Genomic DNA, 57,671 nt, shown 5'->3' on the forward strand with positions numbered 1-57,671 from the left:
TGGTCGGTGGAGGTGAGGTTTTCCTCCGAATGGAAGGTGATGTCACCCTGGCTGACATGCGCCTCATAGTCGCCGGGGAACTTCTGGTGCTCGGCTTCCGTCAACTCGTGCCAGAGCTTGCCGTTGAAATGGGAGCGGATCTTGGCCAGGGCCCCGGCCTCCGTCACCCGCCCCGCCGAATAGATGCGGAAATGCGTGTCGTCGATGGGCAGCACCCAGCCCAGCAGCGTCGCCGGACCATCCTTTTCCGCCCGCGGGCTGGCCACGGCGCGGACATTGGGCAGCACCGCCTCGGTAATGCGGCGATGGGTGCCATGGCCCAGGTCGCGCAGTTGGATCGACCGCACGCCCCGGTCGGTATATTCGAACGTCACCTGCGGCATCACCGCCATCTTGGCGATGAACTGGTTGCCGCTGAACGACCCGTGCAGGATGGGCACATGGAACGGGTCCATGACATTCTCGAAATGCTGGAGCCAGTTGCAGGGCACGATGACCGGGCCGCCGGACCCGATGGAATTGTCATCGGCCTCGATGAACTCACCCTCTTCGACCATCTCCAGCACGTCGTAACGGGGCAGCAAAGGCTGCTTCTCCGGCGGACCCATATAGGCGAAGATCAGGCCATAGCGTTCGTGAAGCGGATAATGTGGCTGGCGGACCTTGCCGCAGGTGGCGGCCCCCTGGTCCGGCTCGCATGGCTGCTCCACGCAGGTCCCGTCCACCGCGAACAGCCAGCCATGATAGCAGCAGCGGATACCCTCCTGCTCCACCCGCCCGTAATAGAGCGAGGCACCGCGATGGGCGCAGCGCGGATGCATCAGGCCGGGCCGGGCCGCCCCGTCGCGGAACAGGATCAGATCCTCGCCCAGCACCCTGATCCGACGCGGCGTGTCATTGGCATCGCCCGCCAAGCCGACCGGATGCCAGTAGCGCCGCAGCAGCTCCCCCATCGGCGTGCCGGGACCGACACGGGTCAGCTCGTCGAAGAAACTGGGGGTGGGCCGTCCATAGGCCGTTTTCGCCGTCCCTGTCTGTTCGGTCATTTCTTGTTCGCCTCTTATAGATCGAGCGTCAGATGTGGGGTTTTGGCGCGCGAACAGCAGATCATCATGGTCTTGCCCGCCGCCTTCTCCGCATCGCTGAGGATCAGATCGCGATGGTCGGGCTCGCCCCCCAGCACCACCGTTTCACACGTGCCGCACACGCCGTTTCGACACGACGCAGGCACGGAAATGCCGGCCGCCAGCACGGCATCCAGAATGGTCTGATCCGACTTCACGGTGATACGGCACCCTGACCGGGACAGGTCGACGACCAGCGATCCGTCATCGGCACGCGGCGCGATGGCACCGAAATGCTCGACATGGACATGCGCATCCGGCCGGCCCGCACTGGCGGCCAGGAAGGGAGCGATCATCGGTTCCGGCCCGCAGCAATAAAGATGCGCGCCTTCCGGCACGGCAGCGACGACCGCCTTCAGGTCGGGCGGCCCACCCGCCTCCGCATCGACATGCAGATGCACATCCCCGCCAAGGGCCGCCAGCTCCTCGGCGAACGCCGCCACCGACCGGTCGCGCACGCCATAGAACAGCGACCAGGGCCGGCCCAGCAGGTGCAGCCACCGGGCCATGGCCAGGATGGGCGTGATGCCGATGCCGCCGGCGAACAAAGCCGTGAACGGCGCGTCATCGACCAGGGGGAAGCTGTTGCGTGGCGCCGACACCTCCAGCTTCATGCCGGGCCGCGCCACCTCATGCAGCCAGCGCGACCCGCCCCGGCTGCCCCGGTCGCGGCCCACCGCCACCACCTGGCGCCGCCCGTCCCAGGCATTGGTCAGTGAATATTGGCGGATCAGCCCGCCCGGCAGATGCAGATCGACATGGGCGCCCGCCGCATGTTCCGGCAGCGTCACGCCCTGGGGGGCAAGCAGCTCGAAGGAACAGATGCCTTCGGCCTCCCAGGTGATCGACCGGATGAGAAGTTCCATTCTTGTGGACATCCATCATGTTCGGGAAAATTTGGCGGGCCGGGCGGCAGCCGGACATTTGCCGGTGCCGTATCGCGTCGGCCCATGACAAATAACTTAACGTGTTAAATTTATAGCCGCAAGCCGGTTTTTTCGGTTAATGTCATTTTCACGCAAGCCATTGCCCGGACGGGCCGATACGCCCTAGTGTTAACCAATATCACCCTTGATGCAGGTGGGGAGCGCCCGTGCCGCAACAGTCCGACTATCAGAATGCCGAACTGCGTCGCCTGCCCGTGCTGCTGCACCGGACGCGCGAGGCGTTCTCCTCCTATTTCCGCCCCGTGTTTCTGGCAAACGACCTGACGGACCCGCAATGGCGCATCCTTCAGCTGATCCAGAAACATCCGGAAATGGATATTTCGGAACTGTCGCGCCGGTCCTTCCTGCTGGGGCCCAGCCTGTCGCGCATCCTGCGCGACCTGTCGGAACGCGGCCTGATCGAACGCCGTCCCGACCCCAAGGATGCCCGCCGCGCCTTCCACCATCTGACGCGCGCCGGCCAGGAACAGATCGACAAGGTCCTGCCCAGCTTCGACCCGATCTATGCCGAACTGGACGGTCGCCTGGACCGTGAACAGGTGATGGAATTGAACGCCAAACTGGAAAGCCTGCTGGCGATATTGCGGCCGGAATCGGTGGATTGAGGGGGGTACAAGAAAGCCACTTCTTGTTGCCTCCCCCGCAAAACTCTTGGGCACCGTCGTTGCCCCCTCACTACCGTCACCCCGGCGAAGGCCGGGGCCAAAGTGACAAGCGCTTCACTCTACGACATGGGCCCCGGCCTTCGCCGGGGTGACGGTAGATATTGCGGAAACCCTTACAGCACAGACTTGCGCAGAGGGCTCGCGGAACCGCGGGAGGCAGGTTAAGTGCCATTCAACCAAACCCTCAATCCTCCCCCGGCTCCCCCCCGCCCAGTATCTCGCACAGCGCCCCCAGTTCCACCTTCAGCGCCGCCAGCCGCGCCGCCCCGAACTGCATCTCGATGGCCAGATTGGCTCCCGCCGCCTTGGGTGACACGCGGCGGATCAGGTCCAGCCCGGCCGGCAGGATACTGACCAAGCCACGGCGCATATCCTCCTCCGACGTGCGCCGCTGGATCAGGCCGCGTCCCGCCAGATCGCGCAGGATGCGCGACAGGGACGAGGGCAGCAGGCAGATCAGCCCCGCCAGCATCGTCACCTCCACTTCCCCCACCTCGGCCAGGGTGCGCAGCGTGCGCCATTGCTGTTCGGTGACGTCATGGTCGCGCAGCACAGGGCGCAGCCGCGACATCACGCTTTCCCGTGCCCGCAGCAGCGCCAGCGGCAGTGACTGGGTATAGGGCCGCATCACCGGATTGTCGGGCGCCCCATCCGCCACCACCGGCCGCTCTTCCGGTTCCAACCCCATGTTTCCCTTCCCTTTTCCCTTTTGCCGCCATTCTGGCGCTACCGGCCCGGAATGTCGCGCAGATAATTAGCATGATAAGGAGTTGACTTGTTTCACATGTTAAATAAATGATCCAGGCAGAAGAATGTCGGGAGACAGACAGGTGACGAACCAACCGTTCCCCCTGCCGGATGGCGGCACGGTCTATGGGGTGGTGCTGAACACGAAGACGGAGCTGGCGCGGCTGGGCGACAGCCTCTCCGCCGCCCCCTACAAGGCGCCGCCAAAGGCGCCCGTGCTCTATATCAAGCCGCGCAACACACGGAACCGCCATGGCGGGCTGGTGACCGTGCCGGCCGCCACGCCGATGCTGGAGGTCAATGCCACCCTGGCCGTGCTGATCGGCCGGCCGGCGACCCGCGTGGCGCCGGAACTGGCCCTGGACCATGTCGCCGGCTATACGCTGGCCATCGATGTCTGCGAACCGCATGACAGCTACTACCGTCCTGCCATCCGCCAGCGCTGCCGTGACGGGTTCCTGCCCGTCGGGCCGCTTGTGGTGCCAGCGGCCGCCATCACGGACCCGGATGCTCTGGAAATCGCCGTGTCCGTGAATGGCGTGCCGGCCGCGCGCTGGTCCACCGCCGATCTGGTGCGTCCGCTGGCAACCCTGATCGCCGATGTCAGTGGCTTCATGACCCTGGCGGCGGGTGACCTGCTGCTGGTCGGGCTGGCCCCGGACCCGGCACTGGCCAGGGCTGGCGACAAGGTGACGGCCAGCATCGCCGGCATCGGTGAACTGACCGTCACGCTGGAAGGAGAAATCTGATGCGGCACGCGCGCATCGCCTGGTCCGGCGCCATCCACAACGCCACCGTCAGCGACGACGGACAGACCCTGATCCTGGCCGACGGCCGCCAGGTGGCGGAAACCGACATCGTCTGGCTGCCCCCGGTGGAGGGGGGCACCATCTTCGCCCTGGGCCTGAACTATGCCGACCATGCGGCGGAACTGGCCTTCAAGGCGCCGGATGAGCCGCTGGTCTTTCTGAAAGGCCCCAACAGCCTGCTGGGCCACAAGGGCACCACCCGCCGCCCGGCCGATGCCAACCAGATGCATTATGAATGCGAGCTGGCGGTGATCATCGGCCGCCCGGCACGCAACGTGGCCCGTGCCGAGGCTTACGACTACGTGGCCGGCTACACGGTCGCCAACGATTATGCCATCCGCGAGTATCTGGAAAACTACTACCGCCCGAACCTGCGGGTGAAGAACCGTGACGGCTGCACCCCGCTGGGCCCCTGGATAGTGGACTGCGACGACGTGCCCGACCCGATGGCGCTGACCCTGCGCACCCTGGTCAATGGCCGGGAGGTGCAGAAGGGCACGACCGCCGACATGGTGTTCGATATACCCACCCTGATCGAATATCTCAGCAGTTTCATGACCCTGCACCCCGGCGACCTGATCCTGACCGGCACGCCGCATGGCGTCGTCTATCTCAATCCCGGCGACGTGATCACCACAGAGATCGACGGCATCGGCGCCCTGACCAACATCCTGGCCGACGACCAGACGTTCAATATTCCTGCCAACGGAAGCCCCGTTCCATGACCATCATCAAGCATTTGATCGACGGCGTGTCCGTCGACAGCACCGACCGTTTCGAAACCGTCAGCCCGGCCTCGCAAGAGGTGCTGGCCGAGGTCGCCGCCGGTGGCGAGCGGGAGATCGCCCAGGCCGTGGAAGCCGCCAAGGAAGCCTTCCCGAAATGGGCCGGCACCCCCGCCAAGGAACGGGCCCGCATCATGCGCCGCGTCGGCGACCTGATCAGCGCCGATATCGCCGAGCTGGCGGCACTGGAGACCGACGATACCGGCCTGCCCATCCACCAGACCGGCCATCAGCTGATCCCGCGCGCCGCCGACAATTTCCATTTCTTCGCCGAGGTGGCGACCCGCATGGACGGGCGCTGCTATCCGGTCGATGACCAGATGCTGAACTACACGCTCTATCAGCCGGTGGGCGTGTGCGGCCTGATCTCCCCCTGGAACGTGCCGTTCATGACGGCCACCTGGAAGACCGCTCCCTGCTTGGCGCTGGGCAATACGGCGGTGATGAAGATGAGCGAGCTGTCGCCGCTGACCGCCGACCGGCTGGGCCAGCTCCTGCTGGAGGCGGGCGTGCCCAAGGGCGTGTTCAACCTGGTCCATGGCTACGGCCGCACGGCCGGCGAGGCGCTGGTGAAGCACAAGGATGTGCGCACCATCTCGTTTACCGGCGGCACCACCACCGGCTATCACATCTCCCAGATCGCCGGCATGAAGAAGCTGTCGCTGGAACTGGGCGGCAAATCGCCGGTGCTGATCTTCGACGATGCCGATGTCAGCCGCGCCCTGGACGCCGCCCTGTTCACCATCTTCTCCCTGAACGGGGAGCGCTGCACGGCGGGTTCACGCATCTTCATCCAGGAGACGATCTACGACACGTTCGTGGCCGAATTCGCCGAACGCGCCAAACGCATCCGTGTGGGCGACCCGCGCGACGCCCAGACCCAGGTCGGCGCCATGATCACCCGCCAGCATTGGGAGAAGGTGACGGGCTATATCGACCTGGCCGAACGCGAGGGCGCCAGGATCGTGGCCGGCGGCACGGGTCGTCCCGATGGACTGCCCGACCGGGTGAAGAACGGCAATTTCATCCAGCCGACCGTCTTCGCCAATGTCGACAACAACATGCGCATCGCGCAGGAAGAGATTTTCGGCCCCGCCGTCTGCCTGATCCCCTTCAAGGACGAGGCCGAGGGTCTGCGTCTGGGCAACGATGTGCGCTATGGCCTGGCCTCCTACATCTGGACCCAGGATATCGGCAAGGCGCACCGGCTGGCGGGTGGCATCCAGTCCGGCATGGTGTTCATCAACAGCCAGAATGTCCGCGACCTGCGCCAGCCTTTCGGCGGCGTCAAGGATTCGGGCGTGGCGCGGGAAGGCGGGGAATACAGCTTCGAGACCTTCTGCGAGGTCAAGAATGTCTGCATCTCCATGGGCTCGCACCACATCCCGAAATGGGGGGTGTGAGGAGGTCCGTTGACAGCCCCTCCACCGTCACCCCGGCGAAGGCCGGGGCCCAAATGACAGGCGCTTCGCTCTACGATCTGGGCCCCGGCCTTCGCCGGGGTGACGGTTGGAGAGACGGGAGACGAAGATGCCCGGAACTTAGGCGGTAAAGAACTCAGTACCAAACAGGGAGGAACAATTGAGCCTCTACGCACTTCAAAAACTGCTCTACACGCTGAACCGCGAGCCCCCGCTGCAGGATGCGTTCAAGGCCGATCCCGCCCCCGTGCTGGACCGGTTCGACCTGAACGAGGAAGAACGCGGCGCCCTGATGTCGCGCGATATCGGCCTGATCTATGTGCTGGGTGTGAACGGCCAGATTCTGATGCATTTCGCCGCCTTCTGCGGCCTGCCTTGGGCTGATTACCTGGAGGCGATGCGCGAGGGCACGCGGCGTTACGGCCCGGTGCGGGCCGGCGTCTATGCCATGACGACATCCGTGGACGAAAAGGTGACGGGGATATGAGCGTTGTATTCGCAGGTGTGACCAGCCATGGCCCCGGCATCACCGCCCGGCATGAGACCGCCGACCCGGTGAAGCGCGACGCCTTCTTCGCGGCATTGACGAAGATGCGCGAACAGCTGGAGGCGGCCAAGCCCGACGCCCTGGTCGTGGTCGCGGCGGAGCATTTCGCCAATTTCTTCATGAACAACATGCCGGCCTATGCCATCGGCATGGCCGACCATTATGAAGGCCCGATCGAGGATGAGAAATGGCTGCGCATCCAGCGCAACAGCCGCATCCCCGGCGATGCCGACCTGTCGCGCCGCATCATCACGCAGGTAATGCAGGATGTGGACGTGGCCTTTGCGGAGGAATGGAAATTCGATCACGGCATCTCCGTGCCGCTGCATTTCCTGACCCCCCGTTACGACCTGAAGATCATCCCGGCCAACATCAACTGCCAGGGCCCGCCGCTGACCCCGCTGCACCGGACCTGGGCCTTCGGTCAGGCGCTGCGCAAGGCGTGCGACGCGGTGCCGGAACGTATCGCGGTGATCGCCACGGGCGGCATCTCCCACTGGCCGGCCACGCCGGACAGCGGCAAGATCAACGAAGCCTGGGACCGGGAACTCCTGGACAGCTGGTCGCGTAACGACCGTGCCGCCCTGACCCGTTACACCGACGCCGAGACCTATCGCGATGGCGGCCAGGGCGGGTTTGAGATCCGCACCTTCATCGCGCTGGCCGCCTGTGCCGGCGGCAAGGGCGATGTGCAGTTCTACACCCCCATCCCGCAATTCGCCGTCGGCTGCACCGTCGGCGTCATGGATATCCGCTGACCATGCCCCACTGCATCGTCGAATATACCGACAATCTGGCGGATGAGGGCGACATTCCGGGCCTGTTGCGCAAGCTGGCGGCCAAGCTCTGCGACAGCGGCGGGGTGTTCCCGCCGGGCGGCGTGCGGGTGCGCGCCATCCGGTTGAGCGAATATGTCGTGGCCGACGGGGCGGAGGATGATGCCTTCGTCAACCTGACCGTCAAGATCGGCCCCGGAAGGCCCGACGAGTTCAAGAAGGCCTTCTTCGGTGCGGTGTTCGCCATCGTTGAGGATCACTTCACCGACCTGTTCGCCCGCCGCTACCTCGCCCTGACGCTTTATGTGGAGGAAGCCGACGAAGCCGGCTCCTTCAAGAAGAACAACATCCACGCACGGTTCCGGAAGGAAAACCAATGACCGGATTGCCCGTGGGCCTGCTGGCCCTGGACCGCCCCGACCTGCTGCGCAATGGCGCCTATATCGACGGGCGATGGCTGGAAGGGGCCGGCACGTTCGACGTGATCGACCCCGCCACAGGAGCTGTCATCACCCAGGTGGCCGAAGGCAGCGCCGACCTGGCCCACCAGGCCGTGGACGCGGCCGCCAAGTGCTTCGCCGACTGGCGCTTCACCACCGTCCGCCACCGCTCCGCCCTGCTGCGCCGCTGGTTCGAGCTGATCGTGAAGCATCGCGACGATCTGGCCAAGATCCTGTCCTGGGAAATGGGCAAGCCGCTGGTCGAGGCGCGCGGCGAGATCGGCTATGGCGCGTCCTATATCGAGTGGTTCGCGGAGGAGATCAAACGCGCTGAGGGGGAGGTGCTGGCCCCGCCCATGGCTGACCGCCGCATGATGACGGTGAAGGAACCGGTGGGTGTGGTGGCCGTGATCACACCGTGGAACTTCCCCATGGCGATGATCGCCCGCAAGATGGCCCCGGCCCTGGCCGCCGGCTGCACCATCCTGGCCAAGCCCGCCGAGGATACGCCGCATTCAGCATTGGCCCTGGCCGTGCTGGCGGAAGAGGCCGGGCTGCCCGCCGGTGCGATCAACCTGATCCCTGCTTCCCGCGCCAAAACCCCGGAAGTCTCCGACGCGTGGCTGGCCGATGACCGCGTCCGCAAGGTCTCCTTCACCGGCTCCACCCAAGTCGGTCGCCTGCTGGCACGCGGATCGGCGGAGACGTTGAAGCGGGTGTCGATGGAACTGGGCGGCGACGCCCCCTTCATCGTGTTCGACGATGCCGACATGGATATCGCCATCAAGGCGCTGATGCAGGCCAAGTTCCGCAATGGCGGCCAGGCCTGCATCGCCGCCAACCGGGTGATGGTGCAGGATGGCATCCATGACGCCTTCGCTGCTCGCCTGCAAACGGCCGTCCAGGCATTGAAGGTCGGTGCCGCCAGCGACGGCCATGCCGATATCGGCCCGCTGATCAATGACCGCGCGCTCGACAAGGTCGAACGGCTGGTGACGGACGCCATCGCCAAGGGCGCCAAGGTTCTGGCCGGCGGCACCCGCATCGACCGCCCCGGCTTCTTCTTCCAGCCCACCCTGCTGACCGACGTGGCCGAAGGCATGGCCCTGTCCTGCGAGGAAATCTTCGGCCCCGTTGTGGCGCTGCAGCGCTTCGCGACGGAGGAAGAAGCCATCGACCGCGCCAACGCCACCCCCTATGGCCTGGCCGCCTATGCCTGCACGTCCGATCATAAGCGCATCTGGCGCCTGACCACGCGGCTGGATGTCGGCATGGTCGGCATCAATGATGGCAGTATCTCCACCGAATCCGCCCCGTTCGGCGGCATCAAACAGTCGGGCTATGGCCGTGAAGGCTCCTCCCACGGGCTCGACGATTACCAATCCATCAAATATGTCTGCATCGGCGGGCTGGGATAACATCATGCTCGACAAGCATCTGATCACCGAACTGGCGGCGAAGCTGGACCAGGCCGAACGCACCGGCATCCAGGTCCGGCAATTCTCCCTCGACCATCCCGACATCGGTATCGACGACGCCTACGCCATCCAGCGCGCCTGGGTGGAGATGAAGCTGGCGGCGGGGCAGAAGGCCAAGGGCCACAAGATCGGCCTGACATCCAAGGCCATGCAGCGTTCGTCGAACATCAGCGAACCGGATTACGGCGTGCTGCTGGACGACATGTTCTTCGCCGACGGCACCGACATCCCCATGTCGCGCTTCATCGTGCCGCGGGTGGAGGTCGAACTGGCCTTCATCCTGAAGGATCGGCTGGAAGGGCCGGACTGCACCATCTTCAACGTGCTGGCTGCCACCGACTATGTCGTGCCGGCGATCGAGATCATCGATGCCCGCATCCAGCAGGTCGATCCCGAGACGAAGGTGACGCGCAAGGTGTTCGACACCATTTCCGACAATGCCGCCAATGCCGGCGTGGTGCTGGGCGGTCGCGCCATCCGGCCCATGGATATGGACCTGTCGCGTGTGTCCGCCGCGCTTTACCGCAATGGCGTGGTGGAGGAATCGGGCGTGGCCGTGGCCGTGCTGAACAACCCGCTGAACGGCCCCGCCTGGCTGGCCAACAAGCTGCACCCCTATGGCGTGGCGCTGGAACCGGGTCAGGTGATCCTGGGCGGGTCCTTCACCGCCCCCATCCCGGCCCGTGCCGGCAACACGTTCCATATCGATTACGGCCCCCTGGGCAATGTCTCCATGAGGTTCGCGTGATGGGCGGCGTGGCACAAAACCGGTTCAAGCAGGCCCTGGCCGAACGCCGCCTGCAATTGGGCCTGTGGCAGGCATTGGCCAGCCCCGTCACCACGGAGCTCTGCGCCGGGGCCGGGTTCGACTGGCTGCTGCTGGATGGCGAACATGGGCCCGGCGACATCCCCATGCTGCTGGCCCAGCTCCAGGCCGCGGCCCCCTTCCCCACCCACCCGGTCGGCCGCGTGCCGGTGGGGGAGGCGTGGATCATCAAGCAATATCTGGATATCGGCTTCCAGACCCTGCTGGTACCGATGGTGGAGACGGCGGAACAGGCGGCGGGGCTGGTCCGCGCCTGCCGCTATCCGCCCGACGGGGTGCGCGGCGTGGGCAGCGGCATCGTCCGCGCCTCGGCCTTCAACCGCACCGCCGGATACCTGGCCGATGCCGATGCGCAGATCTGCCTGCTGGTGCAGGTGGAAACCAAACTGGGCGTGGAGAATTTGAAAGCCATCGCCGCCACGCCCGGCGTGGATGGCGTGTTCATCGGCCCGGCCGACCTGTCGGCGGCCCTGGGTCATCGCGGCAATCCCGGTCATCCGGCGGTGCAGGCGGTGATCGAGGCCAGCCTGACCATCATCCGCGATGCCGGCAAGGCGGCGGGCATCCTGATGGCCGACACCAATCTGGCCCGGCGATATATCGATCTGGGCTTCACATTCATTGCCGTGGGCAGCGATGTCGGCCTGCTGGTCAAGGCGAGTGACAATTTGCTCGCCTCTTTCCAAAAGAACGGCACCCCGGCGAGCACCGCCAGCAATGTCTATTAGGTGCTGGTGACGCCCAGCGTGTTTGCGGTTGCCGCAAACACGCTCCGGCTTGGCCCGTTCGGGGGAACAAATCTCCTTGACCAAGATCACCCCAAAATTATACTAATTAATGAATATATCATTGCTCTGCATTAAGACTATATACCTTCCCGAGACCATTCAGGTCGCAGTCCGCTCGCCAGCCACCCACTCTATCCCAGGTGATACGCCATGAAACCCTCCAGACCCCAAACACCCACCGCTGTCCGCGCAAGACAGGCCAGACGCAGCACCAGTGCTTGCACGAAGGGGCCGAATACCGGTTCCATGCCGGACAGCGGGATGGTCGACGCAATCCTGCGCCGAGGCACATTGACGGGCTGCCGCATCACCCTCGTCGATCCGGACGCCCCCCGGATCCGCGTCATCTATGAGGATCTGGACCAGGAAACGCCCCGGCACCGCCGTATGGCGCTTCTTACTTTCTATCCCGAGCATGCGAGGTTCCACGCCGATGGGGGGGCTGCCAATGACGGTAAGATGCAAGGCATGACCGTCATGACAACCGAAGCCGCCGTTATCGACCTGGCCAGAATGCTGCGCGCCGGCTATGTGGTCGCCGATATCCGGCGTGACATTTTCTGACAGCACTCCGCACCCATTGCCTGAATGGCAGAGAGGCTTCCTCTAGGCACCCATGTCTGCACCCCATTATAAGAATAATATCCTTGATGATGAGATCAAAATCTAATAAAAGGACATTATGCAATTAGCCATGTGGGGGAGGCCACGTCCTGGGCCTCGCTTATACGGGTGGGATATCGCGTCGAGAAACAGGTGGGGGACATCATGCATATCAGGATCGAATTCAATGACAGACGCTTCTCCGGCCTGTCCGACGGAGAGGCCGTTGCAACATTGATCGATATGATAAACGACCGGTGCCTGGATTTTGTCACCGACGCGATTTCAGACCTGGTCATCAATGTATCCCCCGACATCACACCGGCCAATCGCACAGCCTGACTTACAAGGGGAGCTTCCGCGCATGGAGCGGTTTCCGGGAAACCGGGAACCGCTCCATGCGCATGTGGGGTGTGCCATGATTTACGTACATCGCTGATAATGCGGATAAATCCACCTATCCCCGGCCTAAAGGAAACGGCTCATGAGCACGGATGCTCATGAGCCGTCGAGGCAGCCACGGCGGGAGGAGCGCCGTGGCGGGATCAGTCGGCGAACAGGAACTCAAGGGCAGCGATCTCGTTGGCGGAAATCGCCAGGTCGCCCAGCAAGGCGGCGCTGATCGGCTTGATCCCCAGATCGACCTCGGTACCCATCAGGTCGACAAATTCACGCTGGAAGGCGGCCTCATCCCGCAGCTGGCAGACGCCGACACTCTTGCCGGTACCGTCATCCTTCTGGACGATCACCGGCTCGCCATCCTCGCCCAGCACGCTGTGCTTCTTCAGCAGGGCGATGCGCTGCGCCTCGATATCCTCGGCAGCCTGGTTCAATGTGCGGCCGGCGCGGACGATGGACAGCGCCAGACCGGCATTGAGGGACTTGCCAGCCAGCAGGCCCAGGACATTGATGGCGGGCGAGACGCGGAAGCATTCGATTTTCATGGGAGTGAGCCTCAAGGTTTGTTAGAACGGAATTATACATACTTCATCGATGAAGATAATTCAAGGGCCTTCGAGAGCTACGTGAGGTGCAATTCGTTGGGCTGCGCAAGTTCGATCGTGAGCAAAACAAAGGATAAGCTCACCAAGGATGGCGCTAAGCTCTAACAGCCAACCAATTGTAAAGATTTCCGGAAGAGTTCACGATAGTAGAAACAGGAACAGACACACCAGATGCGTTCATAGAAAAGCCATATATCATGTTATATCCACCATACCCATCAGGTGACATATAGCTATCCGCTGGCATCATGGAATTTCGCAGAAACCACCCATCTGAACTGCTCCTATTCTTGATGATTATCCATTGAGGGTTCCATCCTATACTGATCTGCTGAGCAAAATCCTGACCGACATATTGTCCAGATCGGATAATACCGTCACCTTCAGTGTCATTTGCAAAAATATAAGCTACATAAGTATGCCCAATAGCAGTAACAGAGGTCGTAGAAGACACAGTGATCTGGCTATTTGACACGCTGACAAGCGATCTGTTCGTTGCAGATTCGTTGATATCAAGCTTCACGCATTCAGAAAGCGACACAACCGGAAAGAAGCAGTACCAGCTGTCCGTGGTCGTGGTGCATTTCAGGAATACGACCCCAGGGGTCACGCCAAGGTTATGATTGATGACGTTATTCCCAGAACCCAACACAAAAGTCTGGACGTCCACAAAGCGCCGCGCGTTCCGGAAAATGCTGTAGAAGCCATTGCCATTGGCCGCAGACCCACCATTGACGCTGAATCCCGCGGTTCCGTAGCTCACGCTCTCACCAGTCGTATTCGCTGGATCGGGGTCATCCGGATATACGACCTGGCCGCTGGTGAAGGCGAACCTGTGACTGGAAGAGCCGCTATCCCTTTTATACCAGACGGCTCCTCCATTGCTGGTTAGGTTGATCCCGGGAGATACCGAGAATGAGCCTGATCCGCTGTATAAGCCTTGGGCAAATACTTGGCCCAAGACGGGCGCAGGCAATCTGTTCGATTTGAACTGATGCAGGAAAGCTCCAACCGTCATGCCTTGATATCCTTCTGGATAGCCGCAACCACACGCCCCCCGTCCGAAGACCGGCGATACATGATTTCATCGACACCGGACGTGGTAAGGATCCCAATCCCTTGGGACACGCCGCCAGGGGCCTGGGTGTTGCTTGGATTTACATAAGAAAAAGCGCCACCATTAGTTATGCGGAGTATATATACGGCCTCCCCGGAACTCGGAGCACCGGCAAGCGTAACCCCGCTGATATTCGCGGTGGATGTATGCGTGAACAACGCCGTGCGGCGGCCAGCCAAGTCCAATGTCAACATTCCACCACTATAGGAAGCGACAATGACATCGCACCCTGCTTCGGTATCCAATTCCTGGATGGCCGCCTGCACATTGGTGGCGGCGATATTGCCGGTCGGAAGGAAAGAGACTGCCGCCGCCGATATGGCCTGCCACGTGTTATCTCCACGCAGGAAAGCTGTATTGTTGGCTGTGCCAGAACCCAACCGGACCGCAGGCACCGTGCCCGTGGACAAGTTACCGGCATTCAAAGCAGTCAAAGATGCGCCGGAGCCAGAAAACGCGGTGGCCGACAGCGTCCCCGTGGACGGATTGAAGGTCAGCTTCGTGCTGGAAACCTCAGCGGCGGCAACGATTCCGGAAGTTGCGGAGAAGAACGGCACATAATGCGTGGCGTTCTGAGAGGTATCATCGGTAACAGCAAGACCGCCTGCCGAAGCCCAGGTGCCATCCCCTCGCAGGAACGTGGTGTTATTGGCCGTGCCGGTGCCCAGGCGGGCAGTTGGCACCGTACCGCTACTAATATTACCAGCGTTGAGATTTGTTATCCCACCACCATTACCATTATATTGCCCTTGCGATAGATTAATATCACCTTCCGTCAAGAATAATGGACCACCCAATGTGGTGTGCATTGTGAAATTATTTACGGTAATAGTGTCACCGACATTGAAGGAAGAGTAGACCGACAATGCATACGCGCTCAGAACCCCGGCAGCCGGATTGAATGTCAGCTTGCTGCTCGACACCTCCGCCGCGGAGATAACGCCTGAGGTTGTGGAGAGGAATGGTATATAATGGGTGGCATCCTGGGTGTTATCGTTGGTGACGGTCAACCCGGCCGTAACGGTCTGCCAGGAATTATCTCCCCGTAGAAAAGTGGTGGTATTGGCGGTACCAGAACCCAGGCGAGCGGCCGGGACCGTGCCGGAGGTCAGATTGCCGGCTTCCAGATTGGCGACAAGGGCACCATCAACGATCAAGGTTCCGGTTACCGTGGCTTCCTGTACCGTTTCGTCGACCCGAAGCGTAGTGCCGACCTCCAGAAGGTATTCCGTCTCCAGGCTGCCTGCCGTCACCCCGCCCCCCACGACCACGTCACCGGGGGTGGAGATGGTGTTGTTGCCCAAGGTCAAGCCCTCAACCAGCGTACCGGCTTGGGCGTAACTGAACACGATCTTTGCCGAACGATTGCCAGAGGCAGCCCAAGTGTCAGTAGAAACAACTGATATGCACCCGGAGACACCACCTGGCGTGCCGCCGGTCCCACCCATAAAGCAGAAGACACTACCATGGCCGGCAGCCGTAATACCGGCATTGGTCAAAACAAGACGCGAGTCCATACCCGCGATATCTCGGCGAAAATCGGGCGGATTGTTATTGGAACGGAAAGTGCTGGTTGCTCCGGTACTGCTCCTGATCACGAAGTCGGCAGACAATGTCGCCCCGGCCACAGACATCGGCGTGATGTTGCCGGCATGCCAAATCGCGTTGGCACCAACCAGCGGCGTATTGGCGAATACCGCCACGCCGTCGTTGCGCCGGATCATGAAGGGCGTGTCGACAAACGTTCCGGCATCGTTGTGACGATTGATGAACCAGTGGCTGCCGGTATTGCCGCCGCCCTCGGCCCCGGCATCCGCGCCGAAAATCCATCGGTTGACGCCTGCTGTTCTGGCGCTGATCGACCGATACTGGCCGGCGGCGGCGTCCAATACGAAATCCGCGTTCCCGCTGGTGGGAGAAACCCGGACAACAGCGGCGTTGAGCGTAATGAGGCTCGGGGTAATCCCGGAACGCGCCACCGTCAGCCAGTTGATGGCCGTATCCTGGGCATCGTTGACGGTGCGGAAGTACATGACCTCGCCGTTGACGACCGTATCCCAATATTTGGCGTTCGTTCCCCCGTCGGTTTCAATCATCCAGTTGCGCGGGGTCACCCCTTCGGAGACCAGGCCGCCAGCAACCAGATGACCGGAACCATTACGCACGGCCACCGTCGAAGCCGTGGGAGACGTGGCGGCGTTGTAACCGTCAAGCATGTCGGCATCGAGACCGGAACCCGAGCCATCGTTGCCCGCGTGCCAGACCTTGTTCTTGACCGCCCCCATGGTGAAGCCGCCGACGAACAGATCGTTCGTTACGTTGTCCAGGCCGAAGTGGACACCGTAGTCACCCGACACGTGAAAGCTCATGAAGGCATCGTTGGCCGCCGTCGCCTGATAGACCTCCAGGGTGTTGATGTTACTGGTGTTCGTGCCGACCGTGGCGACCTGACGAATACGAAACAGGCCGGAGGCCGACCCTTGCCAATCCACACCCGCGTCGTTGCGCAGGAACTGGCTGGCATGGAGGCCGTCCACCATGTCGGCGTTCAAGTTCGTACATATAGTAGTAGAGGATGCTATCAGCGGAGACATACCTGTGGGGACAGTGGAGATGAACCGGGGGGCGGAGGTATTGCCCGCGAGTGTCACCTCATTGACGCTGCTGACAGTAATGGCATTCGTTTCCGTGCTGAAATCCCGGCCGGCAGCGGTGTTCTTTCGCAGAGTGAACCCGTTACCACTGGCGACAAACCGCCAAAGCCCAAGAGCCCCGGACTGATCGGTCTCGTCGAACACCATGAGCGGGCTGGCGTTGGCTATGGTGATATTACCGGTAAACGTCGCCCCAGTGAGACCAGCCGGTGTATAGCCCAGGGCCGTCGTCACGTCCGACGACGTGAGAGTCACCGCGCCAGTGCGCCCGAATACGCTCGTCACCGGGAATGCGATATTCGCAGTCCCGGCGACGGTGAGACGACCCTGCTGGTCGACCGTGAAGGTACCCACCGCCGTGCCGGACCCATAGGACCCGGCCGTCACCGCCGTGTTGGCCAAAGCCAGCGTGCGATTGGCCGACAGATCGCCACCACCGGACAGGCCGGTGCCCGCAGACACGGTGCGCGACGTCGGCACGGCCCCCAAGTCGGACAGCAGCGTGGCGGCATTCACCGTATCAAAACGGTTCTGGGCAGCGTTGTACTTGGCATACCCACCGGAGATGGGGCTATCCTCACGGGTGGCCACGACCTGTGTAGATCCATCCACGCCCACGACGAACTTGCCCCGCGTCTCCTCGAACACGAGCAGGAAGTTCGGAGAGGAACCGCGTTCAACTTCCACACCAGCAGTACCGGCAGTGACACCAGAACCCACCTCGCCCTTGTTGATCAGGAGCAGGTTGTCGCTGACCTGGATCGTCTCGGCCTCGCTGATCCAAGCGTCACCATTGTGGATGATGTCCCCGTTCACCGTCAGGGTGCCGTTCAGCGTCGCACCGGCAAAAGTCGGTGTGGCCCCAGCGTGCATATTCTGTGGCAACGAAAATGTGATCGTCTTATCGACGGAGGTATATGTCAGTGCGATCTGGTTTGTCGTACCCGCAATAACGCGGGTATCCCAGGCTCCAGACCCTGTCCTGGTGGCAAAACCGAGCGTGGACAGCCCGGCCAGGGCCGTCAGATCGCCGTCAAGCGGCTGCGCGTCGGTGATGCCATATCCCGCGATCGTGGTCGGTTTCGCCATGATATTCGACCAGGCCGGCGTGACATCGATCTGCCCCGCACCGACAAGCCGCCCCTGCTGGTCGACCGTGAAAGTCGCGACCTTGCCCGCCGCCCCGTAGGTTCCGGCGGTCACGGCCGTGTCGGCAAGCGAGATCGAGCGATCGGCGGCCAGGCTGCCGCCGCCCGCCAGGCCCGTTCCCACCGATATCGCGGTCGTCGCATGGGCGGCATCGGTGATGCCATAGCCGGCGATGGTCGTCGGCTTGTCGGTCAGCGAGGCGAAGTCCGTCACGGCCGGTGCGGTGGTGACCCCGGTGACGCGGCCCTGGGCATCCAGCGCCAGGATGGGGATCTCCGATGCCGAGCCATAGGTGCCGGAGAGGATGCCGGTGTCGGTCAGGCTGATCCGGGCCGACGTGCTGTCGGTGACGACATCGATGCCGGTACCGGCCGTGGCCGGCCGAGACAGCGCGTTGAAGGAAATGGCCCGGTTCGCGGCGTTGAAGGTCAGCTGCATGCCGGGACCGGCGACGAAATTCAGGAGTTCGGCCGGGCTGGTGGCGATGAAGCGCTGGCTGGTGCCGTCACCGATGATGCCGAAATTATTGCCGCCGACGATGGTGGCCGCCTCGATGGCATAGCCCTGCGACTTCAAGGCCCAATGCAGTGCCGAGAAGAAGCCCGGCGCCGCCGGGATCGAGACGTCCTCCGGATTGCTCGACCATGCCTGGGCCTCCAGCCGGTGCTGCGCGGTGGCATCGCGCAGGGTAGCCGTGGCATCGCGCGCCACCTGGGCATCGACCTTGGCCGCCAGCGCATCGCTCGCCGACGTCGCGGCCGTGCTGGCCGAGATGGCGGCGTTGCCCGCACTGTTGCCGGCCTGGGTCATCAGGGCCAGCGTGTCGGTCAAAGTCTGGCCCACGGCCGTCGCACTCGACGCGGCGGCTGTTGCCGAACCGGCGGCGTTACCGGCCGATATGCCGGCACCGCCAGCGGCCTCGCCCGCCGCTTCGGCACTGGCCGCCGCGGACGTGGCGCTGCTGACCGCCGCGGACGCCTTTTCCAGCGCAATGGCAGCCGAGGTTGCGGCAGCCAGGGCGTGGTGTTTGGCGGAATGCTCGCCGGAGGTCCGGACGGTACCGTCGGTCTTCGACGCCCATTCGCTGGCTTCCAGGACACTGTCAACCGCGTCGAGGGCGGCGTTGTCGGCCACCGTCGCCGAGGCCTGCGCAGCGTCGCGGGCCGTCAGGGCGGCGGTGCGTGCACTGGCGGCCTCCTGGGCTGCGGCAACCGCCTCCCCCGCCCGGGTATCGGCCATGACAGCGTCGGCATGGGCGTTGGCCTCGCTCAAGGCTGCGGCCTGCGCATGGTGCTTGGCGGAGAATTCGCCACCGGCGACGGCAGCCCCCGTGCGGGTCGCCCATTGTGCGGCCAGATCGCGGCTGGCCGCCGCCTCGTCGGCCTTGGCCGTGGCGATGTCGGCCTTGGTCGTGGCCACGGAGGCCTTGTCCGTCGCGCTCACGGCGGCAATGGTGGCGGCCGTGACACTGTCGCCGATGCTGGCGGCATGGGTGGCGGCCTGCACCGCGGAACCAGCGGCGGCATCGGCCGACGCCTGGGCCGCGACAACTGCGGATGCCGTCTGGGCTGCCGCGCTGGCCGCCGTGGCAGCGGACGTGACAGCGGCCTGCGCATGATGCTTGGCCGAATATTCGGCGGGATTGCCGTCCACCGCCTCGATAACCGGACCGGTCGTCCGGATCGCCCAGTTCCGGGCGCCGGCCTCGGCCGCGACGGCGGTATCACGGGCCCCGACAGCAGCGGCGGCGGCCGGAACCGTGACGTCACGGGCGGCAATGGCCGCATCCCTGGCGGATGTCGCGGTATCGCGGGCGCTGGCGAGACCGTCGGCGGACAGCACGGCCTCGGCGGCTTTGGCCGTCGCCGTATCGGCGGCGGCGACCGCCGTCGTGGCGCTGCCGGCGGCCTGGGTTGCTGCCGTGGCAGCAATGGCCTTGTCGGCCAGAGCGGCGGCGGCGGCGCTTTCAGCCACCGTGCGCGACGCCGAGGCTTCATCGGCCTTGACCGTCGCCATGTTGGCGGCGGTGGCCGCACTGGCGGCACTGGCCGATGCCTCTCCGGCCTTGGTCGTGGTCAGATCGGCCTTGGTCGTGGCCGTGCCGGCGGCGGCCGTGGCCGTGCCGGCGGCGGTGGCCGCCGCCGTGGCACTGGCCGACGCCTCACCCGCCTTGGTGGTGGCCGTGGTGGCACCCGTGGTGGCGATGGCCGCCTGATTGGTCGCGATCGTGGCCTGGCCGGTCGCGATCGTGGCCTGGTTCGTCGCGGTGGCGGCGGAGGTGGCGGCATCGGTGGCCGACAGCGCGGCCGCATCGGCGCGCGTGCCCGACAGGGTAGCACTGGCCGCGGCGGCCTGGGCCGAAATGTCGGCGGCATTGGCCTTGCCGGTGGCGCTGGTCGCGGCACTCGCCGCTGTGGACGCCGACGCCGTGGCGGACGCGGCGCGGTCGCCGGCCAGAGCGGCATCGGCAGCGGCGGCGACAGCGCTGGCATTGGCGTTGGTCGCGGAGGTCAGGGCGGCGGCGGCCGAACCGCCGGCAGACGTGGCCTTGCTGGTCGCCAGATCGGCGGCGGCTTCGGCATCGACCTCCGACGCACGTGCTGCCGTGGCGCTGGTCGCGGCCTCGGACGCCTTGGTGCTGGCCGTGCCGGCACTGGCAGCAGCGGCGGCCTGGGCCGCCGTCGCCTCACCGGCCTTGGCGACGGCCGTGGCGGCGCTGGCCGCCGTCGCCGTCATGGACTGGGCGGCATCCGCCGCGGAAGTGGCGGCGGCCTGGGCATGATGCTTGGCGGAGAATTCACCGGCCGCGACCGGACCGGTCTTCACGGCCCAATCCTGGGCCAGCACCTTTGCAGCCTCGGCCTGGGTCTTGGCGGTCTCGGCGTCGACCAGGGCGGCGGCGGCCGATGCGGCCGATACGGAAGCGGCAGCAGCTGAAGTGGCGGCAGCGTCACGCGACGCGGCGGATGCCGTGGCGGCATCCTGGGCCCCCTGGCGTGCTACGACCGCCTCGTCGCGGGCGGCGGCGGCGGCCAGGGCGGCGTTGGTGGCTGCCAGGATCCCCTGGCCCAGCGGACCCGGCTCCCACGCGGCATCCGCCTCGTCATAGATATATTCGGCGTAGCCTTCGTCGCGGACGCGGATATAGAAACCTTCGAACGGTGCGCGGAACGCCCATTGCGCGCTGGCACTGTCCCAATAGGCCAGCTCGTTGACATGGCCGGCCCAGGCGCCGGTGGCGCCAGCCGGAACCAGGTAGTTCTGGCCATCGACGCCGGTGCCGGGAATGTCGGCAACCCGGCTTTCGACAATGGTCAGGCCATCATCGATATTCAGCAGCGCGCGTTCGACATCGATCGCCAGGCGCTGGATCAGGTCGGCGGTGTTAATGTCGCCGTTCACGGGGAACGGGAAGTTGTAATAGGGCGTGAAGTCACGATGGACACCGTACCCGGCCCCGGCGCGCGTCACCCCCGCATAGGTCGATGCCAGTTGCAGCTGGGTGTTCGACACGACCGTCGCGACGACATACCAGCCGGCTTCACCCGCCAGGGACAGGATCTGTCCGGGCAGGATGTTGGACAACCAGAGGGTATTCGCACCATTGACGATGCTGCTGCCGTTCTGGACGCTGACAGTCCCGGCTTTGTACTGTGCCATATCATCCGTCCTTGTTTATCTCTATCGGTAGATATTAGACGTCAACAAATGACCCAGTCAAATTTGACGTCGAGATGGATTGGGAGGGAGCGCAACGCCAGGCTGGACCTGCCGGCCGCCCGCACCTGTCGGCGCGGGGTATTGGTCGTCGCTTTTCCGGTCAATCGCGGTAGGGAAACCGTGTCTTGACCTGGATGATGAATTCCCTCAGGGCGGCCAGCTTCTCCGGCCGGCCCATGGCGGCCTCCGTCATCGCCTCCAGTTGCCTGGACATCGGCCAGTTCTTCAGGATCTCGGTCTCACGCGCCGCGGCGATGGAGACCTTCGACAATCCGAGGCTGATCTTCATATTGCTTCAATCTCCTGGAAGACCGGCACGACCGGCCATTGCGTCACCGCCACCCGGTACCGTCCGGGCGTGCTGAAGGTCAGCTTCAGCACGCCGTCGGAAACCTCGTGCTCGTCACCATCGATGGTGACGATGCACGGGATGGGAAGGTCCTTCATCGTCGCCTCGCTATGGCCGTCGGCTTTGACCGTCAGCCTGTCGAAGGACGGGTTCGGCCGCTTGACGACCTTGCCGGCAACGGGATCGAACAGCAGGCTGTTGGGATCGGTACCGGGTTCCACCTCTTCCTCATGCACGGCATCGGCAGGGCGGGTACGGACCGACTGGATGCCGAGCAACCGGCCGCCAGCGTCGAAATAGGCAATATTTGTCATCGCTTTGCCCCAATGATTGCAATGCCGATATTCCGGGCGGTGGATGCCAGTACCTGTAGATTGCCTGGCATGGCGAAGGGCTGTGCGCACAGCCTCACGGAGAATGAATTCACACCGATGATCGAGGTGGCGATGGAGGCCGGAATCCTGAAGACAGTATCGCCATTCTTGGTCAGCACGCCGACCTGGGCGCTCTGCTTGAGTACCCAGCCACCGCCGTTGGCGGACACATATAGTCGCAGCTCAAGTCCGAGATCCTTGAGCGAGCCGCCATCCACGGTGACATAGGCCACGATCATCCCGCCGCCACCCTCGACGTTATAGGTACCGGACTGCGCCAATTCGGTTTCCCGGCCCGCGGGACAGATTGTGTCACCATTGACAACGAAATCGGGCTCCGACACCGCCTTGCCGGCGATGTTCGTTGTGCCGACGACATTCAATCCAAGGCCGTTGGCCGTCAGGATCGTCTTGGAGTCCTGGTCCCGGATGATCAGGCCGTAATCCACCGACGTGCCACCGATCTTGCCGAGTTCGACCCTGCGGACGGGCTCGCGACCCTCTCTCGGCTGATCGACGATGATGCGCGGCTGGGTGCCGGAATGCAGGAAAAGCCGACCACCCCCGGTCTCGATCCCACCGACCTGGATATCACCGGCGATGATGTTGCCAGCCGTGATCTTGGCGGCGGACAGGTTGCCGATCAGCGCATCACCGATGGCGGCACCGGCGATGTAGGTGCTGATATTATTGGCATTCAGCTGACTCACCGTCGCCAACGATCCGAGCCCGGTGACATCCGACGTCGAGACGGAGCTTTTCGTGGCCAGGGAGCCCAGGCCGGTAACGTCGCTGCTGCTGACGGAACTCTTGGTCGCCAGGGTCCCCAGGCCATTGACCTCTGATGTCGTGATCTTGTCCTTGGTCGCCAGGGCCCCCAGGCCGGTGATGGCGCTCGCCTTCAGCCCGGACCCGCTGCTGAAGATCAACTTTTCATCGTAGTCATAGATCTGGATGCCGTAATCGACACCGGGTATATGGCCCAGCCACACACGCTTGCGACCGGTGCGTGGATCAATGACCTGGATGTTGCCTTGCTTGATCAGGATATCCTGAACATCGATGGTTCCGGCGGCGATCTTGTCCGCTGTCAGGTTCTTGATCTTCGCCGCGGTGATGGTGGCATCGCCGATCACCGCACTGTTGATGATGACGCGCGTCTGGCCATCGACCTCGCCGACGGCGAAAGGCACGGTACGGCCGGCACTGCCCGGCTTGATGATGGCGAACCGGTCGGCATGGATGATGAACTCACTGGATGGCACGTCGTCCTTCAGCGTCGTCGCCAGACCGAAGCCCGAGACATGGCCGTTGGCGTCGACCTTGACGGTATACTGGGCCTCCAGACCATCCTTCGACTTCGCCAGCGTCGATATCGACGAGGTGTGGTTTCCCACCGTCGTGGACAGCGTGTTCAGGGCGCTGGCGCTGGCCGTGGCGCTACCGGCGACGGTGTCAAGGCGGCCGCTGATCGTGGCCTGCGTCTTCAGCAGGCCAGTGACGGGATCGTTGACCGAGGATTCCAGCTTGTCCAGGCGGCCGGCGGCGGCATTAGTGCGCGTCACCATCGCGTCGTTGACGCTGGTGATGCGGGAATGCGCCAGCGTCAGGCCGGTGGCCGGATCGTTGACCTTGCCTTCCATCACCGAGATGCGGCTGGCCAGGGCCGCGTCCGCCCCGACCGAAACGGATTCCACGGCATTGATGCGGGCCTGAACGCTGGGGATCGTGCCGCCGGCATTGAACAGCTCGGCACGCAGGGCGCTGGTCCGATCGGCCGAAGCCTTGTCGACGGCGGATACCGAGGTCTCAAGCGTACCGACACGCGCACTGGTCTTGGCCAGACCGCTATTGGGATCGTTGACAGCCGTTTCCAGGCCGCTGGTGCGGCTGGCGACGGATGAGACCTGGGTGGACAGGCTGCTTTCCACCGTCCCGATCCAGGTTCGTGTCGCCGACAGACCGGTAGCCGGGCTGTTCACACTGGTTTCCAGGCTGGATGCCCGACCGGCCAGCGCGTCCGTCCGCGACACCATGATGTTGCTGGTATCGGTGATGCGGGCATTGGCCTTGGCAAGGCCGGTGACCGGATCGTTGACGGCACTTTCCAGGACGGACGCCCGGCTGGCCAGGGCCGTGTCGGCATTCACGCGGGCCGTATCCGCATCGGTGATGCGGGCATGGGCCTTGGACAGGCCGGTGGCGGGATCGGCCAGTCCGGCCTCGATCGTCCCGAAGCGGGAAGCGGTCGCCACCTTCTCGTTCGCCACCGCCGTTTCCAGCGAGCCGACGCGGCTGTGTGCCGCCGGCAGCCCGGTGGCCGGATTGTTGATGGTGGCGCTGATGGCGGAGAAGCGGGTGGTGGTCACGCTGTCCAGCGTGGCCACGACATTGGACATCTCCGTCACGCGGCCATGGGCCTTGGCCAGGCCGGTGGCCGGGTCGTTCAGGGTAGCGTTGATATCGTCGATGCGTGACGCCGCAGCGGCGTCGGCGCTGGACATGGTGGTGGCCAGGGAAGTGACGCGGGCATGGGCACGGGCGACGCCCGTCTCCGGATCGTCATAGCGTGCGGCCAGCGTCGTCAGGGCCGTGGCGGTGTTGGACTGTGCGGTCTCGTTGGCCGTGAAGCGGCTGATGAACTGCGTGCGCGTCGCCGGCAGGCCCGTCAGCGCGTCGTTCAGCGCCTTGTCCACATCGCCGATCAGGGCATTGAGGTTCGCCGCCTCCTCCGCCAGCCGGTCATTCACCCCGGCCACCAGCAGATGCGCCTTGGCCAGGCCGGTGACCGGGTCGTCCAGGCGTGCGTTGATATCGGTGGAGATGGCCCGCAGACCATCATCCGCATTCTCCAGGTCGGTCCGCGTGACGGCGACCAGGTTGGTCAGGTCCGCGCGCGCCGCCGAGGTATCGACCGATGCGATCTGCCGGGCGCTGTTGATGGCGTCGTCAAGCTGCGTCTGGGCGGCATCGAGGCGCTGGCTGACGGAACCGGCGAGGCTGGCGTCGCCATCGATCAGTTCGATGCGCCGCACCAGCTCTTCGTCCAGGACCGACAGGTCCAGGATGTTCTTCTGCAGCTGGGCGATGTCGATCAGCTCGGTCTTGACCGTGCCGACCTTGCGCACATCCAGGCCCGTCTGGCCGAAATCATCATAGGCGGCGGCATAGACGTGATAGGTGGTATCCGCCGCCAGACCGGTGATGATGAAGTTCGTGTCGCGGCCATTATAGCGCGGCGCATGGGTGCCGGCCTGCGGATCGAACTCCTCCCCCTCCATCCAGACCAGCACGCCCTGGAAATCCAGGTCGTCGCCGGCGATCGGCTCATAACGGCCGAAGGCGCTGTTGAAGGTGGCGCCGATGGTGAAGTCCGGCGTTCGCGGCGGCATGTTGCTGACGGACAGCCGCGCCGGCTGCGTCTCGCGCCCGATCTTGTCCTGGATCGTGACCGTGACCATGAAGGACCGGCGCGGCGCCGACAGACCGGACTGGCGGGCGTCGGTGGAATTGCGCTCGAACGTATATTCGAAACGCTCCTCCTCGGCGTAATCCTCGCGGACCAGCACGGGCCGGTCGGGATTCCCGATATCATGGACGCGCACGACATAGCGCTTGAACGCCGGGTCCTTCCAGCCCGACCCCGCGCCGTAGGGCTCGTTGCCGATCTCGAAACTGGTGGAGGGAAAATTGCCGCGCCAGGTGAACACCGCGTCGCGACCGGTGAATTCAACCCCGCTGGCACCGCCGACCAGTTCCAGATGGCTGATGCTGGCCGTCTCCACCAGGCTGCGCGGGTCCAGCGTATAGGCAGCCGTCACCGGATCGGATTGCAACCCGCCTTGATAGGCGATGACACGGAACACGTAGCGGCCAGCGACGGCCGGCGACACGGTGATGCGCATCTCCGCGGAACGGCCGGCGCTGTAGCTGCCCTCCCCGTCGATCGTATAGCTGACCTCATATTCGACGCCCGGCCCGTGGCCGTCATTGTTCCAGGACACGATCAGCGCCACGCTTTCCCCGATCGGGTCGAGCGAGGCATTGGTCTGGAAAACGAAGTTGCTGGGGCCGGGAATGACGGCGCGCGGCACGGTGATGTGCGGCGCCGTGGGCTTCTCCGCCTCGATGCCGGCAGACGTACGGCTGATGACCAGGTATTCGCAGCCCACGAGATGCAGGTCCGCCGTCGTATCGCGGAACGTTCGGGCGGCACCATTGACCGTTTGTGCCGGCTGCCACTGGTCCTCGCCCGTCTGGCGGCGATAGATCACGAAGGCGCTGTGCATCAGGTCGGGCTGCTCGGGCTCGTCCCAGAACAGGTCGACATAATAGACCTTGCGGTCATTGCGCTCGAAAAAGCCGATCTGATGGCTGAAGGCGACCGGGTTCAGCGGCGGGCGCAGCGGATTGGGCAACGATCCGCTGTCATCATAGGTGCGGACCGGATCGTTGGTGTCCAGGATGTCGGCGGTGCTGTCGTCATAGATGCTGTCACCGGCATATTCCACCAGTTCCAGGCCGACATCACCATCCTCGGTGTCCGGATTGATGCTGGTGATCCAGAACTTCTTCTCCGTGAACCAGGTATGCTCGCCGTCACCGGCGGTGACGGCGACGAGGTTGCCGGGTTCCAGATTCATGAACCGCTGGTCGGCCACGCCTTCGATGCGCAGGTCCTCGCCCAGCCTGCTGCGGCCCAGATAGCTGGCCATGCGGCTGGCCTGGGTGCGGCTCTGGATATCGGGGCGCCGGACCTCGTCCAGGATTTCGCCGAACCGGGCGATGCGCACCGGGTCTTCCCAGCGCACGGTGCGGCGCTCAAGGTCCGTCGGGTCGGTATATTCCAGATGGATGGCGTTGGGCACCTCCATCACATCGGCGGTCTCGGCCCCTGACGGAATGAAGTTCGAGCGGTCGAGCCAGGCGACGACGGAACGGGGCCGCGGCAGGAAGAGCCGGATGCGATTGCCATACTGGAACGGCTGCGCATTGGCGGCTTCCAGTATGCGCTCGATGACGTCGGCATGCGTCTCGTCATCATCGCCGCCGAAGATGCCGTTGATGCTGAAACGTGGTTCGTTGCCCACCTGTTCGTCGCAGACATTCATCCCCTGGATCCAGCTCTCCAGGTCCAGGGTGGCCGGATCGATGCCCAGGCCGTAATCGACATTCAACAGGTAGTCGAGTGCCGCGGCCACCGGATTGGAGGAACGACGCGGTGCCAGACCGCCGGCCGGGATACGCCAGTCATACTGGGCGGCATCACCTCCGGCCTCGAACAGCATGCCGCGCTTCACCCAGGCTTCGATATCGCCGATGTCGGAAACATTGGAGCTGAACTTGGCGCGGATGGCCAGGCCGGCCGTGCGGTTCATGTTACCGCCGGTCGGGCTGGCAATGCCGGTCAGCGACGTGATGGCGCTGACGACAGGACCCAAATTCTGGTGGAGAGCGCCCTTGAACGTCCAGACATGGACATTCTCCAGGAAGTCGTCGGACTTCAGCTTGGGGTCGGTGCGCGGCCCGGTGGCGCCGTTGATGCGCTGGGGATATTTCCCCTGCACACGCACCGATGCGACCTCGATGTCGACCGGCCCCCAGCACAGAGCGACCGTCGCGGCCATCTCCTTCTGGTTGCCCGAGAACAGTTTGGAAACGATGTTGCCCTTGGCCTTGGCCCGACCATAGACGACCGGCAGCGGCACGCCGATGGCCTTCTGGGTCGTGTCCGCGTCAAAACGCTTCTTGGTTTTGACGGACGGGCCGAGAATCTTCTTGAGAAAGCCCATTATTTACCCCATCGAAACAAGCCAAAGAGACGGGAAGTCAAATCACCATCCAGTTCGTCGATCACGACGCCACGGCGCAAATCAGCGTGGACCATGCTGTTGGGATTGATGAATATCCCGACATGATCAGGCCCACCGATCGCCTTATAGGACAGTGCGATGACATCACCCGCACGCCGATCATTCCATTTCACCTTGACCATGTGTGCCGCCAGATTGGCCGATAGCAATGCCGATGCCTCGGCTACGGCCTGCTTGTCGCGCAGCCAATCCGGGTTCGCGTGATAGGCCGCGGCCCCACCGGTCAAGATGTGCTCATTGTCCACCTGGTCCAGCGCCCACAGCATCAGACCCAGGCAGTCCAGCCCGTGCCGATCACGCCCGAGATGCCGGTACGGTATCTTCCGCCCGACCAGCGCCAGCGCGCGGCGGCAAACGTCATTGCGACTGGAAACGGCTCGACAGATTGACATAGCCACCGAACCGCGACTGGTTGCCCAGCTCCATGCAACGGGCCTGGGTGAGGTTGCAGGACGTCTCCGTCCCAACATATCCGCAGTTCCGGCCCTTGAAGCGGAAACGGCAGGTCACCTGTTGCCGGGCCTTGGCCGCCAGCTGGTCATTCATGTCCAGCAGCGACTTCACGACGATCTGCGCCATGGTATCGATCTGGACCGACGTGTTGCGGCCTTCGAACAGCAGAACGGGATTGCCGGCCAGCAGCACGCGCCCGGCCTCGTCCAGCACGCCGTTCGTCGCCCCCTTCCAGGCGGTCGTCGTTTCCCCTTTCGGGTCGGCCGTCCGCGTCCAGGCCGTCATGGCGCTGTCATGATTGTCCAGGGTCAGCTTGTAGGTATCGACCTCCAGGCCGAGCTTGATCTCGACATTGCTGTAGCTGATGCCGACGGAGCGCCAGACCTTGCCGTCCCAGAAGACATCCTTCTCGCAATCGGTCAGGGTCAGCCGGGGCATGCCGCCGATGGAGAACAGCCGGATCGGTGTCGTCTCGTCCTGGGCCAGGTGTGCCGCCAGGGCCGCGTCCATGGGAATGGGCATCAGACGCTCTCCAGTTCAATGGTGATCTGGTAAAGGCCGCGCACATTGGGCGAGGCGTTCTCGCGCGCCAGCTGGTCGTCGGAGAACACGACATTGTAGGTTTGGTTGGTGTGGGTATCGCGGAACACGAAGCTCTCATACATGCCGCGCCGATCCATGAAGAACTGCTGCAAGGCCGTGTATTCGCCCAGCGTCAGCGCGTCATACTCGATCTCGAAATTATAGACCGGCGACAGGCGCGTGCATTGCCGGGCCAGGCGGCCATTGGGAAAGCGCTTGGTGTTCGTCTGGAACGCCGGTGCGAATTTCGTGATGCGGCTGGGCGCGGCGATATCGTTGAGCACCAGGGTCGATGCCATTATTTGTTCCCCCTGATCCGGCGGGTGGTGGTCCCGCGGTTACGGACATCCTCGGCCATCACGTTGAGAATGGCGGCCGGGTTGCGGCGCAGATGCGCTTCCACCTGATCGAAGCTGAAATAATTGACCATCTCGACGCGCGAGGCCGACATGGCGCCGACCGCGCGCCGGTCGATGTAATCGCCGGCGGTGCTCAGCGATCCGCGAAAGACCCCGCCCTCATGGAAGACGCCTTCCGGCGTCGGCACGCCCAGCGCCGCCATCGCGGCCGCGGCGGCGGCGGCATGGGCGACGGGAATGATCAGTTCCCCCTTCTCCAGCAGCGCCAAGCCCTCGTTGGGGCGAATGGGCCGGTCGAAGGAGAACCAGCCACCCGACGGCTCCTCGCCGAAGATGCCGCCCTTATGGGCGACCCCAACCCCGGCACTCGCCGCCGTCGATGCGGCCTGGAAGCTCATCAATGTGGCCATGGAGGCGCCGACGCCGGTAAACAGCGCAAGCGTGCCCTCCGCAACGGCCCCACCGAAGGTGGCGATGGAAGCCAGCGTCGCCGGCGTTGCCCAGATCGCCGTCATGGCCGTGGCCTGTCCCGCGGCCGATGCCACGGAAGCGGCCTGCATGGCCTTACCGAAGGCCCATTGGATCAGCTGCGCCGCAATCCATTGCGCCACCCATTGCGCGAAGAAATTGATGATGTTGTTCAGCATCCCGCTCATCATGCCGGAGAAGGCCTCGCCGATGGAGGCCTGGCCCGTCAGGATGCTGGAGATGGCCGTGCTCATGCTGGTCGCGAAGGCTTCGATACCTTCCGCCCGGGCCAGCAGCAGGCGCTCCTCCATGCCCATGCTGTACTGATAGTACATCTCGGCCAGGGCCATCTGCTCGGCGCCATTGGCCTTTTGGAAGGCCGCACCGGCATATTTGTCGGGATCGCCCATCATCAGGGCGGCCGTCTGGCTGTTCTCCTCGCCCTCCTGTTCCATGTCCCGCAGGCTGTTCTGGTACTGGCCCTTGATATAGGACGGGTCCTTCAGCAGCTGCGCATGCTGTTCCAGGCGCACGGCATTGAGCTTCACCTCATGCTGCTTGTCCTCGATATACTGCTTCATGCCCTCTTCGGAGGCTTTGAACTCCAGGTCCCGCGTGCGCTTGAGAAGCTCCGCCGCACGGGCCTGGTCGAGCAATACCGCCGCCTGCTCCTTGAGGATCTCGCTTTTCATCTGTTCGGCGAGCAGCCCCCCCTGGGCGATTTTCACCGCATTCTGCACGATGAGCAGGCGTTCCAGGTCCTGGCGATATTGCCGGTCGGAAAGGGCATCGCCCTGGAGCATCTGGGCGGCGGTCTCCTGGCGGGCATCCCGGCGCATCCCCTCGACGGCCATGCCACGGATATCCGCATCGCTGCCGGCGTGGATGACGGCCTCCGGGTCACGCTTGCCGCCCGCGACCTCGCCCAGTTCCTTCTGCAATCCGTATTTAAATTTATCACCGTCACGGCCGCCGCTATAGAGCTCTATCAGAGCGGCCTTCGCTTCCTCCCACCTCTGGACCAGCGACAGCAGTTGCTGCAGCTTCGGGTCCTCCGGTTGCTTGGCGGCAGGCGGCGATGCGGGCTTTCCCTTTTCGGGCTGCTTCGACGACCCGTCGCCCAGCGCCGCGGCACGCAGATAGCTGAAGGTCTCCGCCGCATCCTGGTTCTGGCCGTTATAGGCTTGCGCGGCCCCGGTCAGGGCGGTCAGTCGGCGGTTGAGGACGGTCATTCCCTCCCCCGCCTCGATCGCCATGGCGGCGATTTCCCCGATATGCAGGGCACTGAAGGCGCGGCCCAGGCCCGTCAGCACATTGGAAGTCCTGCCACCTGCCTGCTGAAGGCCCGTGGCCGCCTTCCTGGCCTGCCCCATGCCTTGTGTGGCGGTACGCAGGCCGGTGATGAAGTCACCGGCGTCGAGATCCAGTCGCGCGAACAGCGACCCGATATTCACGTTGCTTGCAGCAGCCGTAGCCAATTACGCCTCCATACCTATAGACGGGCGGTCCCCGATCCCGGCCGATCGGGATCGGGAAGTTCGGCGGCATGGGCCGCCGTGGCACGTGATGGTGCCGTGAAGCCAGGCCGCGGATGCGGCACCGGCACTGAAGTGAGTGAAAGCTAGACCTCGCCCCCGAACATGCGCTGCATCCTCGCGTAGTCCTGCTCGGTGGCCGCGACCTGCTCGACGACGGATGTCGTGCCGATCTTCTGGCGAAGGCTGTCGACGATCTTGCCAACCCCGTCACCACCCATGGTAACGGCGTGTGCAGGCAGGATCGCCAGCACCTCTTCACTCCTGACCCGCTCGATCATGGCGTTCATCGACCAGAAGGTCCTGATGGGCAGGCGCATCAGCCCATTGAAGTCAAAGCCATAGAACCGGATCATCCGGGCAAAGTAGAAGCCGAAATCCAGCTGGATCAGCTGGGCTTTCGGCCCGGCACGTTTCCCTCGGTCTCGGCTCCGGATGCGGATGTCTTCTTCGACAGATCCTCCCCGCGCGAGAACGCGATCAGCGCCATCAACTGGCCCATGTCCAGCCGCAGCAACTCGTCCTCGGTGGTGTCATCCATGTAGCCGAGCAACTTGCCGACCACGATGCGCGTCTGCTTGACGGTATCGCCGGACGCGGCCTCGACCTGTTCCTTGAAGCCGTCGGACTCGACGAACTCCTGGACGGTCATCGACCGCAAGATGCGCTCCCGGCCATACATGACCACCGAGCGATTGACCTTCAGGTCATCAAGGTTCAGGAACGTGGTGGACAAGGCAAACCCTCCATTCATAGGAAGACAGCGGGCCGGGCCCCGACCCGCTGTCATTATAGTTCATCGATGACTATAATCTCGAGTTACGCTGCGACCGGCGCACCGAAGGCGGCGATCTTGCCGTTGGCGGCGGTGTCGGGGTAGCCCTTGAAGGTGACCTCGTACACCCGCTCTTCACCGGTCGCGTACTTGAAGGTGAAGGTCGGCGACGGGGCGGCCTTGAAGACGGTGAAGTCCTTGGACTTGTCGGAACCGGCCAGACCCGTCGGATGCAGCAGCAGCTCGGCGGTGTGCTCGGACAGATCAACATTGACGCCGGTGCGGATTTCCACACCCACTTCCGAACCGGCGGTGCCGATGCCCACGGCCTGCGGCATGATCTTCAGCAGGCGGCCCAGATCGGTTTCCAGCATGGGAACCTTCACCTCGACCATGGTGCCGGTGATGATCTCCTTCAGCGTGCTTTCACCGGTCTGATCGGCCTTCACGGCGTAGGTTTCGGTCGTGATCGAAACCTCGACGCCACCCTTGGTCGCACCCAGGTCGGTGCTGCCGAAGGTCGCATCGCAGACGCCGAGGGCGATCTTATCGGTACTGACAGCCATCTTGCTCTCCTTAAACGGCCAGACGCCACGTGGCGTCGAAGTTGATATTGAACGCGAAAACCCCGCTGCCCTCCGACGTGAGCGGTACGGGTTCGGTACTCGGAAGGCAGTGGTAGACCCAATGCCCTGCGAGTTGTTGCTGCCTGATCGTCAGCGCGCCCATCAATGACAGCGCGAAGTCGTAGGCATCCTGGAAGGCGGCGTCCTTGACAGTGACGAGGAACTTGCTGTTACGCAGTCCGCCGTTCGTGTCCTTGTGGAAATCACCGCCATTGGGTGTGAAAAGCGCCGATCTGCCGATCTCGGCAGGCACGGCGCCGAGGAAGAGGTCAACCCCCTCGGTGCCGGCGCCGGCGGCATCGGCGGCTTTCAGAAACTCATGGATGATCATCGCAACATCCCCATCTGCTTGGTGTCCCCCGGCCGGGTGTCGCCTTGGCGATCACATTCATCAATATATATAATAAAAATCCATAACGCAAAAATCACATTCATGACTGTTGTCGCATGGAATTCCGCCTGCTTGAACCCGTGCCGCCTGACCGTTCAAACAGCCTCTCCATAAAGGTGTCGGCGCATCTCCTTCACCGTCTGCACACGCCGTACCTCATAGGCCACACGCCCATTCTTGGTGACGGGCACATGGACATGGCTTTGCCCGGTCGTTTCGCTGAGACGCCGCATCTCCTTGACGGCGTCGATCACATTGTCGTGGGTGGATATGTGCTTCATGGTCATGCAACGTCGATGTTTCAGGTGGCAGTGAACCAGCCCCGATGGAGACATTCTCCGTCGGGGCAGAACACCTATACCGTTATCATTTATCTTCACCGATAGCTATAAATTTCTGACACAGATGATGCGCCCCGGCAGTCCATGCCTTAATCCCCAAGCAACGGCAGTGTTTTCAGGCTTTTCGAGGATGGGCGGAACCTCATCTTGCGGCGGCGCCCAGCCATCATGATGGCGCCCGTCGCGGGAACATGATGATTGCGGCTGGCGATCATCACCGTTTCGAACTTGCCGAAATCACGGCCCATATCGACGATACTGCCCTTCACCATGGCGTCGGCCACGAAAGCCTTGAACGACAGCAGCACCGCCGAAACCACTTCCTTGGGATACCCGCTGTGCACCGACAAGGCGGCGACGAGGTTCTTCATGTCGATCAGTTCGGTCGCCACGGCTGCGGCTGCGGGAAGGTCTTCCGGTGATCCGTCGCTCTGAACTGGCATGCCCCAATCCTCGTCTGCCCGCCTCGCATCGCTTGTACATGTCGGCATCAAGATGCCAGCCGTTGAAATCAGCTCTTGCGCCCCTCACCCGGGGTGATCACAGGCAAGTCGCTCGCCTCCCGGTCCTTCAACAGACGCTCCAGGGTCGTCCTGTTGAACAGGAATTCGGCCGTACGCGGATATTGATGACGGAGTACACGTTCCAGGAACCAGCCGGGCTCGATCTCGAGAAGGGCGGCATATTCAAGCGCCCGGTCGAAGGGAACCAGTGAATCATTCCGCTCGATCATCGACAGGAAATTCGGGTTCTTGTAACCCAATGTCCGGGAAACCTCAGTCTGTGTCATCTGAAGTTCCTTGCGCCGCTGACTGATGATGTCGCCCGGCTTTTCCAGGTCACGATGCGTCATAACCACTTTTGCGGCCCCTACAGGTTACTTAGGCATGAATGGTATCGGATATGATAGCCGACATCATACGCTGACTGATGACATTATCAATGGCCATTAATAGTAATCGATGAATTATATTTAATCCACAATTTGTTCACCTTGCGTTCCATGCAATTGATACTAACGGCAACCCACGATGCCGCCATCCACGGGGATTTCCGCCCCGGTGACATAGGCACCGGCCCGCGAGCAGAGAAACACGACAATGCCGGCGATATCATCCGGCCGACCCAGGCGGCGCAGCGGGATATGGCCCTGCAAGGCCCCCGTGGGTGCGTCGTCCGCATCGCGCAGATGTGCGGTCATCGAGGTGGGGAAGAAACCCGGCAGCACGGCGTTCACCGTGATATTGCGATCGGCCAGATCCTTGGCCAACTGCCGGCTCAGCTGATGGATCGCCGCCTTGCTGGCACTGTAGGAATAGGCCTGCAACAGTTCGATCGCCACCCCGGCGACAGACCCAATATTGATGATCCGCGCCGGATCGCCGCCCAAGCCGCTTGCCGTCAGTTCAGACAGGAACTGCTGCACCAGCTTGAACGGTGTCTGCACATTCACCGCCATCACCGACGCCCACGCCTTGTCCGGAAAACTCTCGATAGGTGCACCCCAGGTCTTGCCGGCATTGTTGACCAGGATGTCCAGACCACCCGCCGCCTGCCGGTAACGATCGGCCAGATCCACGGCGGCTTCCGGCGTCGACAGGTCGGCCGGCAGGGCCAGGCACGGCCCCAGCGCCGCCATCTCCGCTGCCGCCTGCGCACAGATGTCGGGCTTGCGCGAGGTGATGGCGACATCGGCGCCGGCCCGCAGCAGCCCCTCCGCGATCATCCGGCCCAACCCCTGGGCACCACCGGTGACCAGCGCCTTCTTGCCAGCCAGCGAGAACAGGTCCGTCACCATGCTCATTCCCCGTCGATATCGATGATGATCTTGCCGAACCCGTGCCCCTGCTCCAGGCAGGCCAGGGCGTCGGTGGCATTGGCCAGGGGAAACCGCTGGTCGATGGCGGGCACCAGCCTGCGGTCGCCGATGAACCCCACCATGGCGGCGAATTCAGCCGGATTGCCAACATTGGTGCCCATCAGGCGCAAATTCTTCAGGAACAGTTCCGGGGCATTGACCGGGAAGCTGGTGCCGCCTGTGGAGCCATAGACCACCACCCGCGCGCCCATCGCCAGGGCTCTGCCATAGCCGGGATATGACGCGGCCGGCGCCCCATCGAACACCACATCGATGCCGCCCGCCTGCCGGCCCAACGCCTTGCGCCAGCCCTCGTCCTTGTAATTGAAGCCGGCACGCGCTCCCAGCGTCTGGGCCTTCGCCAGGGTCACCTCCGACCCGCTGGTCACGAACACCTCCGCCCCCATCGCCACCCCGAACAGCAGGGCGAAGGTCGCCACCCCGCCACCGACCCCTGTGACCAGCAACCTCTCCCCGGCCTTCAGCCCCGCCTTGGTCATGAGCCCGCGCCAGGCGGTCAATCCGGCCAGCGGCAGGGCGGCGGCCTGGGCGAAATCCAGGTGCGGCGGCTTGGCCACGGCACTGGCGGCCGGCACGCAGACGGCCCCGCAGATGGTGCCGGGGCCGGGCATGCCCAGCAGGCCGAACAAAGGGGACGGATAGTCCGGATCATCGCCCCAGCCCAGGCCGGGATAGAGCAGCACCGCCTGCCCCAGCCGCCCCGGATCGACGCCGGGCCCCACGGCATCGATGATGCCGGCCCCGTCGGCCCCCAGGATCGACGGCAACGCCATGCCCGGATACTGGCCGCGCGCGATCCACAATTCGCGGTGGTTCAATGCCGCGGCCCTCAGTGCGACGCGCACTTCCCCAGCGGCGGGCTCGGGCGTTGCCACCTCCTCCAGACGGGCGGCATCAAGTCCGTCGGCCGAATGCAAAATCAAGGCACGCATAGTGTCTCCTCGGGTAGGGAGTGGCAGCATCGGTCACTCCAACCGCCCGATCACCTGTCCGCCGGCAGGGCCCACCGCGCCAGGGCCGATGCCAGGTCCAGCACGCCAGCGGCCGGCCGCACCGATCCCGGTGTGACGGAAAAGCGCGGGGCGGTGCCAGGCTGCGGCACCCCGCCCAGGGTGGTGAAGGTATCGCGGGCCCGGTTGTGCGGATGATCGCGCGCCTCCGCCATCGACAGGACGGGGGAGACGCAGGCATCGCCCTGGGCGAAATGCGCCGCCCAGACATCGCGGGACCGGGTGCGGAAAATCTCGGCAAAGGCTTGGCCCATGGCAGGCCATCCGGCCTGGTCATATTGCACGAACCGACCCGTGGGCAGGCCCAGCCCGGCCAGCAACTGTGCGAAGAACGGCGGTTCCAGCGCACCGACCGCCACATGCCGCCCGTCGGCGCATTCATAGCAGCGATAGAAGGGCGCGAACCCGTCCAGCAGGTTGGCACCGCGCCGGTCCTGCCACTGGCCGGTATGCAGGAAGGCCTGGAACAGGCTGGTCAGCAGCACCGTGCCGTCGGTCATGGCGGCATCCACCACCTGTCCCTTGCCCGTCCGCCCTGCCGACAGCAGGCCTGCCAGCAGCCCCGTCACCAGGAACATCGCCCCACCGCCATAATCGCCGATCACGTTCAGCGGCACGGTGGGCGGCTGCCCCGCACCGCCGATGGCATGCAACATGCCGGCAACAGCAATATAATTGATATCGTGCCCGGCCCGCGGCGCCAGCGGCCCCGTCTGGCCCCAGCCCGTCATGCGGCCATAGACCAGCCTGGGATTGCGCGCCAGGCATTCCGTCGGCCCCAGCCCCATCCGTTCCATCACGCCGGGCCGGTACCCCTCGATCAGAGAATCGGCACCTTCGATCAGCGACAGAAGGTCGGCCCGCCCTGCCTCCGATTTCAGGTTCAGGGTCAGGCTGTGCCGGCCGCGATGCAGGATGGTGCCGCCCACATCCTCCCACGCCGCCCCCGGATAGGGCGGGCGGGTGATGCGCAGCACGTCGCATCCCAGATCAGCCAGCAGCATGGCCGCAAACGGCACCGGCCCGATGGCATCCAGCTCGATCACGCGCAGCCCGACAAGTGGGCCCGTGGACAGGTTGGTCATGGAGGGGGTTCCTTTCGTGTTCCCTCAAGCGCCGGGCGGGCGCATCCGCGCCCTTGGCTTACGCGACCACGTGGTCGCGGGCCGGCAGTCGCCGGCCTGCAACGGTCATCAAGGATGAACGTTGCTCACACCATCAACCCCAACTGCCGCGCCTTGATCACGGTCTGCGGACGGCGGCGGACACCCAGCTTGTCGTAGACCTGCTGCATGTACCATTTGACCGTCCCCTCGGTGAGGCCGAGGCGATTGCCGATCTCCTTGTTGCGCAGACCCGCACCGACCATGCCCAGCACCTCCAGCTCCCGCGGCGACAGGCGGCTGCTGGGCTGGCTGTCGCCCTCCTCCTCATCCTCCATCTCCAGGAACGGGATGATGCCGGTGAAGGAGGAGGCCAGACGGGCGGCGAACCGATCGACGGGCGTGTCCATCACCGGGCCATGGCCATAGGCGTCGACCAGCAGCGTGCCCACCGCCTCCCCCTCATCCAGGAAGATGCGGGTCCAGCCGGCAGGGGCCGCCAGAGTAACCGCCTCGCGCACGGCACGCCGCGCCTCCTGCCGGTCGCCCTCCAGCAGGGCGATCTGTGCCAGCAGCAGTTCGAACGCCACGGCGGACCGCAGGGCGCCGGCCCGGCGGACAAAGGCGCTCCACCGCTTGGCCACCTTGCGCGCCCGCACCAGCCGGTGCCCGTGGATCTCCAGCCGCAGCCAGGCGATGGCGATGCTTTCCTGGCGGCGGGTGGGGTTCATCGTGGGCAGCGGCTCGTCGTCCAGCGACAGGTCGCCCGCCTCGAACGCGGCAGCCGCCTTCTGCGGCTGTCCGTCGCGCAGCAGCAGGCGCACCTGTTCGGCCACGACATAGGCGCGCAGCCGGTCCAGCCCGCATTCGATGGCCACCAGATGCGCACCTTCCAGCGCCGTCAGTGCCGCATCGATCTGCCCCCGCGCCGCCAGCAGCCGGGCCCGCACCAGATAACCTGCGGCCAGCTGGTCCAGGAAACCCAATTGCCGCGCCACGCCCAGATGACGTTTCACCAGATCGTCGGCCCCGGCCAGATCGCCGCAATCATACAGCAGCTCGGCCAGCGGCAAGGCTGGCAAGGCCGCCAGCGGCGACCCCTTGCCCGCGAAATCCTCCGCGATTTCCAGCGCCTCGCGCAGCAGGGCACGCGCCGCCTCCACCTTGCCCTGCACCATGAAGGTGGGGGCGACCGACGATTTCAACGCGATGGAGGCGAAGCGCACGCCGGGCAGTTCCAGGGCGCGGCGGGTTTCCGCCTCCAGCTTCAGGATGTCGCGGAAATGGTACAGTTCGCGCCGCGCCGCCATCAGCTGGGCCAGCATGGTGCAGGACAGATATGGGTAATCGTCGCCCAGCTCGGCCAGCAGCACCTGGGCGCGGGTTTCCACCTCCGCCATATCGTCGCGCGCCGCCGCCAGGATGATGGAACGGTGTTCCACCAGCCGGCGCAGATGCACCAGCTGGTGCGGGGCCAGGGTGCCCGCCTGTCCCTGCGCCTCGATACAGGCCGCAGCCGCATCGATCAGCTTCTGAGCCGGGGTGAAGGCCAGGCCGCGGATGCGCCGCCAGGCCAGCAGCAGCAGCAGGCTGGGCCGTCCCTCCAGCTGCGGCCAGGACAGGGCGCCGGCGATGCTGTCCAGCTGCAGCAGGTGCCCGGCATAGGTGGCCGTCTCCGCCATGGCGTCCAGGCAATCGGCCAGGAAATCCAGGTCGCCGCTGGCCTGGGCATGGGCGATGGCCGGCAGCGATTCCTGGATCGACATGAAATAACGCCCGGCCCGGCGGCGCAGCTCCGCCGCGTGGGCCGGCGTCTCCTCCGTCAACCGGCGTAGCATCAATTGCCGGAACAAAGGGTGCAGCACATAGCGCCCCGCATCGATATCGGCCAGCGCCAGGAACAGGCCCGCCGCCTCGATATCCGCCAGCAGGCGCCGGCTGTCCTCGCGCCCGGTCAGGGCCTGACAGGCGGCGGGCGTCAAACTGTCCAGGATGGCGGTATCGGTCAGGAAGGTGGCGATGGCGGGGTCGATGCCGGCCAGCACCTCCTCGGTGAAATAATCGCCGACATCGCGGGCGAAATGCGTCCAGCGCTTCGCCCCCTCCATCCCGGTCAGCCGTTGCGCCATGACCAGCCCGGCGGCCCAGCCATCGGTGCGGGTCAGCAGCGATGCGCCATCGGTCTCGCCATGCGCGACAACCCAGGCGGCGATCTCCTCGCCCGTGAAGCGCAGTTCCCGCTCGCCCAGCTCCACCAGCATGCCAAGCGAGCGCAGCCGCGCCACCGGCACCCTGTTGCGGCCGCGCGCGGCGACGATGGTGGTCATGGCGTCGCGCATGGTGATGACCATGCGTTCCACCAGCGCCTGCGTCTCCACCGGCAGCAGATGCGCGTCATCCAGGATCAGCACCGGCCGCCGGGCGCCATCGCCGATCAGCCTTGCCAGCAAATCCTCCACCGACCCGTCCGGCGGACAGGGCGGCCAGTCCAACCCGCTGCGTGTCGCCGCCATCCACAGGCCGGACCGGAAATCCTCCACCCGTTCCATGCCGCCGCGCGCCGCCAGCCACAGCACGGGCCGGCCACGCAGACGCAGTTCGTCCGCCCAGGCGCGCAGGATGGTGGTCTTGCCATAACCGGCCGGCGCATGCACCAGCGTGACGCGGGAACGATCGACGGCGTCCAGCAGGCCATGCAGCCGGGGCCGATGCACCAGGGGACCGCTGCGCAGAGGCGCGGACCCCACCATGGTGGAGATGATACCCATTTTCTTCCTCCCAATGCCTGACGCTGTTTTTTGTTTTCGCGGGGCTTTTTGGATGTGTCTGGTGCCGGGTCGCTTGCCTCCTGGGCTGGAACGGGCGGTCGCGGGACCATATCCGGCGACAGAAGGGAGCATAGAATGCCGAACAATGTTCAGCCCCTATCCGTGGATAGGGTAATGCGTTTGCGCTCACCCCGCTACAGCGTGTAACCGCCGCCGCAGGTCAACACCTCTCCGCTGACATAGCCCGCCTCCGGCAGGCACAGCAGATAGACCGCCCCTGCCGCATCGTCGGGCGTGCCGGCGCGGCCCAGCGGGATGGCACTTTCAGCAGCGCTGCGCAGTTCGGCACTGATCCCGACCTTGATGGCGCGGCCGGCCATGTCGATGCTGCCGCCGCTCTGTTCGGCATCGGTCAACCTGGTCAGGATCACGCCGAAGGCCACGGCATTGACGGTGACGTTGTAACGTCCCCATTCCTTGGCCAGTGTCTTGGTCAGCCCGATCACCCCCGCCTTGCCCGCGGCATAGCCCACCTGCCCCGGATTGCCGCCCAGCCCGGCGATGGAGGAGATATTGACGATGCTGCGCCGCCGGGGCGTGCCGCCCGCCGCCCGTTCGGCCTTGGCGGCAGCCCCGATCACCGGCTGGGCCGCGCGCAGCACGCGGAAGGGTGCCGTCAGATGGATACCGATCATCGCCTCCCAATGCTCGTCCGCCGTCTTCTGGATGACATTGTCCCAGGTATAGCCGGCATTGTTGACGATGATGGTCAGATCGCCGAACCGCTCCACCGCCAGGGAAACGAAGCGCTCGGCGAAACCCGGCGCCAGCACGTCACCGGCACAGGCTTCCGCCTGCCCGCCGGCAGCACGTATGGCCTCGACCACCTCCAGCGCCGGTGCCTCGTCCAGGTCGTTGACCACCACCGCCGCCCCGGCACCCGCCAGCTTCAGCGCGATGGCCCTGCCGATGCCGCGCCCCGCCCCGGTGACGATTGCCACTTCCCCCTGTAGCGCTCCCATGATGCCCCTCAGAAAGAGCGCGGCAGGCCGAGGCTCTCGGCGATACCGTTGCGCACCATCTCGTTGGTGATCGGGCCGATGCGCCACAGCCGGCTATCGCGCCAATAGCGCTGCATGTCGGTTTCCGCCGAATAGCCCATGCCGCCCAGAATCTGGATGCCCAGGTCCGCCGCCTTGTTGGCATTCTCCGAGGCGATCAGCTTCAGCATGTTGGCCTCGTTGCCCACCGGCTGGCCCGACGCCTGTTTCCAGGCGCAGTAATGCAGCATCAGTTCGGTGCTGGTCTGCATGGTGGCGATGTCGGCAATATAATGCTGGATGGCCTGGAACTGGCCGATGGTGCGGCCGAAGGCCTGGCGCTGCTTGGCATAATCCAGCGCATCCTCCAGCACCCCGTCGATGACGCCCAGGCAGAAGGCGCCGACCATGATGCGTTCATTGTTCAAGGTAGGCAGCAGCATGTACCAGGCCTTGTCCGGCTCCCCCAGCACATCCTCGTCGGCCACGAACACATCCTCGAAATGCACCGTGCAGGAGCCCATGGACCGCATGCCCAGCTTGGCCAGATTGCTGACCGTAATGCCGGGCGACTTGGTGGAAACCCAGAACAGCGACAGGCCCTGGTGGTTCTTGGCCACATTGCGGTTGGACCGGGCGATGACCAGCAGATAATCGGCGACATGGGCCGAAGAGCTCCAGATCTTCTCCCCGTTCAGCTTCCAGCCGCCCTCGACCCGCTCCGCCGTGGTGCGCATGGACCCCAGCAGGTCGGTGCCGCCCGACGGCTCGGTGAAGGAAATGGCGGCGCGCAGCTTGCCGGTGGCGATCAGCGGCAGGTACTTCTTCTTCTGCACCTCGTTGCCATAGATGCCGATGGACTTCGACCCGGCAAAGGACGTGATGCCCCAGATCCAAGCCAGCCCGCCCAGCGAGCGCGCCAGTTCGCGCGCCAGCAGCATCTGCATCAGCACATCGCCGCCCTGCCCGTCATATTCCTCCGGGATGCCGACACCGTGGAAACCCGCTTCGGTGAACTTTTCCCAAAGCACAAAGGGGTAATGATGCTCGTCCTTCTCCAGGTCGCGCGCCCAGGCCTTCGGCGCCTCGGCATCCACCCAGCGGCGCACGCCGTCGCGGAAGGCGCGGTATTCCTCGGGAAGATTGAAATCCATGTTGCTTGCTCCTTGGGATTTGTTGATTGGGGCGCGCGACAGCGGGCGACCTACCCCATCTTCCGTTCATCCAGCCCCAGCCCCCGGCCGATGATTTCCTTCATGATCTCGCTGGAACCCGCGAAAATCCGGCTGACGCGGGCGTCGGTGTAGAGCCGGCTGATGCGGTATTCCTCCATGTAGCCGGCACCGCCATGCATCTGCACACCGGCATCGACCATGCGGCCCTCCAGTTCCGTCGCCAGCAGCTTGCATTCTGCCGCCTCCTCGCCCGTCAGCGTGCCGTCATTCAGCAGCAGCACGCATTGGTCGATCAGGGTCTGGACCGCGTCGATCTCCGCCCGCAGGCCGGCCAGGGTGAAGCGGTTATGCTGAAAGGCGCCGATGGGCCGGCCGAAGGCCCGGCGCTCGCGCACATAATCCAGGGTGATGTCGAACGCCACCTGGGCCGCCGCCAGCGACCCGATGGCCGCCACCAGCCGTTCCTTGGCCAGGAACCGTGTCAGATAACGAAAACCCGACGCCGGATCGCCCAGCACATTTTCCTTGGGCAGCTTCACGTCGTTGAAGAACAATTCGGACGTGTCCTGCGCATGCAGCCCCATCTTCTTCAACCGCTGTCCCCGGTCGAAGCCCGGCATGCCGGCCTCAACCAGGAACAGGCCCAGCCCGTGTTTCTGATCGGGCTGGGTGCGCGCCGCCACGATCACCAGATCGGCCAGGAAGCCGTTGGAAATATAGGTCTTGGCCCCGTTCAGCAGCCAATGGTCGCCCTTGTCCTCCGCCCGGGTCCGCATGCCGGCCAAATCGGACCCGGCACCGGGCTCGGTCATGGCGATGGCCAGGATGGTCTCGCCGGACACGCAAGCAGGCAGGATGCGCTCGCGCTGTTCCGGGGTGCCCAGCGCGTCGATATAGGGGGCGACGAGGTTGGAATGCAGGTTGATATAGAAGCCGATCTCACCATGGATGATGTTCTCCTCGATGATGATCTGCTCGAACCGGAAATCGCTGATGCCGGCCCCGCCGAACCGTTCCTCCGCCCAGGTCAGCAGCAGCCCGGCCTCTCCCGCCTTGCGGTAGATATCGCGGTCCACGTAACCCTGCGACCGCCAGCGTTCGCCATGCGGCGCCACCTCCTTCTGGAAGAAGCGGCGGGCACTGTCGCGGAACTGATCATGCTCGGGCTGGAAGATCAGGCGGCGCATGCGGCACCCGCCTTTGCATAGAAGCTCTCCCCCCGCGTCGCCCGCTCGCGCAGCCAGGGGGACGGGGCATAGCGCGGACCATGGGTCTGGGCCAACCGGTCGGCCTCTGCCACGAAATCGACGATGCCGATTGTGTCGATATAGGACAGCGTGCCCCCGGTCCACAACGGGAAGCCCCAGCCATAGACCGCGCCCAGATCCCCATCCTGCGGCGTGGTCAGCACGCCCTCCTCCAGGCAGCGCGCGGTCTCCATGGCCTGGATATAGAGGAAGCGGCGGGCCAGCTTTTCGGCGTCGAACTCCGGATTGGACGGAAAATGCTGCGCCAGACCGGGCCAGAGATGCTTGCGACCCCCGGCCGGATACTCATAAAAGCCGCCGCCCGCCTTGCGGCTGCTGCGCCCCAGCTCGTCCCGCATCCGGCGCAGAACCGGCACACCCGGCGGCGGTGTGTATCGGTCGCCCTCCTCGGAGATGGTCTGGTCCACGATCTTCAGCGGCAGGTCCAGCGTCACCTCGTCCAGCAGGGCCAGCGGCCCCACGGGCATGCCGGCGGCCCGCGCGGCATTTTCGATCACCGCCGGCGGCACACCCTCGGCCAGCATCGAGGCGCCTTCATGGATGAAGGTCTGGAACACCCGGCTGGTATAGAAACCGCGGCTGTCATTGACCACGATGGGCGTCTTGCGCAGTTGCGCCACGTAATCCAGGGCCTGGGCCAGCGTCTCCGGGCTGGTTTTCCGGCCGATGATCACCTCCACCAGCCCCATCCGTTCGACGGGTGAGAAGAAATGCAGGCCGATGAACCGGTGGGGCCGCTTCGATGCCTCGGCCAGTTGCGTGATGGGCAGGGTGGAAGTGTTGGAGGCAAACAGGGTGCCGGGCGGGATCACCGCTTCGGCCCGCGCCGTGGTGTCGGTCTTCACTCCCGTATCCTCGAACACCGCCTCCACCACCAGATCGACGCCGGCAAGATCGGCAAAGTCGGCGGTGGGGTGGAGGCGGGACAGGATGGCGTCGGCATCGGCGGCACTGCGGCGTCCCTTCTCCACCTCCTTACCTAGCACCCTGGCGGCATAATCGCGCCCCTTGGCCGCCAGTTCCGGCGTGCGGTCCAGCAGCACTACTTCGATCCCCGCCTGGGCGGAGACCAGGGCGATGCCGGCCCCCATCATGCCGGCCCCCAGCACCCCGACCTTGGCGACCTTGGACGGAGCCACCCCCGCCGGCCGGCGGAACCCGCGTTCCGCTGCCTGCTTGGACAGGAAGCTGGTGCGGATGATGTTGCGGGCCACGGGATCGGTCAGCAGCCGGGCGAAATATTTGCTCTCCACCGACAGCGCCCGGTCGAAGGGCAATTGCCCGCCCTCGAACAGGCAGGACAGGATGGATATCGCCGCCGGGCTGTTGCGCCCGCCTTTGGCAACGCCGGCCGTGGCGGCGGAGAACAGCACCGCCGTTTCCGGCACCAGCAGCCCCCGCGCTTCCACCATTGTGTAGCCCTTGCGGTCCCAGGCCCGCACCGGGTCGGGCCCGGATTGCAGCCAGGAGCGGGCGGCATCGGCCAGTTCAGCCGCTGGCACCACCTCATCGACGATGCGCAGCTTCAGCGCCTCCTCCGGCCGCACCGCACGGCCGGACAGCAGCAGGTCGGCGGCGGTCTTGGCACCGGCCAGCCGCAACAGGCGCTGGGTGCCGCCCGATCCGGGCAGCAGCCCGACATTGACCTCCGGAAGGCCGACCACAGCCTTGGGATCATCGACCAGGATGCGGTAATGGCAGGCCAGCGCCAGTTCGAACCCGCCGCCCAGGGCCAGACCGTTGAGTGCCGCCACCCAGGGCTTGGCCCCCTTCTCGATGGCGCGGTGCATGGTGGTGGCGCGCTGGCTGAAGGCGTAGGCTTGCTGCCGGCTCATCGTGTCGAACCCGTCGACCAGCAGCTTCAGATCGGCCCCGGCCATGAAGCCCTTCTTGGCCGAGGTCAGGATCACACCCGTCACGGATGAATCCCGGGTGAGGTCGGCAATCGCCGCCTCCATCTCCGCCAGCCAGGGCTGGGTGACCAGGTTCACGCTTTCGTCTTCATTGTTCAGCGTCAGGATGGCGATGCCGTCGGCACCCTTGGTGAGGACAACATGGCGCATGCTCACACCCGTTCGATGATGGTGGCGGTGCCCAGGCCGTTGCCGGCGCAGAGCGAGACCAAGGCGGTCTCACGGTCGCTGCGTTCCAACTCATCCAGCACGGTGCCCAGGATCATGGCGCCGGTGGCGCCCAGCGGGTGGCCCAGCGCGATGGCACCGCCGCAGACATTGATGCGGTCATGCGGGATATCCATCACTCGCATGAACCGCAGCACGACGCTGGCGAATGCCTCGTTCAGTTCGAACAGGTCGATATCGCCCTTCGCCATGCCGCAATTGCGCAGGGCCTTCTCGCTAACCGAAGCCGGGGCGGTCAGCATGATCGACGGTTCCGACCCGATGGAAGCAAAGCCACGGATGCGGGCGCGTGGCTTCAGCCCGGCCCTTTCCCCGAACCCTTTCGATCCCACCAGCACCGCGCCGGACCCGTCGACGATGCCCGACGAATTGCCGCCGGTATGGACATGCGACAGGGCCTCGATCTGCGGATAGCGCAGCAGCGCCACCTGATCGAACCCCATCGCCGCCATACCGGGAAAGGCCGGCTTCAGGCTGCCCAGCCCGTCCAGCGTCGTGTCGGGGCGCAAATGCTCGTCCCGGTCCAGCAGCACATCGCCCAGCAGGTCGGTCACCGGCACCACGGAACGGGCGAAGCGCCCGTCGGCCCAGGACCGTGCCGCCCGGCGCTGGCTTTCCAGTGCATAGGCATCGACGTCGGTCCGGCTGAACCCGTCCAGGGTGGCTATCATGTCGGCGCCGATGCCCTGCGGGATGTAGTAATTGTGCCAGGAGACGCGGGGATCGGCACTCCAGGCGCCGCTGTCTGCCCCCATGAAGGTGCGGCTCATGCTCTCCACCCCGCCACCGATGCCGGCTTGGCTCATGCCCGACATCACCTGGGCGGCGACATTGTTCACCGCCTCCAGGCCGGACGCGCAGAACCGGTGGATCTGCTGGCCCGCGACGCTTTCGGCGTAATCGGCATTCAGCACGGCGGCACGCGCAATGACGCCGCCCTGCTCCCCCACCGGCTGGGCACAGCCGATGACGACATCGTCCAGCAGGACGGTATCCAGGCCGTTGCGGTCGCGCAAGGCGCGCAGCACCTGGGTCAGCAGTTCGACGGCAGTGACCTCGTGCAAAGCGCCGTCGGGCCGGCCCCGGCCGCGCGGCGTGCGCACATGGTCATAGATGAAGGCGTCCATCCTGGTCGGTCCATGGCAATGAATTGGGAAGATGTGCCGTATTCCCATCCCGGACCGCCAATCGCACCTATCCGTGGGCAGGTGGAATCCGCCATCCCGCCCTTCATCGTTGCTTCAACGATAAAGAGGGATGGAAACATGCGCACCATCATCACCGGTGCCGCCAGCGGTATCGGCCAGGCCGTGGCCCGGCGGCTGATCGACGGGGACCTGATCCGGGGCGACCAAAGGATGCTGCTGGTGGACCGCGACGCCGACGGACTGGCCCGCGTGGCCGATGCCATCGGCCCGGCGGCATCCATTCTGGTCGCCGACGTGACGGCAGAGGCAGACAGCGCCATCATCGTGGCCAAGGCACTGGACCATATGGGCGGCATCGACGGACTGGTCAGCAATGCCGGCGCCATCGCCGCCGGCACGCTGGTGCAGATGGGAACGGCCGATTACGACCGGCTGTTCGCCATCAACAGCCGCGCCACCTGGCTGCTGGCCCGTGCCGCCTATCCGCACCTGCGGGAAAGCCGGGGGGCATTGGTGGCCACGGCGTCGATGGCGGCGAAACAACCGACCCCGGCACTGGGCGCCTATGCCCCCGCCAAGGCGGCCCTGCGCATGATGATCCGGCAATTGTCGGTGGATTGGGGGCCGGACGGCATCCGCTGCAACTGCGTTTCCCCCGGCCCCACCCTGACCGGCATGACGGCCGCCGGCTATGCCGATCCCGTGCGCCGGGCGGAGCGGGAGGCGGCGATGCCGCTGCGCAAGCTGGGCACGCCCACCGACGTGGCCAACGCCATCCTGTTCCTGCTCAGCCCACTCGCCGGCCACATCACCGGCGTCGATCTGCTGGTCGATGGCGGCTTGAGCAATTGCCTGATGAGTGCCCATGGCGGCGGTGCCGGCCATGGGCCCGCCGCATCCTGACGGAGGATGGAAATGGATTATCCCCCCGCCCCCGCTGTCGCCGGCACATCGCTGGATGGCGGCACGGCCTATATCATCGACCCGGCGGAAAACGCCGCCCTGTGCCGGTCCACGGGTGTGGAGCCGGCCAGCGACGGCACTGCGCACCCATCCTACTATTACATCGCCACCCAGGTCGCGATGGGCCAGACGGTGGCCGGCCTGTGCGCCCTGTGCGAGTTCGACGTGGGACAGGGGCCGATGATGGCCAGTTCCAGCGTCAGCTTCCAGACGCCGCTGCGCACCGGCGTTCCGTACCGCGTCACCGGGGAGATATCCTCCCTGACCCGCAAATCCAGCCGCAAGCTAGGCCTGATGGACCTGCTGGAATACCGGCTGCGCCTGCATAGCGCCGATGGCGGGGTCGTGCTGGAAACCACCAATGTCTGGGTGCTGCCGCGCCGGGAGCTGATGTGATGACTGAACTCGCCCCCTTCACCATCCCGTCCGTCAGCGCCGAAGCGATGCGGGAATGGGCAGGTTTCCTGCGCGACCCCAACCCCATCCACCTGGACCCTGACTTCGTCCGCGCCAAGGGCCTGGGCGACCGGGTGATCAACCAGGGGCCGGCCAACCTGGCCTATATCATCAATATGCTGCTGGCAGCCTTCCCCGGCGGGCGCATCACCGCCCTGGAAAGCCGCTTCATCGACAATGCCTATGCGGGCGACCGGCTGACGGCGGGCGGGCGGGTGGTGGAGGCCGATGCGACGCGCGCGGTTTGCGAGGTCTGGCTGACCGCCGATGGTACCCGCCCCATCATCCAGGGCACCGCGACCGTCACCCTGTAACGAACAACAGTACCAGCGGCCTGGGGCCGCTGGAGGCCGGCGACTGCCGGCCCGCGCCACGTGGCGCGCAAGCCAAGCCGCCGGATGGCGGCACCCGGCGCCTGAGGGCGCAATGAAAGGTAAACATCATGCCAAGCGGCCCCTTCGCTCATGTCTGCATGCTGGTCCATGATCTGGACAAGGCCATCGCCGACTGGACCAGGATCCTGTCCGTCCTGGACCCGCAAGCCCTGACCGAGCCCATCGTGCGCTATGACGGGTTCTCCAGCGGTGCCGACCAGAACATGCGCTGGGCGACCTTCGTCGCCAACCATTCCGCCGAAATCCAGCTGATCCAGCCGGCGCCCGGCACGCCCCTGGGCGACCGGCTGGCCGCCAAGGGGGAGCATGTGCATCACCTCTGCTTCACCACCAACGATGTGTCGGGCAGCCTGGCCAAGCTGGCGGCGGACGGGGTGCAGGTACTGTCCGGCGGTGCCACCAACCGCGATCCGACCATGACCTGGCAGGAATGGGGCTGGGTCGGGCCGAAGAGCGCGCATGGCGTGCTGGTGGAGGTCGCCGCCCCTTATGAAAGCCATGGCGACGGCCGGTGGCACGCGGCGGGCACCCGCCTTTGAGGTCGTTCCGCACAATCCATCTGCCCGGCGATGGCCTGCGGCTGGTGGCCGACACAATCGGCGACCCCGACGCCCCGCCCGTCCTGTTCCTGCATGGCGGCGGCCAGAGCCGCCATTCCTGGCGCAACGCCGCGCGGAGGGTGGCCGAGGGCGGGTATCTTGGCATCACCATCGACCTGCGCGGCCATGGCGACAGCGACTGGGCCGCAGACGGCGCCTATGGGCTGGCAGTCATGGCCAGCGACATAAGCCATGCCATGGCAACCTTCAACAAGCCGGTTTCCCTCGCCGGCGCGTCGCGCGGCGGACAGGTCGCGCTGGTGGCGGCAGCGGCGGCACCGGACCGGACAAGGCTGGTTCTGCTGGCCGACGTCGCTCCCCATATCAGCCGACAGGGTGCCGCCCCCATCCGCACCTTCATGGAACGCAGCATGCGGGGTTTCGACAGTGCCGAAGCCGCGGCCCAGGCGCTGGATGCCCTGCCCGGCCGCGACCGCCCCGCCGATCCCGCCACCCTTGCCCGCGCCCTGCGGCACGATGGCGATGGCAAGCTCTATTGGCGCTGGGACCCGCGCCTGGCCCTGCCCGGCTTCGTGCAAGCGGAAGAGGAAACGGCGCTGATGGAACGGGCGGCGGCAATCGTCCGCTGCCCCGTCCTGCTGGTCCGCGCCGAGCTTAGCGACGTGCTGACCGATGAAGGCGTAGAGACCTTCCGGCACCTGACCCCGCACCTGCAGGTCACCACCGCTCCCGGTGTGGGCCACATGTTCACCAACGATCAGAACGACGCCTTCACCGCCCCCCTGCTCGACCTTCTCGGGTCCGGCGATGGAATACGATAAGATGCAGCCTCACCGATAGGTTCCCCCCTCCACGGATAGGTTCGCAGCCCAACCCTTTCAGTCAGAGATGAACATGCAGGCGGGGCGGAACCCGCCCACACCGGCAGCAAGCAGCAAAAACCCAACAAGGGCTGCCCGAACGGATAACAGGGAGGAAACAATAATGAGCTTCAGGAAGAATAACCCGCGGCGCCATCTGGCCGCCGGCACGGCCGCACTGGCGCTGCTGGCCCTGGCACCCCTGCCGGCCGGCGCGCAGTCGGCCCCCGCCGCCGCCCCACAGGCCGCCCCCGCTGAGGATTTCTTAGGCGAGATCATCGTGACGGCGCGGCGCCGCAACGAAACCCTGATCTCCGTCCCCGTCGCCGTTTCCGCCGTCAGTGAGGAAACGCTGGCCAATTTCGGCGTCACCGACATCCGCTCCATCGCCAATTATTCACCGGGCCTGGCCATCGACAGGGTCAGCAGCGGTGCGGGCGCCACCATCACCCTGCGCGGTATCGGCACCTCGCCCGGCCAGGCCGGCTTCGAACAGACCGTGTCGCTGAACCTGGACGGGGTGCAGACCTCGCGCGGCCGCGCCATCACCCAGGGCCTGTTCGATGTCGGGCACGTGGAGGTGCTGAAGGGCCCGCAGGCCCTGTTCTTCGGCAAGAACAGCCCCGCCGGCGTCATCTCCATCACCTCGGCCGGCCCCACGGACGAAGTCTCCGGCTATGCCCGCCTGGGTTATGAGACCGTGGCGGACGAGGCCATTGCCGAGGCCGCCGTGGGCGGCCCCCTGACCGACGAGTTCGGCGCCCGTCTGGCGGTGCGCTATCGCAAGATGGATGGCTGGCTGCGCAATATCGGCGGCCCGGTCGCCACCTCCGTCCCCGGCGTCAAGCGCCCCGGCGAGGAGGAAACGATGGGCCGCCTGACCCTGACCTGGGAACCGGCGGACAGCAATTTCGACGCCACCCTGAAACTGTCAGGCAGCGATTATGCGGATGATGGCGCGGCGGCCGGCCAGCAGCTGTTCTATTGCGGCGCCCTGCCCGCCGGCGGCGTGGCTGGCCGCGTCGATCCGTTCGGCGAATGCAAGTTCGACAAATATTATTCGTCCGCCGCCCTGGCCAATGGCGTGGCCGACAACTGGCCCTATGCCAAGCAGCAGCCCTATAGCGATGTGAAGGTCTATCTGGCCTCGCTGTCCGCCAACTACACCTTGGACAATCTGGCCCTGACCTCCGTCACCGGCTATTTCAGCACGCGGTCGCGGACCAATGACAGCTATGACGCGACCTCCTACTACATTATCGGTGCCGCCGAGCGGGAGGATTTCGACGCGTTCAGCCAGGAGTTCCGCCTGCTCTCGTCCTTCGACGGGCCGGTCAATTTCATGCTGGGCGCGTACTATCAGGATTCCGACCTGTATTTCGAGAATAACAGCCGTATCGCCCTGCTGCCGGCCGACGCCGCCACCGGCAAATACCATACCTGGGAAAAGCCCAGCGGCACCAAGGGTAAGGCCTATTCCGGCTTCGGCCAGCTGATCTGGGCCGTGACGCCGGAGGTGGAGATGGCCGGCGGCGTGCGCTACACGCGGGAAACCAAAGATTCCTACCTCTATAATTCCTGGGTCCATCCGCTGCTGACGGCGACCTTCCTACCGCCCACGACGATCCTCAAGGATAATTTCCGTGACGGAAACTATTCCCCGGAAGCCACGCTGACCTGGCGCCCGACGTCGGAGATCACCACCTACATCGCCTACAAGACCGGCTACAAGTCGGGCGGTCTGGGGCTCAGCGCCGTATTGACCCCGCGCGCCGTCACCGCCGACGATTTCAATTTCGAGGCGGAGAAGGTGCGTGGCAAGGAAATCGGCCTGAAGGCGCAGTTGTTCGACAAGAGCCTGACCCTGACCACGGCCGCCTATTCCTATCTCTACAGCAATTTGCAGGTGAATGCCTTCAACGCCGCACTCGCCTCCTTCACCGTCACCAACGCCGCCAGTGCCCGCAGCAAGGGGTTCGAGATCGACGCCAATTTCCGCGTCACCCCGGACCTGACGCTCTACGGCTCGGTCTCCTACAACCATAGCCGCTACAATGAGTTCATCAGCAGCTGTTACGGTGGCCAGACCCTGGCCATGGGCTGCGACTACCGGCTCAGCGTCGGGGCCGACGGCATCGCCGGCACGGCCGACGACCGCTACGGCCAGGACATGTCGGGCCGGCCGCTGACCCGCGCCGCCGACTGGTCGCTGAATGGCGGCTTCGATTATACGGTGCCGCTGTCGGGCGCCTGGGACCTGGGCCTGTCGGGCAATGCCCGCTACACCAGCAAGATCAACGGCACCGACAATTCCAATCCCGGCGGCCTGCTGAAGGGCTATTGGGTGCTGGATGCCGCCGCCCGGCTGGAGATGGACCGGCAATGGGAAATCGCCCTGGTCGGCCGCAATCTCAACAACGCCATGTACGGCTATCTCCAGGAAAAGCCGGGTTCCCCCACGACACCGGGCACCCCCTCCCAGGTCTTCGCCATCCCCACGCGCGGACGGCAGGTGCTGGTGCAGGTTGGGTATACGTTCTGATGATCGCCGCGCAAGTCCGGGCTGCCGGGCTTCCAATAAGCTCTACCGTCACCCCGGCGGAAGCCGGGGCCCAGGCGCAGAGCGGCGTCAGCCGCGATATGGACTCATATCGGCGCTGACCGCGCCTCACGCTGGGCCCCGGCTTCCGCCGGGGTGACGGTAGAGAAGACGGAGTTTATGTCCATGAAAACCATCAAGGAACTGGTGGGGGTGGATTTTCCCCTGTTCGCCTTCAGCCATTGCCGCGACGTGGTGGCGGCGGTTAGCCGGGCCGGCGGCTTCGGCGTGCTGGGCGGCAGCAGCTTCACCCCGGAAAGTCTGGAAACGGAGTTGCGCTGGATCGACGACCATGTCGACGGCAAGCCCTATGGCATCGACATCCTGATCCCCGAGCATCAGCAACTGGGCGGTGGCCTGGACTTGGACGCCCTGGCCGGCCGCATCCCCCAGGGCCATGTCGACTTCACCGTCGATCTGCTGCGCCGCCACGGCATCAATGCAGGGCCGGGCGACGTGGTGACCAAGCAGCTTCCCGCCACCCTGCCGGAAGTGGGGGAGGCGCTGATGGATGTGGCCTTCCGCCACCCCATCCGCCTGATCGTCAATGCGCTGGGCATCGCGCCCCCTTCCATGCTGGCCCGGGCCCGCGCCCATGGCGTACCCGTCGGCGCCCTGGTCGGGGCCAAGGAACATGCCATCCGCCAGGTCCAGGCCGGCGTGGACATCATCATCGCCCAGGGCGGAGAGGCCGGTGGCCATTGCGGGGAGGTCTCCACCTTGGTGCTGGTGCCGGAGGTGATCCGCGCCATCGCCCCCCTTCGCCCCGTGCCCGTCCTGGCCGCCGGCGGCATCATGACCGGGGCGCAGATGGCCGGCTGCATGGCCATGGGGGCGGCGGGTGCCTGGACTGGATCGGTCTGGCTGGCCACGACCGAGGCCGAGACCAGCGAGGCGTTTCGCGAGAAGATGGTGGCCGCCAGCTCCCGCGACACGGTGCGATCCGCCACCCGCACCGGCAAGCCGTCGCGGCAGCTGCGCTCCGGCTGGCACGCCGCCTGGGACAAGCCGGGCAGCCCCGGCGCCCTGCCCATGCCGCTGATGGCCATGATCTCCATCCCCACTTTCGAGATGATCGACAAAGCCGCCGAGCGGGCGGATGCCCCGGCGCGCGATCTGGTCAGCTATTTCGTCGGCCAGGGCGTGGGGCTGGTGGAGGATGTGCGATCGGCCATCGCCGTCGTGCAGGACTTCAAGCAGGACTTCGCCGACGCGCTGGGCCGCATGCTGGCGTTTGCGGAAGAAGCGTAACTCTCTCCCCGTCATCCCGGCGAAAGCCGGGACCCAGGGGCCAAGCGCCCGACCTATCCGCTGCATGCCACAAGCAAACCCTGTCGTAGACGCCTGTGGCCCCTGGGTCCCGGCTTTCGCCGGGATGACGGGAAAAACGCGAAAGGCATCGCCATGACATCCCTGTCCCATCCCCTTGCCCGCCTGTTCGCGCCGCGCTCCGTGGCGCTGGTGGGGGCGACGGAGAAATCGGTGTGGACGACCCTGATCGTCCGCAATTTCCGCGACTTCGCCTATGATGGCGCGCTCTACGCCGTCAACCGCAACGGGGTCGACACGTTCGGCATCAAGGGTTTCCGGTCCTGCCGCGACATTCCCGAACCCGTGGATGTCGCCTTCATCTTCGTGCCCGTCGATGCAGTGCCCGACGCGCTGGCCGATGCCGCATCCGCCGGCATCCGCAATGTCACCATCCTGACTTCCGGTTACGCCGAGATCGGTGAGGAGGGATGCCAGCGTCAGGACGCGTTGGTCGCGCAGGCCAAGGATCTGGGCGTCACCCTCTGGGGCCCGAACTCGCTCGGTTACAACAATGCCGAGGCCGGCATCCCCGTTTCCGTCATCCCGGCGGTAAAGCCCTTCCTGCCGCCCGCCATCGCCATCCTGTCGCAGAGCGGGGCGACGGCGGCGGAGCTGGCCGAATATGCCCAGGGGCAGAATATCGGCACCAGCTTCGTGGCCGCGACGGGCAACGAGGCGCAGATCAGCCTGGCCGACATCATCGATTATCTGGTCGATCACGACGCCACCAAGGCCATCGCCGTCTTCGCCGAAAGCATCCGCAACCCCGCCGCCTTTGTCCGCGCCGCCGAACGGGCGCGCGACAAGGCCAAGCCGATCGTCATCCTGAAGATCGGGCGCAGCGATCTGGCCACCCAGGTGGCCCAAGCCCATACCGGGTCACTGGTCGGCGATGATGCGGTGTTCGATGCAATCTGCCGCCGGCTGGGCGTCATCCGCGTCACCGCCACCGAAGATCTGGTCAATACCGCCGGACTGCTGGCCGCCACCGGGCCACTGCCGGCGGGGGGGATGAGTTTCCTGTCCATCTCCGGCGGGGCCTGCACCCTGGTCGCCGATGCGGCCGAAGGGTTCGGCGTGAAGCTGCCGGCCAATGATCCGGCGACGGTGGCGGCCCTGCGCAGCGTGCTGTCGGAACTGGGATCGACCCTGAACCCGCTGGACATAACCGGGGCCGCCATGCGCGACCCCGACCTGTTCGCCCGCGTCATCCCGTTGCTGGCCGCCAACGAAAAGGTAGGTCTTTTGGGCATCGGCATCGCCGTGCCCACCATGCCGGGCCAGAGCCTGCCCCCGGCGCTGACCGCCATCGGCCGGGCCACGGCGGGGATCAAAACGCCCTCGGTCCTGGTCTCCACCTGCGGCAAGTCGCTGAACGATTACGCCCGCGAAGCCATTGCCGAACATGGGCTGCCCCATGTCATGACCGGCATCGACGCCATGCTGCGCGCCGCCGGCAACGCACTGTGGTGGTCGGGGCAGTTGAAACTGGCATCACCGCCGCCGGCCCTGGAACAGCCCATGCGAACGGACGCGCCCATTCTCTCCACCGAACGCGAAGTGCTGGATTTCCTGGCCGCCAAAGGCGTTCCCGTTGTGCCGCAGCATCTGGTGCGCAACGCGGAGGAGGCGGCGAAGGTCGCTGCCAGTTTCACCGGTCCCCTGGCGCTGAAGATCCTGTCCCCCGACATCGCTCACAAGACGGAGGTGGGCGGGGTACGCCTGAACGTGCCGCCGGCCGAGGCCGCATCAGTGTTCGCGTCGGTAATGGCGGATATCGCCAAGGCTCGGCCCAATGCGCGGCTGGACGGGGTGATCATCGCGCCCATGCGCAGTGGCGGACTGGAGATGCTGGTCGGCGTGCGCCGCGACCCCACCTGGGGACCGGTGATCGCCGTCGGCTTTGGCGGCGTGCTGGTGGAGATGCTGGCCGATGTCGCCATCACCCCCCTGCCCGTGAACCCAACCCAGGCCAAGGCGCTGCTGACATCCCTGCGTGGTGCGAAGCTGTTGGACGGGTTCCGGGGCGGCCCACCGGCCGATATCGACCAGCTAGCCCAAGTGATCGTCGCCATCGGCGATGCCGCCCTGTCGCTGGGCGGTAGCCTGACCGAACTGGAAGTGAACCCGCTGCGCGTAGCGGGCACGGAGATCGAGGCCCTGGACGGGCTTGTCGTCTGGCAGGAGGAAGCGTGATGAGTGACCAGCCTCCCGTAAAGATGGAACGCGACGGCGCCGTCGCCATCGTCACTCTGCACCGCCCAGCGGTGCGCAATGCCATCAGTGCGGCGATGGCCGAAGCCATCGAAAAGTTCGTCTATGAGATCGAGGCCGATCCCAGCATCCGCGTCGCCATCATGGCGTCCAAGGGGCCGGTCTTCTGCGCCGGCGCCGACCTGTCGGAGATCGCCGCCGGGCGCGGCATGTCGTTGGCCCGGCCGGATACCGGTTTCGCCGGCTTCGTCGATGCCAAGCGCACCAAGCCCTGGATCGCCGCCATTCAGGGTCCCGCCCATGGCGGCGGGGTGGAGATCACGCTGTCCTGCGACATGGTGGTGGCGGCGGAAACGGCCAGCTTCACCCTGCCGGAGGTACGGCGCGGCCTGATCGCCGGGGCCAACGGTTCCTACCGCATCGCCCGCTACCTGCCCCGGCCGCTGGCCGTGGAGATGCTGATCGTGGGCTATCCGCTGCCGGCCGCCCGCGCCCATGCGCTGGGCATGGTCAACAGTCTGGTGCCCACAGCCGATGATGTGTTGCCGGAGGCCTTGCGGCTGGCCAGGCTGATCGCCGCCAACTCCCCCCTGGCCGTGCGGGAAAGCCTGCGCGTCGTCCGGGCCGCCGCCGATCAGGGCGAACAGGATTTGCTGGCGCTGCAGGCCGACGCGGTCCACATCGTCCTGTCCGGCCCCGACGTCAAGGAAGGCTCCAGCGCCTTCATCGAGAAGCGCCAGCCGGAGTGGCGGACATGAGCCGCCAAAACCTGCTGCCCGTCATCATCGGCGTCGGCCAGGTCAATGACCGGCCGGGAGCGGACGAGCCCGGCCTGGATTCCGCCGGCCTGATGCTGGCCGCCCTGGCGGTGGCCGAACACGATGCCGGTGTCTCCCTGCTGGGGCGACTGGACTGGCTGGGGATCGAGAACCAGATTTCCTGGCCCGACCCCGCCATTGATGAAACCGTCGCAGCCGGCCTGCCCGCCCGGCCCGGTCATGTGCGGCTGACGGCGGATGCCAGCGGCCATGGCCCCATGGAACTGCTGAACCGCG

Annotated in this window: 51 protein-coding genes (2 of these 51 only partly in view); 22 read left to right on the plus strand and 29 right to left on the minus strand. The window is 65.1% G+C overall.

Going from position 1 to position 57,671, the window contains the following annotated elements; translation table 11 throughout:
* Both ACM9HJ_RS05585 and ACM9HJ_RS05590 read right to left on the minus strand, forming a co-directional pair.
* Positions 1-1,046 carry the 5' portion of a Rieske 2Fe-2S domain-containing protein gene (locus ACM9HJ_RS05585; protein WP_416570712.1) on the minus strand. 145 nt of this gene lie to the left of the window's left edge, so 1,046 of the gene's 1,191 nt are visible here — the first part of the coding sequence; it begins with the start codon at positions 1,044-1,046; its stop codon lies off the left edge, out of view.
* A gap of 14 nt (positions 1,047-1,060) precedes the next feature.
* Positions 1,061-1,990: a PDR/VanB family oxidoreductase gene (locus ACM9HJ_RS05590; RefSeq protein WP_416570713.1), complete on the minus strand. Its 930-nt coding sequence runs from the start codon at positions 1,988-1,990 to the stop codon at positions 1,061-1,063.
* A 227-nt stretch (positions 1,991-2,217) separates the two neighbouring features.
* Here ACM9HJ_RS05590 and ACM9HJ_RS05595 point away from each other — a divergent pair, with 227 nt between their 5' ends.
* Positions 2,218-2,676, plus strand: a complete 459-nt coding sequence (locus ACM9HJ_RS05595) for a MarR family transcriptional regulator (RefSeq protein ID WP_416570714.1) — start codon at positions 2,218-2,220, stop codon at positions 2,674-2,676.
* A gap of 244 nt (positions 2,677-2,920) precedes the next feature.
* Here ACM9HJ_RS05595 and hpaR read toward each other — a convergent pair whose 3' ends face one another.
* Positions 2,921-3,424, minus strand: a complete 504-nt coding sequence (gene hpaR / locus ACM9HJ_RS05600) for a homoprotocatechuate degradation operon regulator HpaR (RefSeq protein ID WP_416570715.1) — start codon at positions 3,422-3,424, stop codon at positions 2,921-2,923.
* 142 nt (positions 3,425-3,566) lie between these two features.
* Here hpaR and ACM9HJ_RS05605 point away from each other — a divergent pair, with 142 nt between their 5' ends.
* From ACM9HJ_RS05605 to ACM9HJ_RS05655, 11 genes are all read left to right on the plus strand, one after another.
* On the plus strand, positions 3,567-4,232 hold the full coding sequence (locus ACM9HJ_RS05605; protein ID WP_416570716.1) for a fumarylacetoacetate hydrolase family protein: 666 nt from the start codon (positions 3,567-3,569) through the stop codon (positions 4,230-4,232).
* The gene (locus tag ACM9HJ_RS05610) at positions 4,232-5,017 is read left to right on the plus strand and encodes a fumarylacetoacetate hydrolase family protein (protein WP_416570717.1); all 786 of its coding nucleotides are present in this window, start codon (positions 4,232-4,234) and stop codon (positions 5,015-5,017) included. The genes ACM9HJ_RS05605 and ACM9HJ_RS05610 overlap by 1 nt, the downstream gene beginning before the upstream one ends.
* Complete coding sequence (gene hpaE / locus ACM9HJ_RS05615; protein ID WP_416570718.1) at positions 5,014-6,480, plus strand: 5-carboxymethyl-2-hydroxymuconate semialdehyde dehydrogenase; 1,467 nt, start codon at positions 5,014-5,016, stop codon at positions 6,478-6,480. Before ACM9HJ_RS05610 ends, hpaE begins: the two co-directional genes overlap by 4 nt.
* Before the next feature lie 178 nt (positions 6,481-6,658).
* Entirely contained in the window at positions 6,659-6,985 is a 327-nt protein-coding gene (locus ACM9HJ_RS05620; RefSeq protein ID WP_416570719.1) for a hypothetical protein, read from the plus strand.
* Positions 6,982-7,803: a hypothetical protein gene (locus ACM9HJ_RS05625; RefSeq protein ID WP_416570720.1), complete on the plus strand. Its 822-nt coding sequence runs from the start codon at positions 6,982-6,984 to the stop codon at positions 7,801-7,803. The genes ACM9HJ_RS05620 and ACM9HJ_RS05625 overlap by 4 nt, the downstream gene beginning before the upstream one ends.
* Before the next feature lie 2 nt (positions 7,804-7,805).
* Positions 7,806-8,201 (plus strand): 5-carboxymethyl-2-hydroxymuconate Delta-isomerase, encoded by a 396-nt coding sequence (locus tag ACM9HJ_RS05630; protein ID WP_416570721.1) that lies wholly within the window; start codon positions 7,806-7,808, stop codon positions 8,199-8,201.
* Positions 8,198-9,679 carry an NAD-dependent succinate-semialdehyde dehydrogenase gene (locus tag ACM9HJ_RS05635; RefSeq protein WP_416570722.1) on the plus strand — a complete coding sequence of 494 codons (1,482 nt, stop codon included), beginning with the start codon at positions 8,198-8,200 and terminating at the stop codon, positions 9,677-9,679. Before ACM9HJ_RS05630 ends, ACM9HJ_RS05635 begins: the two co-directional genes overlap by 4 nt.
* A 4-nt stretch (positions 9,680-9,683) precedes the next feature.
* On the plus strand, positions 9,684-10,487 hold the full coding sequence (hpaH, locus tag ACM9HJ_RS05640; protein WP_416570723.1) for a 2-oxo-hept-4-ene-1,7-dioate hydratase: 804 nt from the start codon (positions 9,684-9,686) through the stop codon (positions 10,485-10,487).
* Positions 10,488-10,495: 8 nt separating this feature from the next.
* Positions 10,496-11,293 carry an aldolase/citrate lyase family protein gene (locus tag ACM9HJ_RS05645; protein WP_416570724.1) on the plus strand — a complete coding sequence of 266 codons (798 nt, stop codon included), beginning with the start codon at positions 10,496-10,498 and terminating at the stop codon, positions 11,291-11,293.
* Positions 11,294-11,614: 321 nt separating this feature from the next.
* Positions 11,615-11,917 carry a hypothetical protein gene (locus tag ACM9HJ_RS05650; protein ID WP_416570725.1) on the plus strand — a complete coding sequence of 101 codons (303 nt, stop codon included), beginning with the start codon at positions 11,615-11,617 and terminating at the stop codon, positions 11,915-11,917.
* A 204-nt stretch (positions 11,918-12,121) separates the two neighbouring features.
* Positions 12,122-12,298 carry a hypothetical protein gene (locus tag ACM9HJ_RS05655; RefSeq protein WP_416570726.1) on the plus strand — a complete coding sequence of 59 codons (177 nt, stop codon included), beginning with the start codon at positions 12,122-12,124 and terminating at the stop codon, positions 12,296-12,298.
* Positions 12,299-12,501: 203 nt separating this feature from the next.
* On the opposite strand, the gene ACM9HJ_RS05660 is transcribed toward ACM9HJ_RS05655, so the two are convergent.
* The 26 genes from ACM9HJ_RS05660 to ACM9HJ_RS05785 all read right to left on the minus strand — a co-directional run bounded on the left by ACM9HJ_RS05660 (position 12,502) and on the right by ACM9HJ_RS05785 (position 47,237).
* On the minus strand, positions 12,502-12,900 hold the full coding sequence (locus ACM9HJ_RS05660; RefSeq protein WP_416570727.1) for a hypothetical protein: 399 nt from the start codon (positions 12,898-12,900) through the stop codon (positions 12,502-12,504).
* Between the two features lie 154 nt (positions 12,901-13,054).
* Complete coding sequence (locus ACM9HJ_RS05665; protein ID WP_416570728.1) at positions 13,055-13,978, minus strand: hypothetical protein; 924 nt, start codon at positions 13,976-13,978, stop codon at positions 13,055-13,057.
* Positions 13,975-21,540 carry a DUF2793 domain-containing protein gene (locus ACM9HJ_RS05670; RefSeq protein WP_416570729.1) on the minus strand — a complete coding sequence of 2,522 codons (7,566 nt, stop codon included), beginning with the start codon at positions 21,538-21,540 and terminating at the stop codon, positions 13,975-13,977. The genes ACM9HJ_RS05665 and ACM9HJ_RS05670 overlap by 4 nt, the downstream gene beginning before the upstream one ends.
* Before the next feature lie 160 nt (positions 21,541-21,700).
* Positions 21,701-21,889, minus strand: coding sequence for a hypothetical protein (locus tag ACM9HJ_RS05675; RefSeq protein ID WP_416570730.1), 189 nt, complete (start codon positions 21,887-21,889; stop codon positions 21,701-21,703).
* Complete coding sequence (locus tag ACM9HJ_RS05680) at positions 21,886-22,263, minus strand: hypothetical protein (protein WP_416570731.1); 378 nt, start codon at positions 22,261-22,263, stop codon at positions 21,886-21,888. The genes ACM9HJ_RS05675 and ACM9HJ_RS05680 overlap by 4 nt, the downstream gene beginning before the upstream one ends.
* Positions 22,260-28,115 (minus strand): hypothetical protein, encoded by a 5,856-nt coding sequence (locus ACM9HJ_RS05685; protein WP_416570732.1) that lies wholly within the window; start codon positions 28,113-28,115, stop codon positions 22,260-22,262. Before ACM9HJ_RS05685 ends, ACM9HJ_RS05680 begins: the two co-directional genes overlap by 4 nt.
* Entirely contained in the window at positions 28,115-28,666 is a 552-nt protein-coding gene (locus ACM9HJ_RS05690) for an NlpC/P60 family protein (RefSeq protein ID WP_416570733.1), read from the minus strand. Before ACM9HJ_RS05690 ends, ACM9HJ_RS05685 begins: the two co-directional genes overlap by 1 nt.
* The gene (locus tag ACM9HJ_RS05695) at positions 28,554-29,171 is read right to left on the minus strand and encodes a hypothetical protein (protein ID WP_416570734.1); all 618 of its coding nucleotides are present in this window, start codon (positions 29,169-29,171) and stop codon (positions 28,554-28,556) included. The genes ACM9HJ_RS05690 and ACM9HJ_RS05695 overlap by 113 nt, the downstream gene beginning before the upstream one ends.
* Positions 29,171-29,530, minus strand: coding sequence for a DUF2460 domain-containing protein (locus ACM9HJ_RS05700; RefSeq protein WP_416570735.1), 360 nt, complete (start codon positions 29,528-29,530; stop codon positions 29,171-29,173). The genes ACM9HJ_RS05695 and ACM9HJ_RS05700 overlap by 1 nt, the downstream gene beginning before the upstream one ends.
* Positions 29,530-31,536, minus strand: a complete 2,007-nt coding sequence (locus ACM9HJ_RS05705; RefSeq protein ID WP_416570736.1) for a hypothetical protein — start codon at positions 31,534-31,536, stop codon at positions 29,530-29,532. Before ACM9HJ_RS05705 ends, ACM9HJ_RS05700 begins: the two co-directional genes overlap by 1 nt.
* 143 nt (positions 31,537-31,679) lie before the next feature.
* Entirely contained in the window at positions 31,680-31,949 is a 270-nt protein-coding gene (locus ACM9HJ_RS05710; RefSeq protein ID WP_416570737.1) for a hypothetical protein, read from the minus strand.
* 32 nt (positions 31,950-31,981) lie between these two features.
* Positions 31,982-32,329 carry a hypothetical protein gene (locus ACM9HJ_RS05715; RefSeq protein WP_416570738.1) on the minus strand — a complete coding sequence of 116 codons (348 nt, stop codon included), beginning with the start codon at positions 32,327-32,329 and terminating at the stop codon, positions 31,982-31,984.
* 83 nt (positions 32,330-32,412) lie between these two features.
* Entirely contained in the window at positions 32,413-32,934 is a 522-nt protein-coding gene (locus ACM9HJ_RS05720; protein WP_416570739.1) for a hypothetical protein, read from the minus strand.
* A gap of 10 nt (positions 32,935-32,944) precedes the next feature.
* On the minus strand, positions 32,945-33,325 hold the full coding sequence (locus ACM9HJ_RS05725) for a phage tail terminator protein (protein WP_416570740.1): 381 nt from the start codon (positions 33,323-33,325) through the stop codon (positions 32,945-32,947).
* 155 nt (positions 33,326-33,480) lie between these two features.
* The gene (locus ACM9HJ_RS05730; protein WP_416570741.1) at positions 33,481-33,672 is read right to left on the minus strand and encodes a hypothetical protein; all 192 of its coding nucleotides are present in this window, start codon (positions 33,670-33,672) and stop codon (positions 33,481-33,483) included.
* A gap of 143 nt (positions 33,673-33,815) precedes the next feature.
* Positions 33,816-34,217, minus strand: coding sequence for an HU family DNA-binding protein (locus tag ACM9HJ_RS05735; protein WP_416570742.1), 402 nt, complete (start codon positions 34,215-34,217; stop codon positions 33,816-33,818).
* Positions 34,218-34,237: 20 nt separating this feature from the next.
* A complete protein-coding gene (locus ACM9HJ_RS05740; protein WP_416570743.1) occupies positions 34,238-34,579 on the minus strand; it encodes a helix-turn-helix domain-containing protein in 342 nt (113 codons plus the stop codon).
* Between the two features lie 162 nt (positions 34,580-34,741).
* A complete protein-coding gene (locus ACM9HJ_RS05745; protein ID WP_416570744.1) occupies positions 34,742-35,524 on the minus strand; it encodes an SDR family oxidoreductase in 783 nt (260 codons plus the stop codon).
* Positions 35,525-35,526: 2 nt separating this feature from the next.
* Positions 35,527-36,537, minus strand: a complete 1,011-nt coding sequence (locus ACM9HJ_RS05750; RefSeq protein WP_416570745.1) for a zinc-binding dehydrogenase — start codon at positions 36,535-36,537, stop codon at positions 35,527-35,529.
* Positions 36,538-36,587: 50 nt separating this feature from the next.
* Complete coding sequence (locus ACM9HJ_RS05755) at positions 36,588-37,700, minus strand: CaiB/BaiF CoA transferase family protein (RefSeq protein ID WP_416570746.1); 1,113 nt, start codon at positions 37,698-37,700, stop codon at positions 36,588-36,590.
* 125 nt (positions 37,701-37,825) lie between these two features.
* Entirely contained in the window at positions 37,826-40,486 is a 2,661-nt protein-coding gene (locus ACM9HJ_RS05760; RefSeq protein WP_416570747.1) for a LuxR C-terminal-related transcriptional regulator, read from the minus strand.
* 194 nt (positions 40,487-40,680) lie between these two features.
* On the minus strand, positions 40,681-41,508 hold the full coding sequence (locus ACM9HJ_RS05765) for an SDR family NAD(P)-dependent oxidoreductase (RefSeq protein WP_416570748.1): 828 nt from the start codon (positions 41,506-41,508) through the stop codon (positions 40,681-40,683).
* 8 nt (positions 41,509-41,516) lie between these two features.
* A complete protein-coding gene (locus ACM9HJ_RS05770) occupies positions 41,517-42,680 on the minus strand; it encodes an acyl-CoA dehydrogenase family protein (protein ID WP_416570749.1) in 1,164 nt (387 codons plus the stop codon).
* Between the two features lie 50 nt (positions 42,681-42,730).
* Positions 42,731-43,888 (minus strand): acyl-CoA dehydrogenase family protein, encoded by a 1,158-nt coding sequence (locus tag ACM9HJ_RS05775; protein WP_416570750.1) that lies wholly within the window; start codon positions 43,886-43,888, stop codon positions 42,731-42,733.
* Complete coding sequence (locus tag ACM9HJ_RS05780) at positions 43,876-46,032, minus strand: 3-hydroxyacyl-CoA dehydrogenase NAD-binding domain-containing protein (protein WP_416570751.1); 2,157 nt, start codon at positions 46,030-46,032, stop codon at positions 43,876-43,878. Before ACM9HJ_RS05780 ends, ACM9HJ_RS05775 begins: the two co-directional genes overlap by 13 nt.
* Before the next feature lie 2 nt (positions 46,033-46,034).
* The gene (locus ACM9HJ_RS05785; RefSeq protein ID WP_416570752.1) at positions 46,035-47,237 is read right to left on the minus strand and encodes an acetyl-CoA C-acetyltransferase; all 1,203 of its coding nucleotides are present in this window, start codon (positions 47,235-47,237) and stop codon (positions 46,035-46,037) included.
* Between the two features lie 138 nt (positions 47,238-47,375).
* On the opposite strand from ACM9HJ_RS05785, the gene ACM9HJ_RS05790 reads away from it, so the two are divergent.
* The 10 genes from ACM9HJ_RS05790 to ACM9HJ_RS05835 form a co-directional block, all read left to right on the plus strand.
* A complete protein-coding gene (locus tag ACM9HJ_RS05790; RefSeq protein ID WP_416570753.1) occupies positions 47,376-48,161 on the plus strand; it encodes an SDR family NAD(P)-dependent oxidoreductase in 786 nt (261 codons plus the stop codon).
* Positions 48,162-48,173: 12 nt separating this feature from the next.
* Entirely contained in the window at positions 48,174-48,617 is a 444-nt protein-coding gene (locus ACM9HJ_RS05795) for a hypothetical protein (RefSeq protein WP_416570754.1), read from the plus strand.
* Entirely contained in the window at positions 48,617-48,991 is a 375-nt protein-coding gene (locus tag ACM9HJ_RS05800; protein WP_416570755.1) for a MaoC family dehydratase, read from the plus strand. The genes ACM9HJ_RS05795 and ACM9HJ_RS05800 overlap by 1 nt, the downstream gene beginning before the upstream one ends.
* A 128-nt stretch (positions 48,992-49,119) precedes the next feature.
* A complete protein-coding gene (locus ACM9HJ_RS05805) occupies positions 49,120-49,611 on the plus strand; it encodes a VOC family protein (protein WP_416570756.1) in 492 nt (163 codons plus the stop codon).
* Positions 49,608-50,453: an alpha/beta fold hydrolase gene (locus ACM9HJ_RS05810; RefSeq protein WP_416570757.1), complete on the plus strand. Its 846-nt coding sequence runs from the start codon at positions 49,608-49,610 to the stop codon at positions 50,451-50,453. Before ACM9HJ_RS05805 ends, ACM9HJ_RS05810 begins: the two co-directional genes overlap by 4 nt.
* A 163-nt stretch (positions 50,454-50,616) precedes the next feature.
* Positions 50,617-53,034 (plus strand): TonB-dependent receptor, encoded by a 2,418-nt coding sequence (locus ACM9HJ_RS05815; RefSeq protein WP_416570758.1) that lies wholly within the window; start codon positions 50,617-50,619, stop codon positions 53,032-53,034.
* 183 nt (positions 53,035-53,217) lie between these two features.
* On the plus strand, positions 53,218-54,342 hold the full coding sequence (locus ACM9HJ_RS05820; protein WP_416570759.1) for an NAD(P)H-dependent flavin oxidoreductase: 1,125 nt from the start codon (positions 53,218-53,220) through the stop codon (positions 54,340-54,342).
* Positions 54,343-54,495: 153 nt separating this feature from the next.
* Positions 54,496-56,598 (plus strand): acetate--CoA ligase family protein, encoded by a 2,103-nt coding sequence (locus ACM9HJ_RS05825; protein WP_416570760.1) that lies wholly within the window; start codon positions 54,496-54,498, stop codon positions 56,596-56,598.
* Positions 56,598-57,374 (plus strand): enoyl-CoA hydratase-related protein, encoded by a 777-nt coding sequence (locus ACM9HJ_RS05830; RefSeq protein WP_416570761.1) that lies wholly within the window; start codon positions 56,598-56,600, stop codon positions 57,372-57,374. The genes ACM9HJ_RS05825 and ACM9HJ_RS05830 overlap by 1 nt, the downstream gene beginning before the upstream one ends.
* Positions 57,371-57,671: the 5' end (the start) of a hypothetical protein gene (locus ACM9HJ_RS05835; protein WP_416570762.1), read on the plus strand. It continues 1,181 nt past the right edge of the window; only the first 301 of its 1,482 coding nucleotides appear in the window; its start codon is at positions 57,371-57,373; the stop codon falls past the right edge of the window. Before ACM9HJ_RS05830 ends, ACM9HJ_RS05835 begins: the two co-directional genes overlap by 4 nt.

It is taken from the genome of Niveispirillum sp. KHB5.9 (assembly GCF_048066115.1).
Classification (GTDB): domain Bacteria; phylum Pseudomonadota; class Alphaproteobacteria; order Azospirillales; family Azospirillaceae; genus Niveispirillum.

Excerpts from the sequence above, each read along its gene's own strand:
- ACM9HJ_RS05590 (WP_416570713.1), bottom strand. The coding sequence starts at position 1,990 with ATGGAACTTCTCATCCGGTCGATCACCTGGGAGGCCGAAGGCATCTGT.
- hpaR (WP_416570715.1), bottom strand. The coding sequence starts at position 3,424 with ATGGGGTTGGAACCGGAAGAGCGGCCGGTGGTGGCGGATGGGGCGCCC.
- ACM9HJ_RS05610 (WP_416570717.1), top strand. The coding sequence starts at position 4,232 with ATGCGGCACGCGCGCATCGCCTGGTCCGGCGCCATCCACAACGCCACC.
- hpaE (WP_416570718.1), top strand. The coding sequence starts at position 5,014 with ATGACCATCATCAAGCATTTGATCGACGGCGTGTCCGTCGACAGCACC.
- ACM9HJ_RS05625 (WP_416570720.1), top strand. The coding sequence starts at position 6,982 with ATGAGCGTTGTATTCGCAGGTGTGACCAGCCATGGCCCCGGCATCACC.
- ACM9HJ_RS05630 (WP_416570721.1), top strand. The coding sequence starts at position 7,806 with ATGCCCCACTGCATCGTCGAATATACCGACAATCTGGCGGATGAGGGC.
- ACM9HJ_RS05635 (WP_416570722.1), top strand. The coding sequence starts at position 8,198 with ATGACCGGATTGCCCGTGGGCCTGCTGGCCCTGGACCGCCCCGACCTG.
- hpaH (WP_416570723.1), top strand. The coding sequence starts at position 9,684 with ATGCTCGACAAGCATCTGATCACCGAACTGGCGGCGAAGCTGGACCAG.
- ACM9HJ_RS05650 (WP_416570725.1), top strand. The coding sequence starts at position 11,615 with ATGGTCGACGCAATCCTGCGCCGAGGCACATTGACGGGCTGCCGCATC.
- ACM9HJ_RS05655 (WP_416570726.1), top strand. The coding sequence starts at position 12,122 with ATGCATATCAGGATCGAATTCAATGACAGACGCTTCTCCGGCCTGTCC.
- ACM9HJ_RS05660 (WP_416570727.1), bottom strand. The coding sequence starts at position 12,900 with ATGAAAATCGAATGCTTCCGCGTCTCGCCCGCCATCAATGTCCTGGGC.
- ACM9HJ_RS05665 (WP_416570728.1), bottom strand. The coding sequence starts at position 13,978 with ATGACGGTTGGAGCTTTCCTGCATCAGTTCAAATCGAACAGATTGCCT.
- ACM9HJ_RS05670 (WP_416570729.1), bottom strand. The coding sequence starts at position 21,540 with ATGGCACAGTACAAAGCCGGGACTGTCAGCGTCCAGAACGGCAGCAGC.
- ACM9HJ_RS05675 (WP_416570730.1), bottom strand. The coding sequence starts at position 21,889 with ATGAAGATCAGCCTCGGATTGTCGAAGGTCTCCATCGCCGCGGCGCGT.
- ACM9HJ_RS05680 (WP_416570731.1), bottom strand. The coding sequence starts at position 22,263 with ATGACAAATATTGCCTATTTCGACGCTGGCGGCCGGTTGCTCGGCATC.
- ACM9HJ_RS05685 (WP_416570732.1), bottom strand. The coding sequence starts at position 28,115 with ATGGGCTTTCTCAAGAAGATTCTCGGCCCGTCCGTCAAAACCAAGAAG.
- ACM9HJ_RS05690 (WP_416570733.1), bottom strand. The coding sequence starts at position 28,666 with ATGTTGGGACGGAGACGTCCTGCAACCTCACCCAGGCCCGTTGCATGG.
- ACM9HJ_RS05695 (WP_416570734.1), bottom strand. The coding sequence starts at position 29,171 with ATGCCCATTCCCATGGACGCGGCCCTGGCGGCACACCTGGCCCAGGAC.
- ACM9HJ_RS05700 (WP_416570735.1), bottom strand. The coding sequence starts at position 29,530 with ATGGCATCGACCCTGGTGCTCAACGATATCGCCGCGCCCAGCCGCATC.
- ACM9HJ_RS05710 (WP_416570737.1), bottom strand. The coding sequence starts at position 31,949 with ATGATCCGGTTCTATGGCTTTGACTTCAATGGGCTGATGCGCCTGCCC.
- ACM9HJ_RS05720 (WP_416570739.1), bottom strand. The coding sequence starts at position 32,934 with ATGGCTGTCAGTACCGATAAGATCGCCCTCGGCGTCTGCGATGCGACC.
- ACM9HJ_RS05725 (WP_416570740.1), bottom strand. The coding sequence starts at position 33,325 with ATGATCATCCATGAGTTTCTGAAAGCCGCCGATGCCGCCGGCGCCGGC.
- ACM9HJ_RS05730 (WP_416570741.1), bottom strand. The coding sequence starts at position 33,672 with ATGACCATGAAGCACATATCCACCCACGACAATGTGATCGACGCCGTC.
- ACM9HJ_RS05735 (WP_416570742.1), bottom strand. The coding sequence starts at position 34,217 with ATGCCGACATGTACAAGCGATGCGAGGCGGGCAGACGAGGATTGGGGC.
- ACM9HJ_RS05740 (WP_416570743.1), bottom strand. The coding sequence starts at position 34,579 with ATGACGCATCGTGACCTGGAAAAGCCGGGCGACATCATCAGTCAGCGG.
- ACM9HJ_RS05745 (WP_416570744.1), bottom strand. The coding sequence starts at position 35,524 with ATGGTGACGGACCTGTTCTCGCTGGCTGGCAAGAAGGCGCTGGTCACC.
- ACM9HJ_RS05750 (WP_416570745.1), bottom strand. The coding sequence starts at position 36,537 with ATGCGTGCCTTGATTTTGCATTCGGCCGACGGACTTGATGCCGCCCGT.
- ACM9HJ_RS05755 (WP_416570746.1), bottom strand. The coding sequence starts at position 37,700 with ATGACCAACCTGTCCACGGGCCCACTTGTCGGGCTGCGCGTGATCGAG.
- ACM9HJ_RS05760 (WP_416570747.1), bottom strand. The coding sequence starts at position 40,486 with ATGGGTATCATCTCCACCATGGTGGGGTCCGCGCCTCTGCGCAGCGGT.
- ACM9HJ_RS05765 (WP_416570748.1), bottom strand. The coding sequence starts at position 41,508 with ATGGGAGCGCTACAGGGGGAAGTGGCAATCGTCACCGGGGCGGGGCGC.
- ACM9HJ_RS05770 (WP_416570749.1), bottom strand. The coding sequence starts at position 42,680 with ATGGATTTCAATCTTCCCGAGGAATACCGCGCCTTCCGCGACGGCGTG.
- ACM9HJ_RS05775 (WP_416570750.1), bottom strand. The coding sequence starts at position 43,888 with ATGCGCCGCCTGATCTTCCAGCCCGAGCATGATCAGTTCCGCGACAGT.
- ACM9HJ_RS05780 (WP_416570751.1), bottom strand. The coding sequence starts at position 46,032 with ATGCGCCATGTTGTCCTCACCAAGGGTGCCGACGGCATCGCCATCCTG.
- ACM9HJ_RS05785 (WP_416570752.1), bottom strand. The coding sequence starts at position 47,237 with ATGGACGCCTTCATCTATGACCATGTGCGCACGCCGCGCGGCCGGGGC.
- ACM9HJ_RS05790 (WP_416570753.1), top strand. The coding sequence starts at position 47,376 with ATGCGCACCATCATCACCGGTGCCGCCAGCGGTATCGGCCAGGCCGTG.
- ACM9HJ_RS05795 (WP_416570754.1), top strand. The coding sequence starts at position 48,174 with ATGGATTATCCCCCCGCCCCCGCTGTCGCCGGCACATCGCTGGATGGC.
- ACM9HJ_RS05800 (WP_416570755.1), top strand. The coding sequence starts at position 48,617 with ATGACTGAACTCGCCCCCTTCACCATCCCGTCCGTCAGCGCCGAAGCG.
- ACM9HJ_RS05805 (WP_416570756.1), top strand. The coding sequence starts at position 49,120 with ATGCCAAGCGGCCCCTTCGCTCATGTCTGCATGCTGGTCCATGATCTG.
- ACM9HJ_RS05815 (WP_416570758.1), top strand. The coding sequence starts at position 50,617 with ATGAGCTTCAGGAAGAATAACCCGCGGCGCCATCTGGCCGCCGGCACG.
- ACM9HJ_RS05820 (WP_416570759.1), top strand. The coding sequence starts at position 53,218 with ATGAAAACCATCAAGGAACTGGTGGGGGTGGATTTTCCCCTGTTCGCC.
- ACM9HJ_RS05825 (WP_416570760.1), top strand. The coding sequence starts at position 54,496 with ATGACATCCCTGTCCCATCCCCTTGCCCGCCTGTTCGCGCCGCGCTCC.
- ACM9HJ_RS05830 (WP_416570761.1), top strand. The coding sequence starts at position 56,598 with ATGAGTGACCAGCCTCCCGTAAAGATGGAACGCGACGGCGCCGTCGCC.